Genomic DNA, 54,306 nt, shown 5'->3' with positions numbered 1-54,306 from the left:
CGACCGCATTTTTCGGTTTTATCCTCGGGCGTCCCCGACTTTGGGCATGGGTCTGGGACAGGTATGGAGGCAAACGCATGATCCACAAGAATTGGGCTGAACTCATCAAGCCGACGCAGCTTGAAATCAAGCCCGGCAACGACCCGCTGCGTCAGGCGACGATCGTCGCCGAACCGCTCGAGCGTGGCTTTGGCCTGACGCTCGGCAACGCGCTGCGCCGCGTACTGCTCTCGTCGCTTCAGGGCGCCGCGATCACCAGCGTCCAGATCGACAACGTGCTGCACGAGTTCTCGTCGGTCGCGGGCGTTCGTGAAGACGTGACCGATATCGTCCTGAACCTCAAGGGCGTTGCTCTGCGTATGGACGTTGAAGGTCCGAAGCGCCTCTCGATCTCGGCCAAGGGCCCGGGCGTCGTGACCGCTGGCGACATTACCGAGACCGCGGGCATCGAGGTCCTGAACAAGGATCACGTGATCTGCCACCTCGACGATGGCGCCGACCTGTTCATGGAATTGACCGTGAACACCGGCAAGGGCTACGTCGCCGCCGACAAGAACCGTCCCGAGGATGCGCCCATCGGCCTGATCCCCGTCGACGCGATCTATTCGCCGGTCAAGAAAGTCGCCTACGAAGTGCAGCCGACCCGTGAAGGTCAGGTTCTGGACTATGACAAGCTGACCATGAAGGTCGAGACCGACGGTTCGCTGTCGGCCGAGGACGCGGTGGCCTTCGCCGCCCGCATCCTGCAGGACCAGCTTTCGATCTTCGTCAACTTCGAAGAGCCGGAATCGGCTGGCAAGCAGGACCAGGACGACGGTCTCGAGTTCAACCCGCTTCTGCTGAAGAAAGTGGACGAGCTGGAACTGTCCGTGCGTTCGGCGAACTGCCTGAAGAACGACAACATCGTCTATATCGGCGACCTGATCCAGAAAACCGAAGCCGAGATGCTCCGCACCCCGAACTTCGGCCGCAAGTCGCTGAACGAGATCAAGGAAGTGCTCTCGGGCATGGGTCTGCATCTCGGGATGGAAGTCGAAGATTGGCCGCCGGAGAACATCGAAGATCTGGCCAAGCGTTTCGAAGACCAGTTCTGATTGACGAATTGAGGGGCGTTGGCTAAACGCCCCTCCAATGCCCGGACTGCCGGGGACTATCTGGGTCACAAGACCCCAAGGTGAGTCGGTGACACGCATCGCCGGCCTGACAAAGCAAAACGCAAGATTGGAGAATGACAATGCGTCACGCACGTGGCTACCGCCGCCTCAACCGTACCCATGAGCACCGCAAGGCGCTCTTCGCCAACATGGCTGGCTCGCTGATCGAGCACGAGCAGATCAAGACGACCCTGCCGAAGGCGAAAGAACTGCGCCCGGTCATCGAGAAGCTGGTCACGCTCGCCAAGCGCGGCGATCTGCACGCTCGCCGTCAGGCGGCCTCGCAGCTCAAGCAGGACCAGTATGTCGCGAAGCTGTTCGACATCCTCGGCCCGCGCTACAAGGAGCGTCAGGGCGGCTACGTTCGCATTTTGAAAGCCGGTTTCCGTTACGGCGACATGGCGCCGATGGCGATCATCGAATTCGTCGACCGCGATCTGGACGCCAAAGGTGCTGCAGATAAAGCACGCGTCGAAGCCGAAGAGGCTGCAGAGGATTGATCCTCGCAGATGATTTCCCTTCGAAATCAACGAGTACTGGGAAATCCCGCCTTTTAGGCGGGATTTTCTTATTTCCGCCTGCATTTTCACGCAATTCTCGCGCAAAAGGTTATTGCGCAGGTGTGAAGCTTTCGCGAGTGTAAACGCGAGGGCGAGTGGGGACGTAAAGCCACTGTCGGAGCGAACTCCGCAGGGCGCGAACACTTTTAAGTTGACCGGGTTAATTCCAAACTGTCTAAAAAGATATGTCGATACAGAGCAGAATCGATTTGAAACTCCGTGACTTGGATCGTTTAGCTCCAGGTGGTTATTTTGTTGGACTGCATATTCGTTTTACGGCGCCGCTGATGACGTTCCAGACTTACGACAAGGCTTGGCTCGATCATTACACCGCAAACGGCTATGTGCTCCGCGACCCAATGACTGCTTGGGGGTTTAGCGAGACCGGCGCAATCCGGTGGAGCGACCCGCGGCTACCCGATCCTTTCCGTCTCTTCGATGAGGCCAAGAAATACGGTCTTATCTACGGGGCGACAGTCTCATGCGGCCCGATCCGGTCCCGTACTATCGCAAGCATGGCGCGCGATGATCGGGAATTCGACCTTACCGAGATCGAGACCTTCGAGCTTATCGTGCGTGAAATGCACGATATGACTCAACCGCCTGAGGAACTCACGCGAGCTCAGATCGAAGCCCTGCGCTGTGTTGCTGGGGGTGACCGACACGCGGCGGCGGCCGCGAAACTTGGAATTTCGGAAAGCGCGCTCAAGGCGCGGCTGAATTCTGCGCGCGCAAGACTGATGGCTCGGACGACCGCCGAAGCTATTCAGCGCGCAAAGGATTTCCGCCTGTTATAGTGTTGTTGACCCTCCGCACGGCTGTACTGTGTTAAACCTGCAGGAGGAAGACATGCAGACCACTACGCTTTCGTTCACCAATTTCCATAATCATGGTGAGCTATTCGCAAACATGCTGCGCGCACGTCGCGAGCTCTTCATCGTCCAGAACAAATGGGACCTCCCTGAAGCGATGGGCATGGAATATGATCAGTATGACACCCCGGCGAGCCGCTGGGTGGTGGTCCATGACGAACTGGGCAAGGTGCTGGCAGGCAACCGTCTCACGCCCACGACGGCAACCTGCGGGATCTACAGCTACATGATCCGCGATGCGCAGCGTGGGCTACTCGCGACGATCCCGTCAGATCTTCTCTATGACGAAGCTCCGGTCAGCGAGACCGTGTGGGAAAGCTCGCGTCTCTTCGTGTCGCATGACGTTCCGATGGCGCTGCGCCGCAAGGTCCATGCGCGTCTCGTGCAGGAAATCGGCAATTCCGCCCGGCAACTCGGCGCAAGCTCCGCCCTTACTCTTCTGAACGCGAATTGGCCGCGTTGGGCGGGTCGGGTTGGAGTGGACATGACGGCGATGGGGCCGGTCATGGAGATCGACGGGATCAAGAACCAGGTCGTGTCGATGGACTTTTCCCAGAACCTTCATTGAAAGCGTGGGGGAGATCAGAGCTCCCGTGCGACCCCACACGCACGGGGGCTTTTCGTGAGCCGAGCTAATCACTAGGTTCACGCCATCATGGCCGACCTATTCGACACGCCCCCCGATCCCTCCGCGCCTGCGCCCGAAGCGCCGCGCCCGCTCGCCGATCGCATCCGCCCCAAAACGCTGGGTGAAGTGATCGGTCAGGAGCAGGTGCTTGGCCCCGATGGGCCGCTGGGTGCGATGCTGACCGCGGGCTCGCTTGGCTCGCTGATCCTTTGGGGGCCGCCCGGCGTCGGCAAAACGACCATCGCGCGACTGCTGGCCGATGCCTCCGACCGCGCCTTCGTACAGATTTCCGCAATCTTCACCGGCGTGCCGGAACTGCGCAAAGTCTTCGAAGCTGCCAAGCTTCGGCGCGGGCAGGGCAGGGGCACGCTCCTCTTCGTCGACGAGATTCACCGTTTCAACAAGGCGCAGCAGGACAGCTTCCTGCCGCATATGGAAGACGGCACGATCATGCTGGTGGGGGCCACCACCGAGAATCCGAGCTTCGAGCTGAACGCCGCTGTGCTGAGCCGGGCGCAGGTCATGGTACTCGAGCGGCTCGACCTCGCCGACCTGGAACGCCTCGCGCAGCGCGCCGAGAAGGCGCTCGGCCGTCCCCTGCCGCTGACCGGCAAGGCGCGCGAGGCGCTGCTGGAGATGGCCGATGGCGACGGGCGCGCGCTTCTGAACCTGGTCGAGCAGGTCGCGGCATGGAAAGTGACCGGCAATCTCGACACGGACGCGCTCTCGACCCGACTGATGCGCCGCGCGGCGAAATACGACAAATCGGGCGACGAGCATTACAACCTGATCTCGGCGCTCCATAAATCTGTGCGCGGATCGGACCCGGATGCCGCGCTCTATTGGTTCGCGCGGATGCTGGAGGGCGGCGAGGATCCGCGCTACCTCGCGCGGCGCTTCGTGCGCATGGCGGTGGAGGATATCGGGCTCGCCGATCCGCAGGCCCAGACGCATGCGCTGCACGCGTGGGAAATCTACGAGCGCATCGGCTCGCCCGAGGGGGAGCTGGCGCTGGCGCAGACGGTGATCTATCTCGCACTCGCGCCAAAATCCAACGCGGGCTACGTCGCCTACAAGGGGGCGCGGGCGCAGGCGCAGAAGACCGGCTCGGAGCCGCCGCCGAAGCATATTCTGAACGCCCCGACCAAGCTGATGTCGGAACAGGGCTACGGTGCGGGCTACGCCTATGACCACGACGCCGAGGACGGGTTCTCGGGGCAGAACTACTTCCCCGACACGATGAAGCGCTCGGTCCTATACCAGCCGGTCGAGCGTGGCTTCGAGCGCGAGTTGAAAAAGCGGGTCGACTGGTTTGCCAAGCTGCGCGAACAGCGCAAATCTTGACATTCAGGCCCGTGACCGCTCTTACGGCGCCAAAGGAGACAGCGATGCTTTCTACGATCTTGCAGGTCGCGCTTGGCGGCGCGATGGGCGCATCGGGGCGGTACCTCGTGGGCGTCGGGATGATGCGCAGCTTCGGCCCGCAGCCCTTCCCGCTGGGCGTGATCACGGTGAACATCCTCGGCTCGTTCCTGATGGGCGCGCTCGTGGTATTCCTTGGTGACAAGCAGCTGACTCATTGGAACGCCTTCCTCGCGACCGGCTTCCTCGGGGGCTTTACGACCTTCTCCTCCTTCTCGCTCGAAGCCTATCGCTTGATCGAGAAGGGCGACGTCACATTGGCAGTCAGCTATATCGGACTGTCGGTCGGCGCGGGGCTTCTAGGCCTCGTCGCGGGCATTCTACTTATGAGGGCCATGCTATGAGCGGCGTCCAGCATATCACCGTCACCGAGGAAGAGGGCGAACAGCGCCTCGACCGGTTCCTGAAAAAGCGGTTTCCGCATCTGTCCCAAGGCATGATCGAGAAGTTTTGCCGCAAGGGCGACCTGCGCGTGGACAAGGGCCGGGTAAAGGCCAATTCGCGCGTCGCGCCGGGGCAGGAAATCCGCGTGCCGCCGATCCCCGATTCCGCGCCCGCGCCGAAGACCGAGGGCATCTCGGAGGCGGATGCGAAATTCATCCAGAGCTGCGTGCTGTGGAAGGATGAACACATCATCGCGCTCAACAAACCGCCGGGGCTGCCCTCGCAGGGCGGCTCGGGGCAGGGCAACCGTCATGTCGACGGGCTGAGCGAGGCGCTGAAATTCGGCTACAAGGACAAGCCGAAGCTGGTGCATCGCTTGGACAAGGACACCTCCGGCGTTCTGCTGCTCGCGCGCACCGACCGCGTCGCGCGCCGCCTGTCAGAGGCGTTCCGCGGTAAGACCACCCGCAAGATCTATTGGGCGGCCGTCGCAGGCGCACCCGAACCGAAGACCGGAACGATCCGCTTCGGCCTCGTGAAGGCGCCGGGTCATGGCCGAGGTGGCGAGGGCGAGAAGATGATCTGCGTGCATCCCGCGAAGGTCGACAAGACCGAGGGCGCCAAGCGCGCGACTACCGATTATTTCACGCTGCACATCCTCGGGCAGCGGGTCAGCTGGGTCGCGCTGGTGCCGATCACCGGGCGCACCCACCAGCTGCGCGCACATATGGCCGAGATCGGCAACCCGATCATCGGTGACGGCAAATACGGCGGCTCGGGTCAGGAGAATCTCGGCGATGGCTGGGGCGCGCAGCTGGGAGGAGAAATCTCCCGCAAGCTGCATTTGCATGCGCGCCAGATCAGCTTCGATCATCCGATCAGCGGCAAGCGGATCACCCTGACCGCGCCGCTGCCCGAACATATGAAACGGACATGGGACCTGCTGGACTGGCACGAGAAAGACGTGCCCGCCGACCCGTTCGAGGATCTAGCATGAAACTTGCGATCTTCGACGTCGACGGCACGATCTCGGACAGCCAGAATCATATCACCCACGCGATGACGCTCGGGTTCGAGGCGGCAGGCCTTCCCGCGCCGGCCGCGTCCGAAGTGCTCCAGATCGTGGGCCTGTCGCTGCCGCTCGCGGTGGCACGGCTCGCGCCCGAGCACGATGCCGAGACGCAGGCGCGCATCGTCGAGGGCTACAAGCAAAGTTACATGACCACCCGCGCCGCCTCTCCCGCACCGCTCTATCCCGGGGCGGAGGCGCTCCTGCGCAAGCTCGCCGCGCGCGATGACATGCTGCTGGCGGTCGCCACCGGGAAATCCCGCCGCGGGTTGCGCGCGCTGATCGAGCATCACGGGCTGGAAGGGCTGTTCGTCAGCCTGCAGACGGCGGACGATCACCCCTCCAAGCCGCACCCGTCGATGATCGGCGCGGCGCTGAGCGAGACCGGCGTGGACGCACGCGACGCGGTGATGATCGGCGATACTAGCTTCGACATGGCGATGGGCCGCAGCGCGGGCGTCGCGACGATCGGCGTGCGCTGGGGCTACCACGCGCCGCACCTGCTCGAAGCTGCGGGCGCGCATTGGATGGTCGATGATTTCGACTCGCTGGAAACGACACTTCTGGACCTGTGGGAGATGAGCGCATGAGCGAATGGGCGGCGAAACGGTTCTGGAAAGAAACCACCGTCACCGAGCGTCCGGAAGGCTTCGGCGTGGCGCTTGACGGGCGTGCGGTGAAGACGCCGGCGAAAGCCGCGCTGACCGTGCCGACCCGTGCCTATGCCGAGGCGATCGCCGCCGAATGGGACGCGCAAGACGGCGCGATCCAGCCCCACAAGATGCCGGTCACCCGTTCGGCCAACGCCGCGATCGACAAGGTCGCGCGCCAGCATCCCGAGGTGGTCGCCCATGTCTGCGAATTCGGCGGCACCGATCTTCTGTGCTACCGCGCCGAGGCGCCGGCGGAGCTGGTCGATCTTCAGGCAGAGAAATGGGATCCGTTGTTGGAGTGGGCCGCGCAGACCTATGGCGCAGCGCTCAAGGTCACGACGGGTATCCTGCCGGTCGATCAGCCTGCGGACCATCTGGCACGGCTGGAAGCGGAAGTCGCAGCCCTCGATCCGTTCGCGCTCGCGGCGCTCCACGATCTCGTGGGCATCACCGGCTCGCTCGTTCTGGGGCTGGCGGTAGCCCGCGGTCGGCTCTCGGCGGAAGAGGCGTGGGCGCTCTCGCGGCTCGACGAGGATTGGCAGATCGCGCAATGGGGGGAGGACGAAGAGGCGGCCGAGATCGCCGCACACAAGCGCGAGGCGCTGTGTGACGCGGCTCGAATCTGGTCGCTCGCCGAAAGGTGACCGCCCGGGATTCTTACGCCGCTTACGGACCTGCCAAAAGCATCATCACTTGCCGATGATTTGCGCAGCTACCCTCACGAAATCCGGAAACTAGCCTTGACCTTCTTTGATCGGATGGACCAAACTTTCGTTACTCCGTGTCATGGGACACGATCGACCAGGTCCGTGAGGGACCAAGAACCGCTCTGTCAGAGCGGCGACAACAGGAAGAGGTAAAAATGAAGAAATCCGTCTTTTTCGGCGCGCTGACGGCTGCGACGCTGACTGCCGGTCTGGCTGGCGCGGCCACGCTCGATGACGTGAAATCGCGCGGAGAGCTGATCTGCGGCGTGAACACCGGTCTCGTCGGCTTCGCCGCGCCGGATGCCAACGGTAACTGGTCCGGCTTCGACGTCGCGGTCTGCCAGGCCGTCGCCGCCGCTGTGCTGGGCGACCCCTCGAAGGTTAAGTATGTTCCCACCTCGGGCCAGACGCGCTTCACCGCGCTCGGTTCGGGCGAAGTGGACCTGCTGGCACGTAACACCACCTGGACCTTCTCGCGCGACACCGACCTCAAGCTCCAGTTCACCGCGACCAACTACTACGACGGTCAGGGCTTCATGGTGCGCAAGGACTCGGGCGTGACCTCGGCCAAGGAACTCGACGGCGCGTCGATCTGTATCCAGACCGGCACCACGACCGAGCTGAACCTTGCCGACTACTTCAAGGCCAACAACATGTCCTATCAGCCGATCACGGTTGATTCGAATGCCGAAGGCGAACAACAGTTCCTCGCTGGCGCTTGTGACGCCTACACGACCGACGCGTCCGGCCTCGCTGCCACCCGCGCCGCTTTCGCGAACCCGTCGGATTACGTGATCCTGCCGGAAATCATCTCGAAAGAGCCGCTGGCTCCCGCCGTCCGTCAGGGCGACGATCAGTGGACCGACATCGTCCGCTGGACCGTCTTCGCGCTGATCGCGGCCGAAGAATACGGCGTGACCTCGGCCAATATCGACGAGCTGGCCAAGGGCACCGACAATCCGGAAGTCAACCGCCTGCTCGGCACCGAGGGTGACCTCGGCGCGATGATCGGCCTCGACAAGACCTGGGCCGTCAACGCCATCAAGGCCAACGGCAACTACGGCGAGATCTTCGCTGCGACCATCGGAGAGCAGACCCCGATCGGTCTGGCCCGTGGCCTGAACGCACAATGGACCCAGGGCGGTCTGATGTACGCTCCTCCTTTCCGCTAAGGAGGGCCCGGCAGGGGCGCGGTTCAATCCGCGCCCCTGATCCGTTTTCAAGAGACCGTGCGTAGGGGAGACATCCCCGCAAGGGCCCGTAAGAATGGCCTGACAAAAACAGCGACGCGGCAACAGGGGAAATAAGAATGACAAGCGCGCCCGACGCGCCGGAGCAGGGCTTCCGGCTCAGCCAGCTTATCTATGACACGCGTTATCGCTCCCTGACGATCCAGGTGGTCGTCTTCATCCTCGTGATGGGCGGCGCGGCATGGCTGGTGGACAATGTGATCCAGAACCTCAACGATCTCGGGAAGGATTTCAATTTCTCCTTCCTCGGGCAGAGGGCCGGTTACGATATCGGCAATGCCATCATCCCGTATAACAACGACATGAGCCACGGCCGCGCGCTGCTGGTCGGTCTGATCAACACGCTCTGGGTGTCCTTCCTAGGCTGCGTCGCGGCGACGATCATCGGGATCTTCGTGGGCGTGCTGCGCCTCTCGAAGAACTGGCTCGTGGCGCGGCTGATGACCGTCTATGTCGAAGTCTTCCGTAACATCCCGGTGTTGCTCTGGATCCTCGTGGCGATCGCGCTGCTGACCGATGTGGCCCCGTCGCCCAACGCCTACAAAGTGAACCAGCAGACCGGCGAGGCGCAGGCGTCGATGATCCTCGACTCCGTCGCCTTCACCAACCGCTATACCGCGATCCCCGCGGTGCATTTCGACCGCTCGCTTGGATCGCTCGACACGGCGCTCGCGCCGATCTCGCTCGACTTCCTCGCGCTCGTGATCGTGCTGATCGCCTCGATCTGGGTGAACAAGCGGCTTATGACCCATGCCGCCAAAGTACAGGAGGCGACCGGGAAGAGGCCGACCACGTGGTGGAAGAGCATCCTCATCATTCTCGGGCCGGTGCTGATCCTCGCAATCGCGCTCGGCATCAATCCCGAAGAGCCGCAGATCAAGGGCTTCAACTTTACCGGCGGCACGAACGTGTCGAACTCCTTCGTGGCGCTCTGGCTGGGCCTGTCGCTCTATACGGCGGCCTTCATCGCCGAGATCGTCCGCGCCGGTATTCTCGCCATCTCGAAAGGCCAGACCGAGGCCGCCTTTGCGCTGGGTCTGCGGGCCAATCGCACGATGAGCCTCGTGATCCTGCCGCAGGCGCTGCGGGTCATCATCCCGCCGCTGATCTCGCAATATCTGAACCTGACGAAGAACTCCTCGCTCGCGATCGCCGTGGGCTACCTGGAACTGCGCGGCACGTTGGGCGGCATCACCCTGAACCAGACCGGGCGCGAGCTCGAGGCGATCACGCTGATGATGCTGATCTACCTCGCGATCTCGCTGACGATCTCGGGCGTGATGAACGTCTACAACAATCGCGTGAAGCTGAAGGAGCGGTGAGATGAGCGATACCGAAGCCCATTCCGTAGCCTATGTCCGCGACTCGATGCTGCCGCAGCAACCGGCGCCCGCGGGGCAGTCCGGAGCGGTCCAATGGCTGCGCGAGAACCTGTTCTCGGGCTGGCTAAATACGCTGCTGACCCTTGTGGGCGTGGCGGTGATCTACACGCTGGTCATGCATTTCCTGCCGTGGTTCCTGCATGGCGTCTGGGACGCCAACTCGATCAAGGAGTGCCGCACGATCATCACCGACCGTTACGGCGAAGGCGCGACCGGCGCCTGCTGGGCGGTGATCCGCGAGCGGTGGCACCAGTTCATCTTCGGCTTCTACCCGCCGGAGCTCTACTGGCGTCCGATTCTCGCTTTCCTGCTGCTCTTCGTGGCGGTCGGCCCGCTTCTCTTCACCTGGGTGCCGCGTGCGCTGGTGTGGTTCACGCCGGTCTACCCGTTCCTCGCCGTATGGCTGCTCTGGGGCGGCACCGGCTGGGCCCCGGTCATGGTGTTCGCGGGTTTCTTGCTGGGCGGGGCGATCTTGATGCTGCTCGCATCGCGCATCGGCTCCATCGCGGCCTTCTCGGTCGGTGCTTTCGTGACGATCCTCTATTTCCTCTTCGTGGTTGGCCCGCTGATCGGCGGTCTGCAGGCGATCCTCCCCTGGGGGATCGAGCCGGTGGAATCCGCCAAGTTCGGGGGCTTCCTGCTGGCGATCACGCTGGGCGTAGGCGGCATCATGATGTCGCTGCCGCTGGGGATCATCCTTGCACTCGGGCGTCAGTCGGACATGCCGCTGGTCAAGGCCTTCTCGGTGATCTTCATCGAGTTCATCCGCGGCGTGCCGCTGATCACGCTGCTGTTCGTAGCCTCGCTGCTGCTGAACTACTTCCTGCCGCCGGGCACGAATTTCGACATCATCCTGCGGGTGATGATCCTCGTGACCTTCTTCGCCGCGGCCTATATCGCCGAGGTGATCCGCGGCGGTCTCGCGGCACTTCCGCGGGGCCAATACGAAGCGGCGGATGCGCTGGGGCTCGACTACTGGAAGGCGCAGCGGCTGATCATCCTGCCGCAGGCGCTGAAGATCTCGATCCCGGGCATCGTCTCGACCTTCATCGGCATGTTCAAGGATACGACGCTGGTCGTGTTCGTGGGTCTCTTCGACCCGCTCAAGGGCATCCCGGACTTCATCCGCGCCGACTTCAACTGGAAAGGCATCTACTGGGAGCCCTTCATCTTCGTCGGCGCCATCTTCTTTATCCTGAACTTCGCAATGTCGCGCTACTCGATGTCTCTCGAGCGTCGACTGCAGCGTGATAACCATTAATCGGGGACTAGACACAATGACCGAACCGCATTTCGAACGTCAGGTCGACCGCAGCCACATGCAGGTCTCCGACGAGGTTGCGATCCAGATCGAGAACATGAACAAGTGGTATGGCCAGTTTCACGTCCTGCGCGACATCGATCTGACCGTGCAGCGCGGCGAGCGCATCGTCATCGCCGGGCCCTCCGGCTCGGGGAAATCGACGCTGATCCGCTGCATCAACCGGCTCGAGGAGCACCAGCAGGGCAAGATCATCGTCGACGGAATCGAACTGACCAACGACCTGAAGAACATCGACAAGATCCGCCGGGAAGTCGGCATGGTGTTCCAGCACTTCAACCTGTTCCCGCATCTCACGATCCTCGAGAATCTGACGCTAGCCCCGATCTGGGTGCGCAAGACGCCCAAGAAGGAAGCCGAAGCGACGGCGATGCATTACCTCGAGAAGGTGAAAATCCCCGAACAGGCCGACAAGTATCCCGGCCAGCTCTCGGGCGGCCAGCAGCAGCGTGTGGCGATCGCGCGTTCGCTGTGCATGAAGCCGCGCATCATGCTCTTCGACGAACCGACCTCGGCACTCGATCCGGAGATGATCAAGGAAGTGCTCGATACGATGATCGAGCTGGCCGAAGAGGGGATGACCATGCTCTGCGTGACCCACGAGATGGGCTTCGCGCAGGCGGTGGCGAACCGGGTGATCTTCATGGCCGACGGTCAGATCGTCGAGCAGAACAACCCGCATGACTTCTTCAACAACCCGAAATCCGAGCGGACCCAGCAGTTCCTGAGCCAGATCCTCGGGCACTGAGCCAAGGCTGCGGGCAGAGGCTGGGGGTTTCATACCCCCAGACCCCCATGGGATATTTCCGCCAAGGCGAAGAATTAAAAAGGGGGCGGCGCGAATACTCGTGCCGCCCCTGTTCTATATTCGGGTCTGATTTAAAGCAGGTCGGAAACCGCTTCGCGCTCTTCTTCCAGTTCGCCGACGGTGCGCGCCATCATCTCTTTCTGGAAGTCGTTGAACTCGAGCCCTTCGACGCGCTCGTAATGGCCATCCTTGCAGATCACCGGCAGACCGACCATCAGCCCCTCGGGGATGCCGTAGAGGCCGGTCGACGGCACGGCCATCGACACCCATTTGCCATCGGTGCCGTGGATCCAGTCATGCATGTGATCGATCGCGGCATTCGCGGCGGAGGCGGCCGAGGAGGCGCCGCGCGCTTCAATGATCGCCGCGCCACGGGTGGCGACCTGCGGGATCAGCGTTTCGCGATACCAGGTCTCGTCGCCGATAATCTCGGAGAGCTTGCGGCCCTTCGCTTCGGCTTCGGTCCAATCGGCGAACATGGTGGGCGAGTGGTTGCCCCAGACCACGAAGCGCTCGATGTCGTCGACATGCAGATCGGCTTTCGACGCGAACTGGGTCAGCGCGCGGTTATGGTCGAGCCGGATCATCGCCGTGATGTTCTCGGTGGGGAAGTTCGGCGCGTTGGCCGCGAGGATCATCGCGTTGGTGTTGGCCGGATTGCCGACGACCACGCATTTCGCGTCGCGCTTGGCAGCCTTGTCGAGCGCTTCACCCTGCACGCGGAAGATCTCGGCATTGGCCGACAGCAGGTCGCGGCGCTCCATGCCTTTGGTGCGGGGGCGCGAGCCCACGAAGAACGCGGCATCGATATCGGTGAAGGCGGTCACCGGGTCATCGGTCACGACTGTCCCTGCGAGCAGCGGGAAAGCGCAGTCTTCCAGTTCCATCACGACGCCGCGCACCGCGTCGAGCGCCTGCGGCAGGTCGAGAAGCTGCAAGATCACCGGTTGATCGGGACCGTAGACATCCCCCTTGGCGATGCGAAACAGCAGCGCGTAGCAGATCTGACCGGCAGCCCCGGTGACGGCGATGCGTTTCGGCGTTTGAGCGGACATGGAAACCCTCCTGTGATGATTACGCCCGAGAGATAGGGCACCGGCGCGCGACTGGCCACAGAAAACCGTGTCCCGACGTCACGATCATGGGAGAGAAATGCCGCGATCAGCCGCGCCGGGTCGGCGTGAAGAAATCGAGCACCGATCCCTGTCCCGGCTGCACCTCGTCCCAGCTGTCGATCTGGAAATCGACGATCAGCGTGGCACAGGTGGGGAAGCGGCGGAAATCGGGGTCGTGCAGGGCGCGCGCGGGCAGGCGATGGGCGAATTCCGCGATGCCCGGGTTGTGGCCCAGCATCATCACCGTCGGCGCGGAGGCGGTGCGCAGGACCTGCAGCATCATTTCGGGGGCGGCGTGGTAGAGGTCTTCGACATAGCTCACCTGCGGCCGCGTCTCGATCACCGCGCGTTCGACCCGGTCCCACGTCTCGCGGGTGCGGGTGGCCGAGGAGCAGAGCACCTCTTCCGGCTCCAACCCGCGCGAGGCGAGGAAATCGCCGAGTTCCAGCGCGGCGGCTCGGCCACGCCCATTCAGCGGGCGGTCACGATCCTCCATCGCCGGGTCATCCCAGCTGGATTTCGCATGACGGGTCAGGATCAGGCGGCGATAGCCGAGCGGGGTCATGGGTGAAACTGCCTCATATGCCATGCGGATTGCTGGGGCAGCCTGCCATAGCTTTCACCTGCCGGGCAAGCGCGTCTTGCAAGGCAGCCGAGATCGCGACAGGTCGCACCCTCGGGGCGGTCGAGATGCGCGTGACAGCTTGCCGTGTCGTAACCGTCCGCCGTGAGCGCGTCGACCGGGCAGGCGGTGGCGCAGGGCGCGGGGCAACCGAGGCAGGGATTGGCTGCGGCTGCGGGCAGCGGAAGCAAGCCGGGCAGGGCCAGCGCGCCCCGTACCGAGGCCCAGAGGCCCATATGCATATGGCACATCAGGTGGACCGGCGAGGCGAAGCTCTGTCCGCTTTTCAAGGCCCAGCTTACGAAGGGCTGCCAGGGCGGACCGGTGAAGGGGAAAAGCGCGCGGGCTTCAAATTGCCGTGCGATGGCGCCGATCACCCGTGCCGACCAGCGATCCAGAGGATCGAGAACGTCCTCGGCGAATTCCGGCTGAGCGGTGACATGCGCCCAAAACCCCGGCTCGTCGGGGGAGATCAGCGCGATCGTCTCGCTGCCCTCATGCAGCAGCCCCGATACGAACAGCCGATGCGGGGCGAGCGCCTCCGCGAGCGGCGCGATCGCCGGAAAAGTCACCGGCGGCGTCTCACTCACCGCGCGGTTTTACCCGCGGCTCGGTCGAGCGGATCATCGAGCCCGCCCCATGTTCGGTGAACAGTTCCAGCAGGCAGGCATTGGCAACGCGCCCGTCGACGATGACAACCGCGCGCACGCCCTCTTCGACCGCTTTCAGCGCGGTCTCGACCTTAGGGATCATACCGCCCGCGATGGTGCCATCGGCGATCATCGCTGTGACGTCTTCCGGTGTCAGCTGCGTCACCACTTCGCCGGCCTTGTTCTTGACGCCCGCTACGTCGGTCAGCAGGAGCAGGCGATCGGCGCGAAGCGCGCCCGCGATGGCGCCAGCCGCAGTGTCGCCATTGACATTGAATGTCTCGTTATCGGCCATGCCGGTCGCGACCGGGGCGATCACCGGGATCATGCCCGCGTTGTAGAGGTCGCGGATCACCTGCACGTTCATCTCGACCGGACGACCGACGAAACCGAGTTCCGGGTCGTCCGCCTCGCAGACCATCAGGTCGTCGTCCTTGCCCGAGATACCGACCGCACGACCGCCCTGATCGTTGATCGCCTGCACGATGCGCTTGTTGACGAGGCCCGAGAGGATCATCTCGACCACCTCGACGGTCGCCTTGTCGGTGACGCGCTTGCCGCGGACCCACTGGCTCTCGATGCCGAGCTTGCCCAGCATCTCGTTGATCATCGGCCCGCCGCCATGCACCACGACCGGGAAGATACCGACCTGGCGCATCAGCACGATATCGCGGGCGAAATCGGCCATCGCCTCTTCGTCGCCCATCGCGTTTCCGCCGAATTTCACCACGACCACGGCGCCGGAATAGCGTTGCAGGTAGGGCAGGGCTTCGGAGAGGGTGCGGGCGGTGGCAATCCAGTCACGATCCATGGTCTGCTTTCTCATCTGGCTGGTCCTCGGGCAGGGTGATCTCATCTTGCTAGACCGTTCGCGCCGGGTTTGGAAGGGTGCAATCGGGGCCGTTGCGCTCGGACCAAAACCGACTAGGGTCGGGAACGCGCTGACGGGGAGTTCGAGTGATGGACGATCGCAAAGTAATGCTGCTGACAGGGGCGAGCCGCGGGATCGGCCACGCCACGGTGAAACGTTTCGCAGCCGAGGGGTGGCGCGTGATTACCTGTTCGCGCCAACCGTTTCCCGAGCAATGCCCGTGGGGCGGCGGCCGCGAAGACCACATTCAGGTCGATCTCTCGAAGCCCGACGAGGTGATCGACGCGATCGCAGATATTCGCAGCCGGATCGACGGGCGGCTGCATGCCTTGGTGAACAATGCCGGGATTTCGCCCAAAGGGCCCGAGGGCGAGCGGCTCAATACGCTCGACACCGATCTGCGTACCTGGGGGCAGGTGTTCCACGTCAATTTCTTCGCCTCCATCGTGCTTGCGCGCGGGTTGGTCGAGGAACTGTCGGCGGCGCAGGGGGCTGTGGTCAACGTGACCTCCATCGCCGGGCTGCGGGTGCATCCTTTCGCGGGGGCGGCCTATTCCACGTCGAAGGCGGCACTGAAGGCGCTGACGCGCGAAATGGCGCATGATTTCGGGCCGCTCGGCGTGCGCGTGAACGCGATCGCGCCGGGCGAGATCGAAACCTCGATCCTCAGCCCCGGCACCGAGAAGATCGTCGAGAGCCTGCCGTTGCGCAGGCTCGGCCAACCGTCGGAGGTGGCGGATGTGATCTGGTTCCTGTGCTCGGACGCGTCGAGCTACGTCACCGGCACCGAGATCGAGGTGAACGCGGGCCAGCACGTCTGAGGTGGCTCAGGTCTTCTTGCCGATCTTCGGCTCCGTGCCCATTGCAAGGCGTGCGATATTGGTGCGGTGGCGCCAGAAGATCAGCACCGACAGGCCCGCCGCCAGCATCATCAATTCGCGATAGCCGAGGAAATAGGCCAACGGTACCGTCGCCGCCGCCGAAACAAGTGCGGCGAGCGAAGAAATCCGCGTTACCACCGCGGTCACCAGCCAGACGGCGCATGTCGCGAGACCCACAGGCCAGGCCAGCGCGATCATCGTGCCGAGGAAGGTCGCGACCCCTTTGCCGCCCTGAAAGCGCAGCCAGACCGGGTAGATATGACCGATGAAGGCCGCAGCGCCCGCCACCTGTGCGGCGGTTTCTCCCAGCACATAGCGCGCGATGAGAACCGCGATCGCGCCTTTGCCGCTGTCGAGGAGCAGGGTCGCGAGCGCCGCGCTCTTGCTTCCGGTGCGCAGGACGTTCGTCGCGCCGATATTCCCGGAGCCGATCTTGCGCAGGTCGCCCAGTTTGAAAAGCTTGGTGATAACGAGCCCAAAGGGCACGGATCCGAGCAGGTAGCCCAGTGCAGCCACCAGCCCGAGCCATGCGGACCCGTTCTCAATTCCCGGCATGTGCCTGCCCTCGCCTCATTTATGAGTCGTTATTGTTGTTATAAACCTGCACCCCTGCGACGAATGTGGCAAGCGTTTTGCCTTCCATTCGAGCAGTATCGAAGGGGGTATTCTTCGATTTTGAGCGCAATTTAAACCTGTCGAGCACGAACGGCGCGTCCGGATCGAAGAGCACGAGGTCTGCCGGAGCTCCCTCGGAAAGCCGCCCCTGCGGCAATCCGAGCCGCTTCGCCGGGTTCAGCGACATCGCTCGGAACAGCTGCGGCAGGGTCAGCTGACCGGCATGATACAGGCGCATCGCAGCAGGCAGGATCGTCTCTAGCCCGACCGCGCCAGAGGCCGCTTCTTCGAAGGGCAGGCGCTTGGATTCCTCGTCGGCGGGCGTGTGGAGCGAGCAGATCACGTCGATCGTTCCGTCCGCCACCGCCTCGATCACCGCGAGCCGGTCTTCCTCGTCGCGCAGCGGCGGCGTCAGTTTGAAAAAGGTTCGGTAATCGCCCACGTCGAGCGCGTTCAGCGTCAGGTGGTGGATCGAGACCCCGGCGGTGACATCAAGCCCCGCCGCCTTCGCACGGCTCAGCGCGGGCAGGGCCTTCGCGGTGGTGATCTGGTCGGCGTGATAGGCGAGGCCCGTCATCTCCACCAGCGCAAGATCGCGGTCGAGCCCCATCCGCTCGGCCATCGGGGACACGCCGGGAAGACCGCGCAGTGAGGCGAATTTGCCCGAGGTGACGGCCGCTCCTTTCGACAGGACCGGTTCCTGCGGATGGCCGATCACCAGAGCGCCCAGATGGGCCGCATAGGTGAAGGCGCGTTGCAGCACCTTGGTCTGATCCGAGACGCGCGTAACATCGGTGAAAGCCACGGCGCCGGCATCTTTCAGAAAGCCGATCTCGGTCATTTCCTGCCCGTCGCGGCCCTTGGTCAGCGCCGCCATATGGAGGATACGCACCGGCGCATCCGCTGCACGGCGGGTGACGAATTCCAGCGTCTCGGGATTATCGATGGCGGGCTGCGTGTCGGGACGGGCGATGATGGTGGTCACGCCCCCGGCTGCGGCGGCCAGCGCCGCCGTGCGGAAGCTTTCCATGTGGCGCTCGCCCGGCTCACCGATCTTCACCCCCAGATCGACGATCCCCGGCGCGAGGCATTTGCCGCGGCAATCGATCACCTCGGCATCGGCGGGCGCGGACATGTCGCCGATCGCCGCGATCCGGTCGCCGTCGATCACCACGTTTCCGGTAGTTTCGGTCAGTGCCTCGGGGTCGATCAGGCGGGCGTTTTCGAGGAAAAGGGTCATGCTTCGTGCCTCACTTCGCCACCAGTTTGCGCGCGGCCCGCGCGCTCTCGATTTCGCGCACCACCGGGCCTGCATCGGCGAGGTGGCGGATCAGATGCTTGTCGCCGCTTTTCGTCACGACCTGCACGTCGCCCATCAGCGAGCGCACCGCGTCAATCTGCAGAAGCATCACCTGTTTGCCCTGTGGTCCGATCAGGCGGCGGTCGGTCAATTGCCAGCGCCGCGCGAAGGCCTCCGAGCGGAAATAGAGCCCGCGGGCAGCCATGCCGACCACGATGGCGAAGCTCGCGATCACCACCTGATCGGGTTTGCCGAGCCAGAACAGCACCGCCGAGACCAGCACCGCACCGATCACCGCCAGAACCGCATGGTCGGTCCAGTAGCGTTTCTTGTCCGCCGTGAAGACGGCCAGAACTTTCTCGCCCTCTTCCAGCGGCAATTCGCTTTCGGGGCCGGGGCGGTAGTTGAGAACCTCGTCGCGCTTGATCTCAGACATAGGTACCCTCCGTCAAAGCGCGCCCGCGCTCTGCCCGCAGGTTGCGCGCCAAGAGGTCCATCACCGCCATGCGCACCGCCACGCCCATCTCGACCTGTTCCTGAATGACCGAGCGGTTGATGTCGTCGGCGATGGTGCCGTCGATCTCCACGCCGCGGTTCATCGGGCCCGGATGCATGACGATCGCGTCTTCCTTGGCATAGGCGAGCTTCTCGGCATCCAGCCCGTAACGGTGGAAATATTCGCGCTCCGACGGGATGAAGCCGCCATCCATCCGCTCTTTCTGAAGCCGCAGCATCATCACCACATCGGCGTCGCGCAGGCCTTCGCGCATGTCGTGATAGACTTCGCAGCCGAATTCGCCCACGCCCGAGGGCATCAGCGTCGGCGGCGCCACGAGGCGTACGCGGTTCTCCATCTTGCCCAGCAGGATCAGGTTGGAGCGCGCCACCCGGCTATGAGCGACATCGCCGCAGATCGCGACCGTGAGGCGCTTGATCCGGCCCTTCTCGCGCCGGATCGTCAGCGCGTCGAGAAGCGCCTGCGTGGGGTGTTCATGCTTGCCGTCGCCCGCATTGATCACCGCGCATTCGACCTTCTGCGCCAACAGATCGACCGCGCCGGACGAGCCGTGCCGCACCACCAGCAGGTCGGGATGCATCGCGTTCAGCGTCAGTGCGGTGTCGATCAGGGTCTCGCCCTTCTTCACCGAAGAGGTCTGCATCGACATGTTCATCACGTCCGCTCCGAGCCGCTTGCCCGCAAGCTCGAAACTCGATTGGGTCCGCGTCGAATTCTCGAAGAACATGTTGATCGCGGTCATCCCGGCCAACGCGTCGGTCTTTTTCACCGTGCGACGGTTCAGATCCACATATTGTTCGGCGAGGTCGAGAACGGTGAGGATATCCTCGGGGCTCAGATGTTCGATCCCCAGCAGGTGCCTTGGGCGAAAAGCCATTGCGCGATGCTCCGGTTAGACTGCGACGCTTATGGCAAACGGGGGGGCGGGCGTCCAGCCGCTTTACCGTCGCAGCGCCCATGAGGTAGGGTCGCGCAATGGAGACTCAGCCGACCCCGGAAATCGACTATCACGCAGCTCTGGCCGCCCTCGAATGGCAGCTGGAAATGGGCGTCGACACCGTCATCGGTGACACGCCGGTCGACTGCTATGCGCTGCCCGATAAATCCGCGCAGGCCAAGGCGAAGGCGCCCGAGGCAGCGCCCGTGGCGGACCGGGATTTGCCGCCGGTGGCGCAGATGGCAAAGATCGAGGGCCCCGATCCGGTCGTGGTCGCGCGTGATGCAGCGGGCAAGGCCGAGACGCTCGAAGCTCTGCGGGCCGCAATCGACGCCTATGAGATGTGTGATCTGAAGCTCGGCGCGCGCAATACGGTCTTTGCCGATGGCAAGCCTGCCGCGCGGGTGATGATCATCGGCGAGGCGCCGGGGCGCGAAGAGGACCAGAAGGGCCTGCCCTTCGTAGGCCGCGCCGGTCAACTGCTCGACAAGATGTTCGGCGCGATCGGTCTCTCGCGGCAATCGCCCGATGCCGAGGCGGCGCTCTATATTACCAATGTCCTGCCTTGGCGTCCGCCGGGCAATCGCGACCCCGCGCCTGCCGAGATCGCGCAGATGCTGCCATTCCTCGCCCGCCATGTCGATCTGGCCGATCCTGACCTGATCGTTCTGATGGGCAATGCGTCCTGTGCGGCGGCGCTGGGCAAACGCGGCATTCTGCGGCTGCGGGGCACATGGGCCGAGGCCTTCGGGCGGCCTGCGCTGCCGATGACCCACCCGGCCTACCTGCTGCGCAATCCGGCGGCGAAGCGCGAGGCATGGGCGGATCTGCTGCAAATCCGCGCCCGTCTCGATCAGGTGTAAACCGCGCCAAACGGTCGCGCTTTCGTGAAAAAGTGACGGACGCGGCCCCGTGACGCGTAGAGATAACCATTCCCTGCACCTATTTCGGCAAGGTAACATGGAAATCGCGCGACCGTGGGCAATCGCGAGCGCCCGCACTACTGACGACTGATCGGAGATGCCATGCGCTTTCTCACCCGCTCCCTGATGGGGCTGTTTCTTTTGGCGCTGACCGTCGGCCTGCTGGCGATGGGCGGCTTCTCGATCTTTCAGGCGATGCAGTCCCGCAATGCCGAGAGCGGGCGTGCCCCTACCGCGCGCGAAAGGATTTTTGCTGCCAATGTGATCCCGGTCACCTTCAAGACGATGTCGCCCGTGCTGACCGCCTATGGCGAGGTGCGCTCGACCCGCGAGCTGGAACTGCGCGCCTCGGCGGCAGGCACGATCGTCGAGCTTGCCCCCGATTTCGAGGATGGTGCGGAGGTTGAGAAGGGCGAGCTTCTGGTCAAGCTGGACCCGGCGGAGGCGCAGGCGGCACGCGACAGCGCGGCTGCGACCGTGGCCGAGGCCGAAGCCGCGCTTGCGCAGGCCGAGCGCGCTTTGACCATCGCGAGGGACGACGTGACGGCGGCGCAGCGGCAAGCCGATCTGCGGCTCAAGGCGCTCGACCGGCAGCGCTCGCTCTCGGAGCGGGGCGTCGGCTCTGCTGCCAATCTGGAGACTTCGGAACTGGCGGCCTCGGCGGCCGATCAGGCGGTGCTGAACCGCCGCTCGGCATTGTCGACTGCGCAGGCGCAGCTTGATACCGCGCGCACCTCGCTGACCCGCGCCAAGATCGGCCTGACCGAAGCCGACCGGAAACTGACCGATACCGAGATTCGCGCCGAATTTTCCGGGCGACTGGCCGAGGTGAACGCGGTCGCTGGTGGGCTGGTGTCGAATAACGAGATGCTGGGCAAGCTGATCGACCCCAACGCGCTGGAAATCGCCTTCCGCGTCTCCACCGCGCAATTTGCGCGCCTGATCGACGCGCGGGGCGCGCTGCGCGATCTGCCCGTGGGGGTGGAGCTGGTCGCGGGCGAGGAGACGCTGACCGCCAAGGCAGAGCTTTCGCGCGTGTCGGCGGCGGTCGATGACGGGGTGACGGGGCGCCTGCTGTTCGCGCGTGTCACCGACGGTCTGGGCAATCTGCGTCCGGGCGATTTCGTGACCGTCCGGCTGGAGGAGCCCGCGCTCGAGAATGTCGCCGAGATTCCCGCCGCGGCGGTCGATGCGGATGGCACGGTTCTCGTGCTCGGCCCGGAAGACCGTCTGGAAACCGCCGATGTCACCGTGCTGCGCCGGCAGGGCGACGCCGTCATCATCCGCGCCGAATTCGCGCCCGGCACCGAGATCGTCGCCGAGCGCACGCCGCTTCTGGGCCGTGGAATCAAGCTGCGTCCGATGCGCCCCAGTCAGTCGCAGGCGGCCGCTGGACCGGAGACGATCAATCTCGATCCCGAGCGCCGCGCCAAGCTGGTCAGCTTCGTCGAAACCAACAAAGTTATGCCCGACACTGCCAAGCAGCGGTTCCTTGCCGAGCTGAAGCAGGACGAGGTGCCCGTCGCCACCGTCGAGAAGCTCGAATCCCGGATCGGAGGCTGAGATGCGCTCCGACCTCGATCCGCGCGAATTGCCGCCCGCCCGCGGGCTGATCGGCCTCTTCACCCGCCACGCGACGCTGGCGAATATCGTGCTGGTCGTGATGATCTGCGCGGGGCTCGTTGCCCTGCCGCGGATGCGCGCGCAGTTCTTCCCGGACTCGGTCGAGGAATCGATCACCGTCTCGGTGAAATGGGACGGCGCTGGCGCGGAGGAGGTCGACCGGGCCATCGTCCAGGTGCTGGAGCCGTCACTGATCTCGGTCGAGGGGGTGGAAGCCTCGGACAGCCGAGCCTCGGAAGGCTCGGCGCGGATCAGTCTCGATTTCGAACCCGGCTGGGACATGTCCCGCGCGGTGAACGATGTCGAGAACGCGTTGGCCTCGGCAGGCGATCTGCCCGAGGGGGCCGAAGATCCGGAAGTCGCACGCGGCGTCTGGCGCGAGACGGTGACCGACATGGTGATCACCGGACCGCTCTCCCCCGAGCAGTTGGGCCGGCTGGGCGACGAGGCGGTCGTGCGGCTCTACCAGCAAGGCGTCACGCGCACCTCGCTCGCCGGGATCGCCGCGCCCGAGACGGTGGTCGAAGTGCCGACCGTGTCGATGATGGCCCATGACGTGACGCTGACGCAGATCATCGATGTGATCTCCGCCGAGGCGAATACCGATCCGGCGGGCGAAGTGGCGGGCGGTGCCACGCGGGTACGCACGGGCGAAGAGCGCCGCTCCGCCCCCGAAATCGAGAACCTCGTGATCCGCACCGAACCGGACGGTTCGCAGCTGACCGTGGGCGACGTCGCAAATATCCGGGTCGAGGGCGGGGACCGCAATCAGGCCTATTTCGTCGGCGACAATCCGGCGGTGGTGATCAATGTCGCGCGCTCCGCGGCTGGCGATGCGATCGCGATCCAGCGCAAGGTCGAAGGCGTGATCGACCAGATGCAGCCGACGCTGCCGGCGGGCACCTCGATGGATCTGGTGCGCACGCGCTCCGACGCGATCACGCAGCGCCTCGATCTGCTGGTGGGCAACGGGGTACTGGGGCTGGGCCTCGTGCTGGTGCTGCTGTTTCTGTTCCTCAATGCGCGCACGGCCTTCTGGGTGGCGATGGGGATCCCGACTTCGATGGCTGCGGCTCTGGCGGTGATGTATTTCACCGGAATGACGCTGAACATGATCTCGATCTTTGCGCTCATCCTGACGCTGGGGATTGTCGTCGACGATGCGATCGTGGTGGGCGAGCATGCCGATTTCCGCGCCCGCCATCTGGGAGAGCATCCCACGCTCGCCGCCGAGAATGGCGCGCGGCGCATGGCCGCCCCGGTCTTCGCCTCGACCTTGACCACGGTGATCGCCTTCGCCGGGCTGACCGTGATCGGCGGGCGCATGGGTAATATGATCGTCGATATTCCCTACACGGTGATCGCGGTGCTTGCTGCCTCGTTGATCGAGTGCTTCGTGATCCTGCCCAACCATATGAGCCACGCGCTGCGGCATACGTCCGAGGGCAAGTGGTACGACTGGCCTTCGCGGCAGGCGAACCGAGGCCTCGACTGGTTCCGCCGCGTGGTGATGAAGCCGTTGACCCGCCTCATCGTCATCGGGCGCTACCCGGTGATCGCGGCGGCAATTGCGCTTCTGCTGTGGCAGGTCAGCTTCGTGATGTCGGGCAAGGTACAGTGGCGCTTCTTCAACCCGCCGGAACAATCGACGGTGAACGGCGCCTTCTCGATGGTCGAGGGCGCGACGCGGGCCGACACCGAAGAGATGATGCGCGCGATGCAGGCGACCGTCACCAAGGTCGCGAAGGAGTTCGAGGATGAGTACGGGGTGAACCCGGTCGAATACGCGCTGGGACAGATCGGTGGCGCGTCGGGGCGCGGGTTGGCCTCTGCCGATACCAAGGATGCCGATCTTCTCGGCTCGATCTCCATCGAGGTGATCGACCCCGATTACCGGCCCTATTCCAGCTTCGACTTCGTCTCGCGACTGCAGGCCGAAACGCCGCGCATGCCGCTGGTCGAGGAGATCAGCTTCCGCCGTTTCCGCTCCGGCGGGGCAGGGGACGGTATCGCGGTCCAGTTCTCGGGTAGCGAGACGCGCATCCTGAAGGAGGCCGCCGAAGACCTGAAGACGCAGCTTGCGCAATTCCCCGAAGTCTCGGCGGTGGAGGACAACCTCGCCTATGACAAGCAGGAGTTGATCCTTGATCTAACCCCGCAGGGCGAGGCGCTGGGCTTCGATATCGCGACGCTGAGCCGAGAATTGCGCGCGCGCCTGAACGGCACCGAGGCTGCGAGCTTCCCCGACGGGGTGCGCTCGGCCACGATCCGGGTGGAGCTTCCCGAGCAGGAACTAGCTGCGGATTTCATCGACCGGATGCAGTTGCGCGCACCGGGCGGCGAATGGGTGCCGCTGGCCGATATCGTCTCGGTGCGCAGCCAGACGGGCTTCTCGACGATCCGGCGCGAGGATGGCGTGCGGCAGGTCTCTGTCACCGGCGATGTCTCCGAGGACGACCCGGCGCGGGCCAACGAGATCATGGCGCGGATCAGCGACGACATCCTGCCCCGCATCGCCGAGGAGCGCGGCGTGGCCTATACGCTCACCGGGCAGGCCGAGCAGGAGCGCGACTTCCTGAGCGACGCCATGATGGGCCTGATCATGTGCCTGATCGGCATCTACATCGTGCTGGCGTGGATTTTCGCGAGCTGGACCCGGCCGATCGTGGTGATGTCGGTGATCCCCTTCGGCGCGGTCGGCGCGATCTGGGGCCACTACATCTGGAACCTGCCGATGTCGATGTTCGCCGTTGTAGGCGGAATCGGCATGGTGGGGATCATCATCAACGACGCGATCGTGTTGATCTCAACGGTGGACGAATATGCCGAACGACGCGGCATGGTGCCCGCGATCGTCGACGCGGTCTCGGATCGTCTGCGCCCGGTGCTGCTGACGACGCTGACGACGGTTCTGGGCCTCGCGCCGCTACTCTACGAACAGTCGAGTTCGGCGCTGTTCCTGAAATCCACTGTCATCACGTTGGTCTACGGTCTGGGCTTCGGGATGGTGATCGTGTTGCTGGTCGTGCCCGCGGTGCTGGCGGTGCAGCTCGATTTCGGGCGGCAGGTGCAGGCGGTGCGTCACGGCGTGCGGGTCCTGCGGCTGCGCGCTGTGCTCGCCGGGGTCGCCGCGCTGATGGCGTTGGGCTTCGCGCTCACGCTGGGCCGCGCGATGTGGGAGGGGGAGGCGCTGATGCCCGCCTTCGGAGGCTTCGCGCTGATCGCGGCGATGGTGGCGATGGGGGCGGGGCTGATCGCGCCGCGGCTTTTGCGCGGCCATATCCGCCACAGGCCGCCGCCCGAAGTCTGAGAAGCCCGACGCCTGAAGGGGTGATTACTCGGTGCAGCCCATGATCTCGACCGCGCCGCGATCGGAGAGCACGGTGATGCGTATATCGCTCGGATCGAGGTCGAAGGGCTTCGCGTCGGGCGGCACGAAGTCGGCGCTCGTCACGAGGGTGTCGCCCTCGCGGTGGCTGTCGGCCTCGGACACCCAGACCGGGCGCGAGGCCAGTTCCAGAAGGGTATTTTCCTTGCCGATAGCGGGCGGCAGGTCAATCCGCGCCGTGAGTCGCACCCCGTCCTTCTTCGGCTCCGTCTCGCAGCGCGTCGGCGGGTCGATCTGGCGTGGTTCGCGTGCAAGCGCCGCCTGAATCTTCGGATCGGTGGTGCCGTCGGCGGTGACCTCCGTTTCCAGCTGCAGGCTGACCGGCACGCAGATATTCTCGCAGATCCCGATCATCACATCGGCTTTCAACTGCACCGGCTTGTCCGGGTCTTTCGGCGTCACCGAGATCGGCAGCACGACGCCGTCGTGATAGCCGACGGTGCGCATCCCGGAGGACAGGAACACTTCCGGTGCGGGCCAGTGGACTACGGCGGAGGCGAGATTGCTCGACCCGGTGAACTGAATATGCGGCGGGATGCCTGCATCGCCCGGCGAGCGCCAATAGGTCTTCCAACCGGGAGCGAGCGCGATCTCCAGCGCCGCCATACGGGCGCCATTCGCGCCTTTTCCGCCTGCGCGCAGCTGCGCCTGTTCCAGCCCCGGGGGCGTCGGCAGTGCGGGCATTGATGCCTCCTGCGGCGCGACCTGCTCCTGCGCTGCGATCTGCGCAACAGCTTCCTGCGCCGCCACGCCAAGCGGGCAACAACCGAGCAGAATTCCCATCACTGGTAACAAACGTGTCATATCTTTTACCTAGTCGCTTCCCTGCACGTTCAGAAGTCACAAACGCGACAGAAGCGTGCAACATTTTGTCCAGGCGCGTCACAATACCAAACAATTCCTGCGTCCGGCTTGAATCGACGTCTTCCCCGCGCCACCTTGAATAGAGACGGGATGCATTTTGCGAAGGGGATCGAGATGGACCTGACAGGCAAGTTTCTGATCGCGATGCCCGGCATGGGCGATCCGCGATTCGAGCATTCGGTGATCGCCGTATGCGCCCATTCCGATGAGGGTGCGATGGGCTTGATCATCAACAAGCCCTTGCCTTCGCCGGCCTTCTCGGACCTTCTCGAAAGCCTCGATATCGACCGGCCCGGCGCGGATATCCGCCTCGATCAGCCGATCCTGTTCGGTGGCCCGGTCGAGACCGGGCGCGGCTTCGTGCTGCATTCGCCCGACTGGACGACCGGCGAGGGCCAGATGGAGGTCACCGATCGCCTGCGCATGACCGGCACGCGCGACATTCTCGAAGACATCGCGCGGGGGCGCGGCCCGAACCAGGCGCTGATGGCGCTGGGGTATGCGGGCTGGGGGCCGGGGCAGCTTGAAGAGGAAATCCTCGACAATGGCTGGCTCACCGCCGACAGCGATGCCGATCTCGCGCTCGATAGCGATCATGAGACGAAATGGGTGCGCGCGCTGGAAGGCATGGGGATTGACCCGAGGACGCTTTCGGCTGCAGCGGGGCATGCCTGAGGGCTGAACGGGGCTCCGCCCTCTCGGCGCGTCCGCGCCTCACCCCCGGGATATTTAAGCCAACACGAAGACGCAATCAGTCGCGCGGCGCCGCCGCGCGGCGCAGGCGGTCGTTGATCGCGCGACCGAGGCCGGTTTCCGGGACCGGGGCGAAGGCGAGTGTGGAAAGGCCGCGCGTCTTCGCCAGCGCATCGCCTTTGCGCAGCATAGCGAAAAGATTTGCGGCGGCTTCGGTCAGATCGCCTGAAGGCGACAGGTTCAGATCGGCGGTCTGGCAATCGCCGCCGAAGCCGATCCAGACCGCGTCGGGGCGCGGGGCGGTCACGTCCAGCAGCACGGCCGCGCCCGGCGCGTAATGCGATTTGAGCTGCCCCGGTGCATTTGGTTTGGATGCGTCACCGCCGGTGGGCAGTGGCTGGCCGATCAGTGCCTCGATCTCTTCCGCAGCGACCCCGCCGGGGCGCAGCAGCGCGGGCGGATCGAGCGCGAGAATGGTGGATTCCACCCCGACCACGCAGGGCCCGCCATCGATCACCGCCGCGATCTTGCCGTCCAGCCCGTCAATCACATGCTGCGCTGTGGTCGGGCTGATCTTGCCGGAGGGGTTCGCAGAGGGCGCGGCGAGCGGCCCGCCGAATTCCGTCAGCAGCGCGCGGGCGACCGGATGCGCGGGCAGGCGGATCGCGACCGTGTCATGCCCGGCGGTCACCAGATCGGAAAGCCCGGCATCGGGGCGCAGCGGCAGCACCAGCGTCAGCGGCCCCGGCCAGTAGCGCGCGGCGATCTCTCGAGCGGCGTCGGAGACCACGGCGATCTCTTCCGCCGCCTCGATCGAAGGCAGATGGACGATCAGCGGATTGAATTTCGGACGTCCCTTCGCCGCGAAGATGGCCGCCACCGCGCGGTTGTTGCGCGCATCGCCTGCAAGCCCGTAGACCGTCTCGGTCGGCATCGCGACCAGCTCGCCTGCGCGCAGCAGAGCGGCTGCCTGTACGTAGCCCTCGGCATCGGCGGAAAGGAGTTTCGTGTCTTGGCTCATGCAGTCGTGACGCAGCGTTGGAGTTGAAGGGGGCTGCCCTTGCGGTAGGGTGATGGCAACCCGACAGGACATAGACGCGCGCGCGGCAATTGCCAAGCTGCCCGGAGGAGACCCATGACTTACCGTTCCCCCGTCACCGACATTCGTTTCATCCTCGATCACGTCGTGCCGCTTGCGCCCGTCGCCGCCACCGAGATGTTCGCCGAGGCGACCCCTGATATGGTCGAGGCGATCCTCACCGAAGGCGGCAAACTATGCGACGAGGTGATCGCGCCGACCAATCGCGACGGCGACCTGACGCCCGCGAAACTGGAGAACGGCGTCGTGCGCTCGTCGCCCGGGTTCAAGGAGGCCTTCGCGGCGCTTGCAGAAGGCGGCTGGATTGGCATCGCGGCGACCCCGGAACATGGCGGGATGGGCCTGCCGCAGGCGCTCAACGTCGGCTTCAACGACATGCTGTCGGGCGCGAACCTCGCGCTGCAGCTCAGCCCGCTGCTGACACAGGGCCAGATCGAGGCGCTGGAGCATCACGCCTCCGACGAAATCAAGGCGCTGTATCTGCCCAAGCTGATCTCGGGCGAATGGTCGGGCACGATGAACCTGACCGAGCCGGGGGCCGGCTCCGACGTGGGGGCGCTCAAGACCAAGGCGGTGCCGAATGACGACGGCACCTATGCGATCTCGGGCCAGAAGATCTACATCACCTGGGGCGACAATGATTGCGTCGAGAATACCTGCCACCTCGTGCTGGCGCGCCTGCCCGATGCGGCGCCCGGCACGAAGGGCATCAGCCTGTTCATGGTGCCGAAGCTGATCCCGGATGCCGATGGCAAGCCGGGCGTGGCGAACTCGCTGAAAGTGGTTTCGCTGGAGCACAAGCTGGGTATCCATGGCTCGCCGACCTGCGTGATGAGCTACGAGGGCGCGACCGGCTGGCTCGTCGGCGAAGAGAACAAGGGCATGGCCGCGATGTTCACGATGATGAACAACGCGCGTCTGAACGTCGGCGCGCAGGGCATCGGCGTGGCCGAAGCGGCCTATCAGCAGGCGCTGGCCTATGCGAAGGACCGGGTGCAATTCGCGCCGATCGTGGAGCATGCCGATGTGCGCCGTATGCTCTCGGGTATGAAGGCAGAAATCTTCGCGGCGCGGTCGATCGCGCTGGCCTGTGCGGTGGCGATCGACATGGGGCGTGCGACCGGCGATGCGAACTGGCAGGCCCGCGCGGCGCTGCTGACGCCGATCGCGAAGGCCTATGGCACCGATATGGGCATCCGCGTTGCCTCGACCGGGATCCAGATCCATGGCGGCATGGGCTTCATCGAGGAGACGGGCGCTGCGCAATATCTGCGCGACGTGCGGATCACCACGATCTACGAAGGCACCAACGGCATTCAGGCGATGGACCTCGTGGGCCGCAAAATGATGGACGAGGGCAAGGCCGCCTTCCGTCTGCTGCAGGAGATCGAGGACGAGGCGCAGGGCGCACGTGGCGATTTCCCGGTGCTGGCCGAAGACGTCTGGCAGGCCGCCGAGGAATTGCGCGAGCACACGGAATGGATGGTGCGCCAAGGCATGCAGGATCGTTTCGCGGGTGCCGTGCCCTATCTCGACGCCTTCGCGCGGGTGCTGGGGGGCTATTACCACCTGCGCGCCGCCATGGCCGAGGGTCGCGATTCCGCGCGCGGGCATCTGGCCGCCGTCTATATCCGCCGCCTGATGCCGGCCTATGCGGCCTCGCTGGCCGAGGCGAAGGAGGGGGCCGAGGGGCTCTACGCGCTCAGCGTCGAAGATCTCGAGGCATGAGGGGCGAGGATACCCCCGCGTCGGCGAGCGGCATCCGCTATCCTTGGGCGGAGCCGCCAGATCCGGGCGGCGCGATCGAGGTCGCACCCGGCGTGATGTGGATCCGGCTGCCGCTGCCCATGGCGCTCGATCACGTCAATTGCTTTGCGTTGGACGAGGGCGATAGCTGGGCGCTGGTCGATCCGGGCATCGACACGCGCAAATGTCGCGCGGCGCTGCAGGCGGCGATGGACGGACCGCTGGGTGGCAAGCCGGTCACGAAGGTTCTGGTGACCCATTACCACCCCGATCATATCGGGCTGGCAGGCTGGCTGCAGGAGCAGGGCGCGGAGCTGATAACCACGCGGACTTCGTGGCTGTTTGCGCGGATGCTGCAACTCGATCCGCAGGATCGGCCCGTGGCCGAGACCCTGACCTATTACCGCCGCGCCGGGATGGACGCGGCGCTTCTGGACAAACGCGCCAATGAACGCCCCTTCAACTTCGCCGATTGCGTTCATGCGATGCCGCTCGGTTTCACCCGGATCGTGGAGGGCGACGAGATCACCCTCGGCGGGCGGCGTTGGTCGGTGAAGATGGGCGACGGTCACGCGCCCGAACACGCGACGCTCTGGAGTTTGGACGACGATCTAGTTCTGGGCGGCGATCAGCTCCTACCCTCGATCTCGGCCAATCTCGGTGTTTACGCGACCGAACCCGAGGCCGATCCGCTGGCGGACTGGCTTACCTCCTGCGCGCGGTTTGCCGAGATCGCGGAGGATCGCCATCTCGTGCTGCCCGGCCACAAGCTGCCTTTCACCGGGCTGCCGCTGCGGCTGCGTCAGATGATCGAGAACCACGAGGGCGCGCTGAAACGTCTGCGCAAGCATCTCGACACCCCGCGCACCGCTTGCGATTGCTTCCCGCCGCTGTTCAAGCGCCAGATCGACGAGAGTACCCACGGGCTCGCGATGGTCGAGGCGATGGCGCATCTCAACCATCTTTGGCACAAAGGGGAGGTGAGCCGCACCTTGCGAGAGGACGGCGCCTGGCTCTGGAGCCTGAAATGACCGAAATACGCACCACCGCCGAAGCCCATGAGGAAGCTGCCCTTCCGAATGCGAAGGTGGTGCATACCTCGGAGAACGCGCCGAAGACCGCGGAGGTCAAACCGCTTCCGCCGGAACTGGCCCGGGCGCGGCCCGAGGACAAGAGCCCGGCGCAATGGGCCTATGAGCGAGTGTTGCTCTATATCCAGAACTTCGAAGAGCAGCTGCAGGAAGACGAAGAAGTCGTGCTTGGCCTCACCGGCGGGGAGGCGGGCGTCCTGCAGATCGAGGGGATCGGTTTTTTCGATCCCGACATCCTCACTTTCTACGGCACCGACGAATACGGCGCGCGCACGCAGCTCATCCAGCACGTGAACCAGCTCAACGTGATGCTGATCGCGCAACCGAAACCCGCCGAGGACGAGGCGCCGCGGCGGATCGGCTTCCGGCTCGCCCGCGCGCTGGAGGAAGAAATTGCGCCGGAGACCAAGAACCCGCAAGACGAGACGTGACAGCCTGTCGCAGCTCGGCTAGTTTTCCCTCTGGGAGATCAGCGCAATAGGGAGAACGCGCAATGGCCGAGTACAAACCGGGCAACATGGACATTCGTGACCAAGAGAGAACATTCAACGGATTTGTTCGCTTCGTCACGGTTTCGGTGATTGTGATCATCTGTTTTCTGGTGTTTCTCGCATTGGTGAATGGCTGACGCGACCGGCGCAGCTGAGAGACACTCAGAACGGGAGATCAGGTAGATGATGCGCCTGCTTCTTGTCTGCCTGATGCTGCCGCTTTTCCTGGCCGGCTGCGGTGCAGACCACATTTACGCCTCGGATGCCGAGGTCGCCAAATATCGCTATGTTTCCGACGAGCCGCCTTCGGTCACGCTTTATACCGTGATCTCGACCAATACCGGGTCGGGCGGGCATTCGGCATTGCTGATCAACGGGCGCGAACGGATCATCTTCGATCCGGCGGGCACCTGGAACCATCCCTGGGCACCCGAGCGCAACGACGTGCATTTCGGCATCACCGAGAAGATGCGGAAATTCTACATCGACTATCATGCCCGCAAGAGCTGGTACGTGCGCGCGCAGAAAATGCCACTGACGATGGCGCAGGCCGATCAGTTGATGGCGCGGGTGGAGCGCAACGGCTCTGTCAACAAGATGATGTGTGCGGATTCGGTGTCGAGCGCGCTGCGCGATATGCCGTGGCTGCACGATCAGATTCCCTTCACCTTCTCTCCGCTGAAGCTGTCGCGGGCGTTCGGAGAACTGCCGGGCGTCACCGAGAAGGATCATTACGACGACGATCCCGATGACAATTCGGGCGTGTTGATGATCCAGCAGCAGCCCTACAATCACGGTGAAACCCAGTTCAACGAGTGAACGGGTTACACATCACCTCGCCTGCGTGACAATGCGCGGGCGAGCGCGGGGCCCGCGACCAGCACCAGCAGGAAACGGGCGATCTGCATCGCCATCACGAAGGGCACATCGACCTGCGTGCCCGCCGCGATGATCGCCACCGAATCCGCGCCGCCGGGGCTGGTGGCGAGATAGGCGGTCACCGGCTCGATCCCGGCGAAATAGACCAGCCCCATGGCAAAAGCGGCGCAGAGCGCGATCAGCGCGATGATCGAGCCGAGGATGCGCGGCAGAAGCCGTGCGGCATGGCCCAGCACGGCACGGGTAAAGCGCATTCCGATGCCCCAGCCGACGACCGCGTAGCTGATCGCGAGCACGGTCTGGGGCAGGGTGATCTCCAGCAGGCCCGTGGCGCTGGCGATCAAGCCGAAGGCCATCGGCAGCAGCAGCCCGCCGCCCGGAATGCGCAGCCGCACCCCCAGAAAGCCCGCCCCGATCCCGAGCGCAAGCGACTCCGCCGCGCCGAGGAAGTCGGTCGGACCCTCCTGAGCCATTGCCGTGCCAACCTCGCCGCCCTGTGCCACGCCGAAGAGCTGCACGACGGCGGTTGCGGCGATCGCGCAGCAGGCGACGCGGGTATATTGCATGACGGCGACAAGGCGCATATCGGCGCCGTAATCGTCCGACATCAGCGTCATCGCCGTCGCGGCACCGGGGGAGGAACCCCATATCGCCGTCGTGCCCGGTAACCCGCCCGCACGCGCCATCACCCAGCCGAGCGCGCTCGCCCCCAGCACGGTCGAGAGTGTCCCGGCAAGGAAGATAGGCCAGTCGCGGGCGATCTCGGGCAGGATCGAGGCGGGAAGCTTCGAGGCGATCATCACCCCCACGATACCTTGCGCGGCAACGAAGCCCAGAGGCGGCAAACGCACGGCCCCGCCGCTCGCGGCGAGCGTGATCGCGGCCGCCATCGGACCCAGCAGAAACGCCGCCGAGAGATGCGCAAGGCTCAGCGCGAAAGCCAAGACTGCGGAGCTCGCAAGCAGCACGGCCCAACGCAATGCTGCGGGCCAGCGGGCGGGGGAGTATCGGAAGGGAGGCAAAGAGCGCATAGGGGCTTTGAAGAAGAAAATCATCTGTTTCCCAGCAGATAGGGCTCGTAGCGTCAAGCGCATAGCGAAATTCGAAACTTCCGCTCGGGAACCCTGATTGCGATCGAGCGCGCCGTCGTTCACGTCAAGCGGAGAATTTTCCGCTTTCTGGTTTCATCGACGTGAATTGAATTGATCCCCGCGCAAAACCCGTCACTTTGGGGCCGGTCCCGCTTTTCACTGCGGGCAATGACATATGGGAGGATTACGATGTTCCAACACATCAAGCTCGGCGCGCTCGTCGCCGGGGCGATTGCTTTGAGCGCACCCGTGGCCAAGGCCGAAAGCTTCATCAACATCCTGACCGGGGGCACCTCGGGCGTTTATTATCCGCTCGGTGTGGCTCTGTCCGAAGTCTATGGCGAGAACATGAAGGACGTGCGCGTTCAGGTGCAATCGACCAAGGCGTCGGTCGAGAACCTGAACCTGCTGCAACAGGGCCGGGGGGAGCTGGCCTTCGCACTGGGCGACTCGGTAAAGGATGCGTGGGAAGGCAATGCGGATGCGGGCTTCAAGGCCAAGCTCGGCAAGCTGCGCGCGATCGCCGCGATCTACCCGAACTACATCCAGCTCGCCGCACTCAAGGATGCCGGCGCGACCACGATCACCGATCTCAAGGGCAAGAGCCTTTCGGTCGGTGCGGCGAAATCGGGCACCGAGCTGAATGCGCGCAAGATCTTCGACGCGGCGGGCATGAGCTATGACGATCTGGGCAAGGTCGAATACCTGCCGTTCTCGGAATCGGTCGAACTTATGAAGAACCGCCAGCTCGACGCGACTTTCCAGTCCTCGGGGCTGGGCAACGCGGCGCTGAAGGATCTGTCGACCACGCAGGACGTGACCTTCGTCGAGATCCCCGCCGACATCGCAGAAAAGCTCGGTGCGCCCTACAAGGCAGGCGTGATCCCGGCAGGTACCTATCCGGGGCAGGACGCGGATGTGCCGACGGTGGCGATCACCAACATCCTCGTCACCCGCGAAGGTGTTTCGGATGAAGAGGCCTACCAGATGACGAAGCAACTCTTCGAGCATCTCGACACGCTCAAGGCCGCGCATTCGGCCGCGAACGGCATCTCGCTCGAGGCGGCGGTGCAGGGTCTTCCGATCCCGCTGCATCCGGGTGCGGAGAAATACTACAAGGAGCAGGGCGTGCTGAAATAAGCCGCTAGAGCTCAGGTGAGGGGCGGCGCGCTTTTCGGGTCGCCCCTGATCGTTCGGGCCAATGCGCCCAAACCGGGGGAGGAGACAGGCATGGACAACAAAGAAGAAGCAGCGGTCGACGCGGCGGTGCACGATCCGCTGGCTGGCGGCTTTCCGCAATCGCGCGAGGGGCGGGCGCTGTTCTGGCTCGCGGTCGCTTTCTCTGTCTGGCAGATCGCCTTCGCCGCCCATGTCATCAACCCCTCGAGCCAGATTGCGCGGGCCGTCCATGTGGGCTTCCTGCTCGCGCTCGGCTTTCCGCTGCTTGCCATCGCCCGAGGCTTCGGTCCGGTCGGACGCTCCATCGCCTATATCCTGGCCGCAGCCGGAGTCGCTGTCGCCGCCTATCAATGGATCGAATACACGCCGCTTCTGCTGCGCGCGGGTGATCCGAACACGCTCGACCTCGTGGTCGGCTGCGTGCTTCTGATCACCGTCTTCGTCGCCGCCTGGATGCTGATGGGTCCGGCGCTGCCGATCATCGCGGGCACGTTCTTCCTCTATGCCATGTTCGGCCAACACCTGCCGTCACCGTTGAACCATCGCGGATACGCCTTCGAGCAGGTGATCGAACAGATGAGTTTCGGCACCGAAGGCATCTACGGCATCCCGACCTATGTGTCGGCAACTTATATCTTCCTGTTCATCCTCTTTGGCGCCTTCCTCGAGAAAGCCGGGATGATCAAGCTGTTCACCGATGTCTCGCTCGGTATGGTCGGGCACAGGATGGGCGGGGCCGCGAAGGTCTCCGTTCTGTCTTCGGGGCTGATGGGCACGATCTCGGGCTCGGGCGTCGCCAATGTCGTGACCACCGGGCAGTTCACGATCCCTCTGATGAAGAGCTTCGGCTACCGCTCCGCCTTCGCGGGCGGCGTCGAGGCCACGTCTTCGATGGGCGGGCAGATCATGCCGCCGGTGATGGGCGCTGTGGCCTTCATCATGGCAGAGACGCTGGGCGTCGATTACGTCGAGGTCGTCAAGGCCGCGCTGATCCCGGCGATCCTCTATTTCGCGGGGGCGTTCTGGATGGTCCATCTGGAGGCCGGAAAGCGCGATCTGCGGGGCCTTGCGAAATCCGAACTGCCGAGCCCGCGCAAGGCGCTGAAAGAGGGGTGGTATCTGCTGCTGCCTCTGGCCGTGCTCGTCTACCTTCTGTTCACCGGCTACACGCCGCTTTTCGCGGGTACCGTGGGCCTGTCGCTCACGGGCCTCCTGATTCTCGGCGGGTCGGTCGCGCTCGGCCTGCCCAATCAGGTGCTGCGTGTGATCTTCTGGGTCGTGCTGGCGCTGGTCGCGGCGGCTTTCTTCGAATTCGGCATCTGGGCGGTGCTGCTGGCCATCGCGGTGCTGATCGCGATCAACGTCTTCTCGAAGGGCGGGCGTGAAACCTTGGCGCTCTGTCGCGACAGCCTCGCTGATGGCGCGCGGACCGCGCTTCCCGTCGGCATTGCCTGCGCGCTCGTCGGCGTGATCATCGGCGTGATGACCCTGACGGGGGCCGCGACCACTTTCGGTCAGTTCATCGTCGGCGTCGGCAAATCGAGCCTGTTCCTGTCGCTGATCCTGACCATGATCACCTGCATCGTGCTGGGCATGGGGATTCCCACGATCCCGAATTACATCATCACCTCCTCGATCGCGGGCCCGGCGCTTCTGGACCTCGGCGTGCCGCTGATCGTCAGCCACATGTTCGTCTTCTATTTCGGAATCCTCGCGGACCTGACGCCCCCCGTGGCGCTCGCCTGTTTCGCGGCGGCCCCCATTGCGAAGGAGAGCGGCCTGAAGATCAGCTTCGAAGCGATCAAGGTCGCCGCCGCAGGTTTCGTCGTGCCCTTCATGGCGGTCTACACGCCCGCGCTGATGCTGCAGGATGGTGGGCCACTCGCCGCCGCGATCGGCTATTGGCCAGCGGTCGCCTACATCGTGATCAAGGCGCTGCTGGCGCTGTCGCTCTGGGGTGTTGCGGTGATCGGCTGGCTGGGCCGCCCGCTGGCGATCTGGGAGCGCGCGCTGGCTATGGTCGCGGGCTTCACCCTGATCGCGGCATTGCCGCTGACCGACGAGATCGGCTTCGCGCTCGTCGCCGCGTTCGGCGCGGCGCTCTGGCTGGGCCGCAAGCGGGCGATGGCATGAGCGCCTCATGCCTGATGGTCGGCGCCGCGATGGTGGCGCTGGCGAGCGATGGTCAGTTCTCGCTCCAATGGATGCATTCGGTCGAGCATGAGGGCTGGCGCGAACATTGGCAGGTGACCGACCATGACACGCTGCGCCTCGTCGGCGCGGCGGTGAAAGGCTCGGGTGCCGGGATGGAGCCCGGTCCGGGCGGTCATTTCGAGGATGGCTGGTGGGTCTGGACGACCGATGGTCCGGATGTGCCCACGCTGACCCTCGCGGCTTCCGGCGCCACGATCTCGGGCTGGACGCTCTGCTCGAAGAAATGCGAAACCATAGGTGCCGATCGCGAGGCCCCGATCCACATCGCCCCCTGCGACTGACCGGAGTTCCGAGTAGCGACTGGTCGGCCTCGACCGCGCCGTTTTTTTCGTGAGTTGTCGTGAATCGTATTGTGAACGGCGTCAGAAATCGGATACGAATGATTCATATATAGATGATTGTATTCATTCAGAGATTTCATGACCTATCCGTTTCAAAACGGCGCAGGGGTTAGCCAGTGCGCTGCGCTGGAGGCCGCCTGCGATATTTTTTCATCCGGGATAGTCGCCGGGCCGAATGCGCCGATGCAAACCTTCCTCAAACGAGACCTCGGCATCACCGCGCGCGAACCTCTGAGCCTGTCAATGGTCCCGGGCGGACGCCTCTTGCGCGCGCCGGTCCTCTCGGCCACCGCCCGTTGGGCGGCGCAAGCCACCGTGCTCCGGCCTCGCGTCAAGCGCCTGCCGAACCTGAGGCAAATAAATCTCCTCCCGCTCGCGCCCGGACGCGCACGCTGTATCCTTTTTCTGAATACGGAGGAGTTCGCAGCGGAAGAAAACATTCCGAATATCACCCGCCGCGAGCGTCAGATCCTTGTCCGCGCCGTGCGTGGCGAACGCCGGGAACAGGTGGCTTTCGCATTGGGCGTTTCGGTTTCGACGGTCGACATGCATCTCCGGAATCTGCGCGAGAAATTCGGCCTTCGTACGACCAATGCAGTTGTCGCGCGGGTGGTGGAACTGGGGCTTTGCGAAGAAGACGCCCTCAGAACTGGGTGACGAAATGTACGCCGCAATCGAGCGAAAGATAGCTGTAAAGCGACACGTTCGACCGGTTGCGCCGCGCGGTGCAGCTCAGTTGAGGTGTCGTGCCCATCACTTTGAAGCTTTCCAGCCCGACTGAGGCGGTGAGGGAAATGTCGCGATCCACGCGTGGCTTTCCGAACAACGGAAAGTCCCCGTCGAAGTCGCGCAGCCCGGCTGTCGCGGAGAGTTCCGCGCTAAGCGTTCTCGTGATGCGGCGGCTCGCTCCTACGGTGAGAGCTGCGCGGGTGTAGCTTTGATAATCGCTACGCAAATCTGCGCGCTCGAGCCGCAGTGCGAGCTCGAGGCTGGAGCGGCGTGAAATGGCTCTGTCGTAGCCAAGGCTGAGTGCGTAGCGTGGCCCGTTGAGATAGCGTTTTGCCTCGAAGCGGCTTTGCGTGACGGAGCCGATGACCGTGAGGTTGGCGTCATGTGCGAGCCGCCAATGGCGGTCGAGGTTGAGACTCGTATCGGTCGCATCGGATCGCGTTTGACCATGTGCAGCGGCATAGAAGCTGTGCCCAGCCTCGATTGTCGCGCCCCAAGGGGCTCCTGCGATGAGACGCTCGTAGCGCACCGAAAAGCTCGGTTTCACGAAGCGCAGTTCCTTGGGCGAGTACCAGTTTCCCGACACCGCGCCGCGCAGGCGCAACCGCCAATCGAGCGCAGGGTGGATGTAATAGTCGACGCTCGCGCTGGCGCCGAGCCCCAACCCCGACGTTTCCCGGCCGCCATCCGTGATCTGGAATCGCCCCGCTTTGGTTACGAAAACCTTCTGCGAGGAGACATGACCGAGATTGCTTGTCGGCAGAAGCGAGATCTGCCCCGAGATCCGCCAAGGGTGCGATTGATCGAGTTGTCGCAAGGCCGCGTTGAAAGCCATCTCGCGATCCGGCGCGCGATCCGCAACATATCGAAGTACCCGATCCGCGCGTTTCGGGGAGCCGATCTGGTCGAGGCTTTGCTCGAGCGCGATTTGCGCCGGCGAGTAGTGGGGCGCCTTCGCTGCGGTCGTCCCGAGAATGGTGATCGCGGTGAGCGTGTCGCCCTTGGCGCTGAGGCGCGCGCCGATCTGCGTCCAATCCGCGAGGCTGCGTTCTTGGGGTGCGGCGGAGAGAGGGGTGGCGCAAAGAAAAATGGCTGCTGAGAGCAGTCGGCGCGAGGCGGATAGCATCATGTAAAACCTATGGGTGTGCCGGGAGCGATGCTCCCGGCAACAATTTTTATTGTTCTACCGCCACATAGCCGCCGTTACTGACAGCAAGGCTCTCAGTTCCCGCAGAAACAGTGCCCGTCACCGAGCCGCTCGTCACCAAAGTTCCAGCATCGTCATAGACTTTGCCAGCGAGGTCGAGGTTCGTGTCCATATCGACGCCATCCTGAATCACGCCCTTCGCTGTCGCGCTGAGGCTCCCGTCATTCTGGAGCGTGCCGTCGACAGAAAGCGTGCCCGGGTTCTCGGTGCGGCGGTCCGAGGCGGAACCGTCAGCGGCTTGGTCGTAGAAGGCAAAGCTACCGGCATCGCCGGTCACCTTTTTGTTGTCGAAGTCGACATCCATCGACAACTTCCCTGCGACGATACGAGGCGTGCCTCCATCCCCTGGGAGTTCGAATTTCAAGGCACCATCCATGCGCGCAGTCCCCTGGGGGTCTTGTGCGACAGGAAGAGCGCCAGCCGACAGGGTGGAGATTGCGCCGAGCGCCGAGTTCACCGTCGCAACATCCATCGTTCCGGAGGTGGCAGTCTCGAAGGTCGAGCCTGTGGTGCTCCCGCCGCTCGACGACCCGCCGGACGTATCTCCGGGTACATTGTTAGTCGGCGTATCGGTGGAGAGGGATGTGTCGCTACCGCTACCCATGCAGCCTGCGAGTGCAAAACACACAGCGGTCGCGGCAATCGAAAATTTATAAGCCATTAATTCCCCTATTTTCCCAAAACGAGCCAGACCTTGGCTCGCACAGGTCAGGTGCAGGATTCTGGCGGATTTCGGCAATCTGAAGTAAACCACAGGTTGCGCCCGATCATGCCAAGGTTGCTTGAGCGGTCGAGTGTACGGCTCTCGCTCAAGCCTCTCTCGGTGGAAGGCGAGGTGTGGTTTCCGAGACACTCGCGGTAACGGTTCGTTAACCCTGCGGCTCGAACGGAAAGGCGTCGTTATCCCGGTAAAACCTGAGAAAATCCCGACAGATTAGGCGGGGCCTGAAATTTGGCCCGGCGAACAGCGCAACCGTGGCGTTTGCTCAGCGAAACGACGGTTTCGCAGTCGGGCGCAAAACCACAGGTAATGGAGAGATTTCGCACGCGGACGACTCCGCGGAGATCAAAGCCCGGAAAAGGCATCCGTGTGAATCCGCCTGCGACCGACGCCGCAATTTCGAAGTGTCTTTCGGAAGCCGGCGACCATCGCGCTCGCTCCGGACACGTAGACACGCCGTTCGTCCAGATCGGGAACGCATTCGCGTAGTTTCGTCTCGTCCATTCGGCCCTCGACCACCGTGCCGGGGAGGGTCGAGGCGTCGCCGGGGGCCCCGGAAACCGCGTAGACAACTTTCATTCCGAGTTCGCTTCGCGCGCGCGTCAGCAGCTCTCGATATGCGATCTCGTCAGCCGACCTGTTCGCGTAGACCAGCACGATATCGCGTTTCTCGCCGCGTTCGAGGAGATCGGCGATCATGCTCCGGAACGGGGTGATTCCGATCCCTCCCGCGATGAAGAGGAGCTTCTTCTCACGTTGTCGGGGCAGGACGAAGGTGCCGGCGATCTGGGAGCCATAGATCGGGTCGCCTTCCTGCATCTCCAGGAGCCCACGCTTGAACTCGCTGCCGTCGGGGGTGAACTTGACGCCGACCCGCACCGAAGTCGCCCCGGGGGCTGAAGCGATGGTGAAGGTTCTGCGATTGCCGCGCGTGTCGGATTTCGGCAGTCCCAGCGTCCAGTCGAGATACTGTCCCGCGCGGAATTTCAGGGCGCGGTCCGACTGAAAAACGAACTCGTAGCAGTTCGCTGCGATCTCCTCGACACCGATCAGCTTCATCTTGAAGCGTCCCTTCGGACTCGCGGCCCAGGCGTAGATATTGGCCACGAGGAAGGCCAATTCCGGAGAGAAATATAGCGTCCCGATATGGATGTTCGAGCAGGACAACACACCGACGATGGCCGCATAGACATGCCGTGACCAACGGCCATGGGCGGCTGTCAGGGGCTCGGTGAGCATCGCGAAGCCGGCGAAGAACAGCGGCGAGTAGAGGAGCGTTTGTTGCAGCGCCATGCCCATCATGCCCGGGGGCGTCGTCGCGATGACCGCCGCGAGGTTCGACAGGATGTAGACCGCGATCATGCCGAGACGCTCTATCTTGTAGCCGACGAGCAGCCCGCCGAGGATCACCAGAGGCAACAGTTGCGGCGTGCCGCCGACCCACCACAAGGCCGGGGTATTGAGCCCGATCCCCGCGACGACGGCACCGAGCGCCACCGGGTTGAAGATGTGTTTGTGCCCGATCGTCAGTATGAATTTCGAGGCGATGGCTGCGACCGACGCGAGCACGATCGCGGCGAGCGTCGTCGGGTCGGCAATATCCGCTGGCGGCATGATGAGCGCGAGGATCAGGGCCGTAATATGCACGGATTCCGAATTCGTCGGCAGCTTGAGCACAATGCTGAAAAGCCGGTTCGTGACCCATGCGCTCGCGACCGCAAGCGCGAGCGACAAAAGCAGACCGGCAGGGTCGAGGAATGTCGCTCCAGTCATCCCCGCGGCAAGTCCGCCGACGAACAGGAGCCCGAGATAATAGACCATCAACCGATACATGGTGACGCCATTCAACGCACGTCTGATCAGCCTCATCATGAGAAGACAAACTCCTTGAAACCGGTCGTTTGCACGGCCGTGCCATCGCGGTGGATCTGGTAGGCTTCGACGCCCTCGAGGTCTTCGATGTAGTAAATGCCCGCGTCACCCATCGCGAAGGCCGCCGTGGCATGCAGGTCCGCGACGAGGACGTCACTCCCGATTACGGTGATGCTGACGGGGCCTTCGATGCGGCGGGCGCGATCATGCGGGTCATAGATGTGATCGCCACGGATGTAGTTTCCCGAGGTCGCAACGCCTTGTCCTCTCGGCTTGACGGCTTTGACGATCTCCTGCGGCGCGAAAGGATTGCGGATACCGATCGACCATTCCTGTCGCGACGCATCGCGTCCGCCGACTTGTATATCGCCACCGGCGTCGATGCAGAAATCCGCGAACCCCTCTCGCTCGATCAATTGGGCCGCGCGGAGGATCGCCCATCCCTTCACGACACCCGAGGGATCAATCGTCCCGTCGTTGCGCCTTATGTCGAAATACCCGTCCGTGAACTCTCGCATGCGATGCGCGATTTCCAGCACGTCGCGCATTTGGGAACTGAGTGCGGACTCCCCGACCTCGCCCGCATTGAAGCGCGACACTTCGCTGTCCGGCCGGAACGGACTGAAGCGTATATCGACGTCGGTGAAGAAATCGAACACGCGCTCGTGAATGCCTGTGTGCCCTGAATTCGGGATGTCGAGCGTGATCGGCATTCCCATGATGAGCCGCGTCTCGACTGTCATGGCCGGGCTATTTCAGGGATTTCCGCAGCGCATCATGGACCGAGTTCAGAAAAGCCTGGCTCGTGAGCGTAGCGCCGGAGATGTAGGAGACGTTGGTATTCTGCGCCATGACGATCTCGCGTTCGAGCATCGGCAGGGCCTTGCTGTTGATGTATCGGCTGGTCCTGCGATCCGTCGGTGCCCTCAGGATGTCGATGGAGGAAATTTTACCGTTTTTCACATGGGCTTGGGCCTGCACATAGCCATAGTATTGACGGACGGGCGAACCAGTCCATGTGCCATCCTGATACTGCGCTCCGTCAGGCAGCGCCTGAGGCTGCGAGAAGCTCGAGAAAAAACCTGCCGATGCCGCGGTCGAACTTAGCAGCACCGCGAGAATACTGGCTGAAAGAGCATTTGGTAACTTCCAACGCGTCATTTTGAACCTCCTGACGTACCTTTCGTTTCCGGCCCGGTGAATTCGATCTGACGGTCGCTCAAGTGACCCGTGGCCTGTAGTAAAGATACGTCCTCGACCCCGATATTGAAGTCGCGCCCGTTCCCCTTTGCGTGAGGCGAACGTGCGTGAAAATGTGATGTGACATACCGACGGGCGCTGAGACGCGGCGCCTTCGATCAGGTGGCGGAAGACAAGAGGACCCTCTCGAAAACCCTCGCCCTAATGTGGGTCAGGATCTTGGTGCAGCGCTCGGAACGCTAACGGAATTCGATTTTCGAAGGGGAAGTGGTGCTGCTGGAGAGACTTGAACTCTCGACCTCTCCCTTACCAAGGGAGTGCTCTACCGCTGAGCTACAGCAGCGCCGGTTTCGGTCCGTCGCTTCGACCGTGGCGGGGATTTAGACGCAATCGCGCGGGGGTGCAAGGGCAAATCTTGCTCTCTCTCGACAGGATTTCGCAGGCGGGTTAAACGGGGCGCCATGACAGGCGGTAAGAAAGACGGATCGGGCACGTCCCGCGAGGCGGGGTTGAGCCGCGAAGAGCGTCGGGCGCAGGCGCTCCGGGCGAATCTGCAGCGTCGCAAGGCGCAGGCGCGCGCGCGCAAATCCGAATCCAAGCCGCCGAATAACAACGAATCCGAGGGCAGTTGAAATGGACAGCATCGTCGTACGCGGCAACGGGCCTCTTTCCGGCCAAATCCCGATCGCGGGGGCGAAGAACGCCTGTCTCGCGCTGATGCCGGCCACGCTTCTGAGCGATGAGCCGCTGACCCTGACCAATGCGCCGCGCCTGTCGGACATCCGCACGATGACCGAATTGCTGGCCTCTCTCGGCGCGGAAGTGACCGCGCTGCAGGAGGGAAAGGTGCTCGCAACCTCGTGCCATGGCGAGATCAACCCGGTCGCGGATTATGAAATCGTGCGCAAGATGCGCGCGTCGAATTTGGTGCTGGGGCCGCTGCTGGCACGTCTGGGCCATGCGGTCGTCTCGCTGCCCGGCGGTTGCGCGATTGGCGCGCGTCCGATGGATATCCATGTCGATGCGCTCGCGGCGCTCGGCGCGGAGATCGAGCTGAAGGACGGCTATCTGCATGCCGAAGCGAAGGGTGGACTGAAAGGCGCGACACATGAGATGCGCTTCGCCTCGGTCGGCGCCACCGAGAACTTCCTGATGGCGGCCTCGCTCGCCAAGGGCACATCGGTGCTGAAGAACGCCGCGCGCGAGCCGGAGATCGTCGATCTCGCGAAATGCCTGCGGGCAATGGGGGCGCAGATCGAGGGTGACGGTACCTCGGAGATCGTGATCGAGGGCGTGGATCGGCTGCACGGCGCCACGCACCCGGTGGTCGCCGACCGGATCGAACTGGGCACCTACATGCTCGCGCCCGCGATCTGCGGCGGCGAGGTGGAATGTCTGGGGGGGCGAATCGATCTGCTGGAGAGCTTCTGCGAGAAGCTCGATGCGGCGGGTATCTCGGTCGAGCAGACTCATGCCGGCCTCAAGGTCGCGCGCAAGAACGGCCGCATTCGTGCCGTCGACGTGACGACCGAGCCTTTCCCCGGCTTCCCGACGGATCTTCAGGCGCAGATGATGGCGCTTCTTTGCACCGCCGAGGGCACCAGCGTTCTGGAAGAGAAGATTTTCGAGAATCGCTTCATGCACGCGCCCGAGCTTATGCGGATGGGCGCGAATATAGAGGTCCATGGCGGCCATGCGACGGTCCATGGCGTCGACAAGCTCAAGGGCGCGCCGGTGATGGCAACCGATCTGCGGGCCTCCGTGTCGCTGATCCTCGCGGGGCTGGCCGCCGAGGGCGAGACCGTCGTCAGTCGTGTCTATCACCTCGATCGCGGCTATGAGCGCGTCGAGGAGAAGCTGGCGGGCGTCGGCGCCCATATCGAGCGCGTGAAAGCGAATTGATCGGCTGGCAATCCCCGCCATCTCCCCCATATCGAATGCAGAGGTGACCCAATGACCCGTGACGCGAAATTCGAAGAGGGTGGCGAAGGCGCGATCGCGCTGCGCGCCGAGACCAAGGACGACCTGCCCGTGATTGCGGCGCTGGTGCAGGACGCCGTGCTGCCGATCACCGAGATCGCGTGGGAGGCGAAATCCCGTCGTCTCGCGCTGCTGATCAATCGCTTCCGCTGGGAAGACAAGGCGCAGGCCGAGGCCGAGAAGCGGCCCTACGAGCGCGTGCGCTCTCTGCTGGTGATCTCGGACGTCACCCATGTCGCGAGCATGGGCATCGATCGGTCGGATCGCGACGTGGTGCTCTCGATCCTCGACGTCACCTTCGAGGAGGCGGAAGACGGGGCGGGGCGTGTGACCCTGACGCTGGCGGGCGATGGTGCGCTGGCGGCGGATGTCGAATGTCTCGATGTCGATCTGCGCGACGTGGAGCGGCCTTATCGCGCACCCTCCGGCAAGGTGCCGCATCATCCCGAGTGAGCCGAGTTTTGCCGCCGGGGTTGCCTCCGGCGGAGATATTTTCGCCAAGTCGAATTGGAATTGCCTTTGCGGGCAGCGTCGTGCTTGCGGGGCAGGGCGGGAGTCTCTAATCCGAAAAGCGGAAAAGGAGACTGTCGATGCCGCATTTTCTGGACACGCGCGAAGTTGGGTTTGAAGCCCGGTTTGTCGAACTTCTGGGGATGAAGCGCGAGGACAGTCCCGATGTGGATGCTGTCGTGGCCGAGATCATCGCAGATATCCGCAAGCGGGGCGATGCGGCGCTGATCGAGCTGACCGCGAAATTCGACCGGCTGGAGCTGGCGCCCGAGACGCTGGCTTTCTCTCCCGACGAAATCGAGGCCGAGGTCGCGAAAGTGCCTGCCGAGGAGCGCGCGGCGCTGGAACTGGCGGCCGAGCGCATCCGCGCCTATCACGAGCGTCAGATGCCGCATGACGCGCGCTGGATCGATGCGAGCGGGGCGGAGCTTGGCTGGCGCTGGGGACCGGTTTCGGCGGCGGGGCTCTATGTACCCGGCGGATTGGCGAGCTATCCCTCTTCGGTGCTGATGAACGCAATCCCGGCGAAGGTCGCGGGCGTAGAGCGGCTTGTGGTCGCCTGCCCGACGCCGGGCGGGGCGGTGAACCCGTTGGTGCTGCTGGCGGCGCAACTCGCGGGAGTCGATACGGTTTACCGGATGGGCGGCGCGCAGGCGATTGCAGCGCTGGCCTACGGGACCGAGACGGTCACGGCGGTCGACAAGATCACCGGGCCGGGCAACGCTTTCGTCGCGGCGGCAAAGCGCCGCGTGTTCGGGCGCGTGGGCATCGACATGATCGCGGGGCCGTCCGAAATCCTCGTGATCGCGGACGGCACGGGCGATCCGGACTGGATCGCGCTCGACCTGATGAGCCAGGCCGAGCATGACGAGAGCGCGCAGGCGATCCTGATCACCACCGACGAGGCCTTCGGCAAGGCGGTTGTGGCGGCGGTCGAAAAACGGCTCGAGACGCTGGAGCGCCGCGCCATCGCGGGCGCCAGCTGGCGCGATTTCGGGGCGGTGATCGTCGCGCGGGATCTGATGGAGGCAGCCGAGCTGTCGAACCGGGTAGCCCCCGAGCATCTGGAACTTTGCGTCGCCGATCCCGATTGGCTGGCGGAAGCGATCACACACGCGGGTGCCATTTTCCTTGGTGCCTACACGCCCGAAGCGATCGGCGACTATATTGGCGGGCCGAACCACGTTCTGCCCACGGCGCGCTCGGCGCGGTTTTCCTCAGGCCTCTCGGTGATGGATTTCATCAAGCGCACGACCATGGCGAAGATGACGCCCGGCGCGCTGAAGGCGATCGGCCCTTCGGCGGAGATTCTGGCGAAATCGGAAAGCCTCGAGGCGCATGGGCTGTCGGTGCGTGCGCGGCTCGATGCGCTCAATGACGAAGAGGAGGGGTGATGGCCCGGATTTCGCATATCCAGCTGGACACGAGCGGCCTTCCCGCGCCCTCGCCCGAGATCGAGCAGGAGCGCAAGGTCGCGATCTACGACCTGCTCGAGGATAACAGCTTCGACATCCCGGGTCGTGACGGTCAACCCGCGCCGGAAGGGCCGTTCACGTTGACGCTGGCTGTGCGCGACCGGCGGCTGGTCTTCGACACCGAAACCGAGAGCGGCGCGAAAGTGGCAGAGTTCCATCTGTCCTTCGGCCCGTTCCGGCAGGCGGTGAAGGACTATTTCCAGATCTGCGAGAGCTATTTCGAGGCGGTCAAGAAACTGCCGCCCAGCCAGATCGAAGCGATCGACATGGCGCGGCGCGGCATACACAACGAAGGCGCGCGCATCCTGCAAGAACGCCTCGAAGGCAAGGCCGAGATCGACATCGACACGGCGCGGCGCCTCTTCACCCTCGTTGCCGTTCTCGCCCCGAGGTAATCGGAATGGGCGAGATCCCCAACTCCGTTCTTTTTGCGTGCGATCATAACTCCACGCGCTCCCCGATGGCCGAGGGGATGATGAAGAAATTCTACGGCACCGAATGTTACGTGCAGTCAGTGGGCGTGAAGGCCGATCTGGAGATCGACGGGTTCACCATCGCGGTGATGGCGGAGATCGGCGTCAATCTGGAGCGACACCGCGCGCGCTCTTTCACCGAGTTGCAGGAATGGGGTGACGATCTGTCGGCCTTCGATCTGGTGATCGCACTTTCGCCCGCCTCGCAGCGTCAGGCGTTGGAACTGACGCGGTTTTTCCATCTCGACGTGGAATATTGGCCGATTCTCGACCCGACCGGGATTGGCGAGACGCGCGAGGCCAAACTCGCTGCCTATCGCGACACCCGCGACCAGATCCGTCGTCATCTCATCGACCGTTTCGGCCCCCCTCAGGAGTAAGACCATGCCTCGCGCCCGCGCTCTCGACACGATCACGCGTTACTACGATGCCTTCAACGAAGGCGATACAAAGGCGATGGAGCGGCTGCTGGGCGAGCCCTTTGCGCATCATGTGAACGAGGGGAAAATCCGCCACGGGATCGAGGCGTTCCGCGAATTCAACGCGCATATGAGCCGCTGCTATCGCGAGCAACTGACCGACATGGTGATCATGGCGAACGATGCCGGCACCCGCGGTGCGGCAGAGTTCATCGTGAACGGCGTCTATCTGGAGACCGATGACGGGCTGCCCGAGGCGCATGGGCAAAGCTATGTCCTGCCGGCGGGGGCGTTCTTCACGCTCGACGAGGGCAAGATCACGCGCGTGGTCACCTATTACAACCTCGCCGACTGGATCGCGCAGGTCTCGTGATGGAGGTGCGGCGGCTGACCGGAGAGGCGCTGGATGCGGCGCTCGAAGACGTCGCGCGACTGCGTATCGCTGTCTTCCGGGACTGGCCCTACATCTATGACGGCTCGCTGGAGTATGAGCGGCGTTATATCCAGAGCTACCGCGAGAGCGATGCGGCGGTGGTCGTCGGCGCGTTCGACGGGACGACATTGGTTGGAGCGGCCACGGGCACGCCGCTGGAAGATCACGCCGGTGATTTCGCGGCGCCTTTCGCGGGCACCGGGTTGAAGCTGGAAGACGTGTTCTACTGCGCTGAATCCGTGTTGCTGCCGGAATATCGCGGTCAGGGGCTGGGGCACGCCTTCTTCGATCACCGCGAGGCCCATGCGCGCGAGCTGGGGCGCGGTCATTCGGTCTTCTGTTCGGTGATCCGGCCCGACGATCATCCCTTGAAGCCCGCCGATTACCGCCCGCTCGACGGGTTTTGGCGCAAGCGGGGCTATGCGCCGATGGCCGGCGTAATCGCGCGGTTCAAATGGACCGATCTAGGTGAGGATCAGCAGACCGAGAAGGCACTGCAATTCTGGGGACGCCCGCTGTGAGCCGCGATGTGACGATAGCCGCGGCGGCCTATCCGCTCGACTGGTTCGACGATTGGGCGGGCTACGCGGCGAAGGTTACGACTTGGGTGACCGAGGCCGCGGGGCAGGGCGCGCAGCTTATGGTCTTTCCCGAATACGCCGCGATGGAGTTGGCGAGCCTCGGCGGCGCCGAGGTCGCGGGCGATCTGGAAGCCGCGCTGTCGCATGTCGCCGGATTACGCGCGGATATGGAGACGCTGTTCGCAAATCTCGCGGTAAAACACGGCGCGCATATCCTCGCCCCCTCCGGCACCGTCATCGAAGGGCCTAAGCGCGTGAACCGGGCGAGCCTGTTCGGTCCCGGCGGGCTGATCGGGCATCAGGATAAGGCGATCATGACGCGGTTCGAGCGCGAGATCTGGCATGTCGATGCGGGCGAGGGGCTGGTGCTTTTCGACACCGCGCTCGGCAAGATCGGGGTCACCATCTGCTACGACAGCGAATTCCCCCTGCTGGCGCGCGCTCTGGCCGAGGCGGGGGCAGAGATCATCCTCGTGCCCTCCTGCACCGACACGCTCGCGGGCTACAACCGGGTGCGGATAGGTGCGATGGCGCGGGCGCTGGAAAACCAATGCGTGACCGTTCAGGCGCCGACCGTGGGCGATGCGCTTTGGTGCCCGGCGGTGGACGAGAACCGGGGCACGGCTGCGATCTTCGCACCGCCCGATGGGCTTTGGCCCGAAAGCGGGATTGTGGCCGAAGGGGCCCCCGACTCACCCGGATGGACCTTCGCGACGGTGGACTTGGATCGCGTCGCGCAAAGCCGGACTGCAGGAGCTGTTTTGCCCTACAAACATTGGTCCGAGCAGTCTGATGCGGCCCAAATAATCCGGATCGCCTCGGAAAACCCCGCCCAGCCTTGACATTCCCCTTGAATTTCGCGGCTTACGGGCGCATTTAAACGCTCGCCCGCAGATGGCGCGGGTAACCATTTACGGAGTGACCATGGCCAAGGAAGAAATGCTCGAATTTCCCGGTGTCGTGAAGGAACTCCTGCCTAACGCGACGTTTCGGGTCGAGCTGGAAAACGGCCATGAGATCATCGCGCATATGGCAGGCAAGATGCGTAAGAACCGCATCCGCGTTCTGGCAGGCGACAAGGTTCAGGTGGAAATGAACACCTACGACCTCACGAAGGGTCGTATCAACTACCGCTTCAAGTGAAGCTGATCCTCGGCTCGGCGAGCCCGCGGCGGCGAGAGCTTCTGGCCCAGCTCGGGCTGGAGCCTTTTGACGTGCGCCCCGCCGATATCGACGAAACGCCGTTCAAAGGCGAGGCCGCGCGCGACTATGTCGCTCGCATGGCCCGCGAGAAAGCGATGGCGCTTGATGTGGCCGACGACGAGGTGCTGTTGAGCGCCGATACAACGGTGACCTGCGGGCGCCGCATCTTGGGCAAACCCGAAGACGAGAAGGAGGCGGCGGAGTTCCTCTGGCTGCTCTCCGGGCGTCGGCACCATGTGTTTACCGCCGTGGCGATCCGCACGGCGCAGGGCCTGCGCGAGCGGCTCGTCGATACGGTGGTGAAGTTCAAACCGCTTAGCGACGAGGACGTGAACGGCTATCTCGCCTCGGGCGAATGGCACGGCAAGGCGGGTGGCTACGCCATCCAGGGGCGCGGCGGCGCTTTCGTCCCGTGGATTCAAGGGTCCTTCACCGCAGTCGTGGGGCTGCCGCTCGCAGAAACCGCAAACCTGCTCGCAAGCGCGGGCATTCGAGGGGACGTATAATGCAGGGGCGCGTGGTTCTGCTGGACGAGATTGCCGGTCGCGAAGCGGCGGCGCTGATGGTCGATGGGCAAATTGAAGACCTGCTTATCGACACCTCCGACGAGATCAGCTTCGCCCCCGGCGCGATCCTGCGCGGCACGATCGGTCGCCAGATGAAAGGGCAGGGCGGCGTCTTCGTCGATCTACCCGAAGGCGCGCGCGGCTTCCTGAAAGAGGTGAAGGGGCTCGCCCCGGGCCAGACCGTGATCTGCATGGTCTCCGGCGGGACCGAGCCCGGCAAGGCGCTGCCTGTGACGCTGCGGGTGCTGTTCAAGTCGCGCTACGGCATCGTCACCCCCGGCGCGCCCGGAATCAACGTCTCCCGGCGGATCCATGAAGAGAATCTGCGCGCCGACCTGCAGGCAGCAGCCGAGGCGGTGATGGAAGGCTCGGATATGGGCGTGATCCTGCGTTCTGCCGCGGCCCATGTGTCGCTCGAAGAGGTGGCCGAGGATGTCGCCGCGATGCGCGAGCTGGCCGAGGCCGTGACTAACGATACTGAAGGCGGGCCGGAGTTGCTCGTCGACGCGCCCGATCCGCATGAAGAAGCCTGGCGCGACTGGGCCGAACCGGTGCCGGACGAGGTGATCGAAGGCGGGTTCGACGATCACGGCGTCACCGACGCGATCGAAGCGCTTCTGCACCCGCGTGTCGATCTGCCAGGCGGCGCTCATCTGATGATCGAGCCGACCCGTGCCCTGATCGCGGTCGACGTCAATACCGGCAACGACACGACGCCCGCCGCGGCGCTGAAGGCGAATATCGCCGCGGCCCGAGAGTTGCCGCGTCAGCTGCGCCTGCGTGGCCTTGGGGGGCAGGTCGTGATCGACTTTGCCCCGATGCCCAAGCGCGACCGTCAGGCGCTGGAGCAGCAGCTGCGCCGCGCCGTAAAAGGCGAGCCAGAGACCTCGCTCGCAGGCTGGACGCCGCTGGGCAATTTCGAGATGCAACGCAAGCGCGACCGCGTGCCGCTCGCACGTCTCTTGCGGGGCCAGACGACGGAGGCGATATGAGCTGCCCAATCTGCGGCAAGGAGGCCGACCCGAAATACCGCCCCTTCTGTTCAAAGCGCTGTGCCGACGTCGATCTGGCGCGCTGGCTGAACGGCTCCTACGTCATTCCCGGCGATATCGCCGAGGAAGAAGAGCGCGCGCCGACCGGCCTCGCGGGCGATGATTTGCCCCCCGGCAAGCCGCACTGAAAACCTTTCGCAAGATCGCGGAAATTTCTGCGAAATCCCTCTGGACACCCCCCGCGCCCTCGTCTAGTAACCGCTCCACCAAGACCGAAAGGTCGAAGTGCCCGGATAGCTCAGTTGGTAGAGCAGCGGATTGAAAATCCGCGTGTCGGTGGTTCGAATCCGCCTCCGGGCACCACTTCCCATAGCCAACCCATTGATAACCCTCAGTTTAACTCAGGAACTGTGAGGGTTGTAGGACATGGCGTATGACATTTTGGTCCCGTTTTCGTTCAAAAAGAACGGCATCTACTACTTCGAGCGACGGGTCCCGAAGTGCCTTCGAAAGCATTACTCGACCGCCAAGATTTCATATTCGCTGCGAACGCGTTCATCGACCGTAGCAGCGTCGAGGGCGACGAAGGCAGCACAGCAACTCGACGACTACTGGTATCATCTTCGGATACGCGAAGTTGATCTTCCTGGTAAGCATCTGCTTCGGTTGTCTCACTCTGCTAACACCGCGTCTGGTGGAGGAGCCTCGGCTGTACCGGCGGCCCCCTGCGTGACACTTTCGGAGGCTGTGCAGGTCTATCTAAGCCTCAAGGGTCGCGGGCGTCCTCAGACCTTTCAGCGAGCAGCGGAGCGCTCATGCGGCTACGTAATTGATGTCTGTGGCGATAAGGCTCTCACAGCTTATACAAAAGCAGACGCGAATGCCTTTCGTGATGACCTTATTCAGCGTGGTCTCACGGGCAGCAGTATTACCCGGGTCTTTGGAACAGTTCGAGCCGTGGTCAACTTCGCGGCTAGTGAGGCTGGTATAGATTTCTCCAACCCATTCGGGAGAGTGTATTATGACCGTACTGCCGGTGTCGAAGGTCGCACTTCGCTGCCTCTTGATGCGGTCAGATGTATTCAGAAGCAATGCCGCGACGCAGACGATGATCTGCGCTGGTTGGTCGCCTTAGTGTCCGATACCGGAATGCGCCTCGCTGAGGCTGCCGGAGTGCTTAAGGAGGACATTCGGCTCGATGATCCGGTCCCCCATGTAGTCATTCGAGAGCATCCCTGGAGACGGCTCAAGACGGCCAGCAGTACACGTAAGGTGCCTTTGGTCGGCGAGGCTCTGTGGGCTGCTCGCAGGGTTCATGAGTGCGTCAGGGAGAGTGAGTTTGCTTTCCCTAGGTACAACAAGGGTGGGCAGACTAACGCGAACTCAGCAAGCGCATCTCTTAACAAGTGGCTAAAGGCATGTGTTCAGTCGAAAGGCACGATGCATAGCTTTCGCCACTCCCTGCGGGACCGTCTACGCGCGGTAGAGTGTCCTGCCGACATTGTTGATCAGATCGGTGGTTGGCAGACTGATGGCGTCGGGCACGCCTATGGTGATGGGTATCCCCTTGATGTCCTCAACCGTTGGCTCAGAGCAGTTGCGGATCATCAATCGAAACTTTAGGAAAAACCGTCTGAAATCTTAGGGGGAGCTTGGGGTGGCCATGAGCAGCGAGGTCAAATGTCATAAGTGCGGAGCGTTGTACGAAAGGAAAGAGATCAAGCTTCCTGCTCGGGATAAAGATAGCTTCGAGTGCGACCAGTGCGGGGAGACTATTGAACATTGGAATGGCTCGCGCATTCCTTCCTTTCGGCTCAAAAACGCGGATCGAGATTAATTATTGGGCCTGGATGGGCCGGAATTTGGCGAGCGCAATACTGGCGTCTAGCGTTGTCTTTTTGACGTCCTGGTCCTGCAATGGATGGAGGGTTCGGACGCCTGTCGAGGGGTAGAGATGTTCAATGAAATCCGCGGCATTTGTCGCCACTGTTCTTCTGAAGTCAGTGTTCTAGTGAATGGTGGCGAAGTCTTAGATGTCTGCGCCGGATGTGGCGAAAAGCCATTTGAGATCATCCCGTATGCCGGTCTGGTGTACGTTGTGAATAATCCACACCAGAGCGGTGTCAAAATCGGGATGACAACAAAAAGCATCTACGAGCGGCTGAAAGGTTTGAACGCGACAGGAGTGCCGGGCGCGTTCGAAGTGGTAGCGCTATTTCCGTCCGCGAAGCCAAAGCATGAAGAGAAGAAGATTCACCAAAAGCTCAAGCGATGGCACCTTGCGAAAGAACATTTCGAACTTGAGCCTGTCGAAGCGGCGCTTAAGTGCTTCCGCGAACTCAATCGGCGGAAGCCAGTATTCTTCAGTGATGCCTATAGAACTGAGTTTGAACTGAAGCTGGAAATAGCAAAGAAGACTATGCAGCTTCGCCTGAATGGCAAGAGCAGCTAGGTCAAGTCGCCATGTCCTACAACCCTCACAGTTCCTGAGTTAAACTGAGGGTTATCAATGGGTTGGCTATGGGAAGTGGTGCCCGGAGGCTCCGTCTGTATTGGGTTGTGTTCCCGTTACAGGCATCTTTGCCGCTGATAATCTCAGTAAAGC

At 63.6% G+C, this 54,306-nt stretch carries 58 protein-coding genes and 2 tRNA genes; 43 read left to right on the top strand and 17 right to left on the bottom strand.

The window, feature by feature from the left end:
- Positions 1-77: 77 nt before the first annotated feature.
- From B6V75_RS15990 to B6V75_RS15930, 13 genes are all read left to right on the top strand, one after another.
- Positions 78-1,094 (top strand): DNA-directed RNA polymerase subunit alpha, encoded by a 1,017-nt coding sequence (locus tag B6V75_RS15990; RefSeq protein ID WP_075775948.1) that lies wholly within the window; start codon positions 78-80, stop codon positions 1,092-1,094.
- Positions 1,095-1,234: 140 nt separating this feature from the next.
- Complete coding sequence (gene rplQ / locus B6V75_RS15985; protein ID WP_075776021.1) at positions 1,235-1,654, top strand: 50S ribosomal protein L17; 420 nt, start codon at positions 1,235-1,237, stop codon at positions 1,652-1,654.
- Positions 1,655-1,899: 245 nt separating this feature from the next.
- Positions 1,900-2,511 (top strand): autoinducer binding domain-containing protein, encoded by a 612-nt coding sequence (locus B6V75_RS15980; protein WP_075775949.1) that lies wholly within the window; start codon positions 1,900-1,902, stop codon positions 2,509-2,511.
- 52 nt (positions 2,512-2,563) lie between these two features.
- Positions 2,564-3,154 carry an acyl-homoserine-lactone synthase gene (locus tag B6V75_RS15975; protein ID WP_075775950.1) on the top strand — a complete coding sequence of 197 codons (591 nt, stop codon included), beginning with the start codon at positions 2,564-2,566 and terminating at the stop codon, positions 3,152-3,154.
- Positions 3,155-3,241: 87 nt separating this feature from the next.
- On the top strand, positions 3,242-4,558 hold the full coding sequence (locus tag B6V75_RS15970) for a replication-associated recombination protein A (protein WP_088720340.1): 1,317 nt from the start codon (positions 3,242-3,244) through the stop codon (positions 4,556-4,558).
- 44 nt (positions 4,559-4,602) lie between these two features.
- Positions 4,603-4,980: a fluoride efflux transporter CrcB gene (gene crcB / locus B6V75_RS15965; RefSeq protein ID WP_075775952.1), complete on the top strand. Its 378-nt coding sequence runs from the start codon at positions 4,603-4,605 to the stop codon at positions 4,978-4,980.
- Positions 4,977-6,017, top strand: coding sequence for an RluA family pseudouridine synthase (locus tag B6V75_RS15960; RefSeq protein WP_088720339.1), 1,041 nt, complete (start codon positions 4,977-4,979; stop codon positions 6,015-6,017). Before crcB ends, B6V75_RS15960 begins: the two co-directional genes overlap by 4 nt.
- Positions 6,014-6,679, top strand: a complete 666-nt coding sequence (locus B6V75_RS15955; RefSeq protein WP_088720338.1) for an HAD-IA family hydrolase — start codon at positions 6,014-6,016, stop codon at positions 6,677-6,679. Before B6V75_RS15960 ends, B6V75_RS15955 begins: the two co-directional genes overlap by 4 nt.
- Positions 6,676-7,386: an ATP12 family protein gene (locus B6V75_RS15950; RefSeq protein WP_088720337.1), complete on the top strand. Its 711-nt coding sequence runs from the start codon at positions 6,676-6,678 to the stop codon at positions 7,384-7,386. Before B6V75_RS15955 ends, B6V75_RS15950 begins: the two co-directional genes overlap by 4 nt.
- A 218-nt stretch (positions 7,387-7,604) precedes the next feature.
- The gene (locus B6V75_RS15945; RefSeq protein WP_075775956.1) at positions 7,605-8,621 is read left to right on the top strand and encodes an amino acid ABC transporter substrate-binding protein; all 1,017 of its coding nucleotides are present in this window, start codon (positions 7,605-7,607) and stop codon (positions 8,619-8,621) included.
- A 137-nt stretch (positions 8,622-8,758) separates the two neighbouring features.
- On the top strand, positions 8,759-10,021 hold the full coding sequence (locus B6V75_RS15940) for an ABC transporter permease subunit (RefSeq protein WP_075775957.1): 1,263 nt from the start codon (positions 8,759-8,761) through the stop codon (positions 10,019-10,021).
- A gap of 1 nt (position 10,022) precedes the next feature.
- A complete protein-coding gene (locus B6V75_RS15935; protein WP_088720336.1) occupies positions 10,023-11,342 on the top strand; it encodes an amino acid ABC transporter permease in 1,320 nt (439 codons plus the stop codon).
- Between the two features lie 16 nt (positions 11,343-11,358).
- On the top strand, positions 11,359-12,150 hold the full coding sequence (locus B6V75_RS15930) for an amino acid ABC transporter ATP-binding protein (protein WP_075775959.1): 792 nt from the start codon (positions 11,359-11,361) through the stop codon (positions 12,148-12,150).
- A 131-nt stretch (positions 12,151-12,281) separates the two neighbouring features.
- Here the strand turns inward: B6V75_RS15930 and B6V75_RS15925 are convergent, their stop codons facing one another.
- The 4 genes from B6V75_RS15925 to argB form a co-directional block, all read right to left on the bottom strand.
- Positions 12,282-13,265, bottom strand: a complete 984-nt coding sequence (locus B6V75_RS15925) for a malate dehydrogenase (RefSeq protein WP_075775960.1) — start codon at positions 13,263-13,265, stop codon at positions 12,282-12,284.
- A gap of 106 nt (positions 13,266-13,371) precedes the next feature.
- Complete coding sequence (locus B6V75_RS15920; protein ID WP_075775961.1) at positions 13,372-13,890, bottom strand: histidine phosphatase family protein; 519 nt, start codon at positions 13,888-13,890, stop codon at positions 13,372-13,374.
- On the bottom strand, positions 13,887-14,537 hold the full coding sequence (locus B6V75_RS15915) for a ferredoxin (protein WP_240496984.1): 651 nt from the start codon (positions 14,535-14,537) through the stop codon (positions 13,887-13,889). Before B6V75_RS15915 ends, B6V75_RS15920 begins: the two co-directional genes overlap by 4 nt.
- Positions 14,530-15,408, bottom strand: coding sequence for an acetylglutamate kinase (argB, locus tag B6V75_RS15910; protein ID WP_075775963.1), 879 nt, complete (start codon positions 15,406-15,408; stop codon positions 14,530-14,532). Before argB ends, B6V75_RS15915 begins: the two co-directional genes overlap by 8 nt.
- A 149-nt stretch (positions 15,409-15,557) precedes the next feature.
- Here argB and B6V75_RS15905 point away from each other — a divergent pair, with 149 nt between their 5' ends.
- Positions 15,558-16,289 carry an SDR family oxidoreductase gene (locus tag B6V75_RS15905; RefSeq protein WP_088720335.1) on the top strand — a complete coding sequence of 244 codons (732 nt, stop codon included), beginning with the start codon at positions 15,558-15,560 and terminating at the stop codon, positions 16,287-16,289.
- A 6-nt stretch (positions 16,290-16,295) separates the two neighbouring features.
- On the opposite strand, the gene plsY is transcribed toward B6V75_RS15905, so the two are convergent.
- Genes plsY through B6V75_RS15885 form a run of 4 tightly spaced genes read right to left on the bottom strand, consistent with a single transcriptional unit; the run spans position 16,296 to position 19,658 of the window.
- Positions 16,296-16,904 carry a glycerol-3-phosphate 1-O-acyltransferase PlsY gene (gene plsY, locus B6V75_RS15900; RefSeq protein ID WP_075775965.1) on the bottom strand — a complete coding sequence of 203 codons (609 nt, stop codon included), beginning with the start codon at positions 16,902-16,904 and terminating at the stop codon, positions 16,296-16,298.
- Positions 16,905-16,923: 19 nt separating this feature from the next.
- Entirely contained in the window at positions 16,924-18,204 is a 1,281-nt protein-coding gene (gene pyrC / locus B6V75_RS15895; RefSeq protein WP_075775966.1) for a dihydroorotase, read from the bottom strand.
- Positions 18,205-18,214: 10 nt separating this feature from the next.
- A complete protein-coding gene (locus B6V75_RS15890; RefSeq protein WP_077701094.1) occupies positions 18,215-18,700 on the bottom strand; it encodes a hypothetical protein in 486 nt (161 codons plus the stop codon).
- Positions 18,693-19,658, bottom strand: coding sequence for an aspartate carbamoyltransferase catalytic subunit (locus B6V75_RS15885; protein ID WP_075775967.1), 966 nt, complete (start codon positions 19,656-19,658; stop codon positions 18,693-18,695). The genes B6V75_RS15890 and B6V75_RS15885 overlap by 8 nt, the downstream gene beginning before the upstream one ends.
- 98 nt (positions 19,659-19,756) lie before the next feature.
- Here B6V75_RS15885 and B6V75_RS15880 point away from each other — a divergent pair, with 98 nt between their 5' ends.
- The 3 genes from B6V75_RS15880 to B6V75_RS15870 all read left to right on the top strand — a co-directional run bounded on the left by B6V75_RS15880 (position 19,757) and on the right by B6V75_RS15870 (position 25,574).
- Positions 19,757-20,581 carry a uracil-DNA glycosylase gene (locus tag B6V75_RS15880; RefSeq protein ID WP_088720334.1) on the top strand — a complete coding sequence of 275 codons (825 nt, stop codon included), beginning with the start codon at positions 19,757-19,759 and terminating at the stop codon, positions 20,579-20,581.
- 162 nt (positions 20,582-20,743) lie between these two features.
- The gene (locus B6V75_RS15875; protein ID WP_088720333.1) at positions 20,744-22,204 is read left to right on the top strand and encodes an efflux RND transporter periplasmic adaptor subunit; all 1,461 of its coding nucleotides are present in this window, start codon (positions 20,744-20,746) and stop codon (positions 22,202-22,204) included.
- A gap of 1 nt (position 22,205) precedes the next feature.
- Positions 22,206-25,574, top strand: a complete 3,369-nt coding sequence (locus B6V75_RS15870) for an efflux RND transporter permease subunit (RefSeq protein ID WP_088720332.1) — start codon at positions 22,206-22,208, stop codon at positions 25,572-25,574.
- Between the two features lie 24 nt (positions 25,575-25,598).
- Here the strand turns inward: B6V75_RS15870 and B6V75_RS15865 are convergent, their stop codons facing one another.
- Positions 25,599-26,456, bottom strand: a complete 858-nt coding sequence (locus tag B6V75_RS15865; RefSeq protein ID WP_088720331.1) for a protein-disulfide reductase DsbD domain-containing protein — start codon at positions 26,454-26,456, stop codon at positions 25,599-25,601.
- Positions 26,457-26,630: 174 nt separating this feature from the next.
- Between B6V75_RS15865 and B6V75_RS15860 the strand changes: the two genes are divergently transcribed.
- Complete coding sequence (locus B6V75_RS15860) at positions 26,631-27,191, top strand: YqgE/AlgH family protein (protein ID WP_075776024.1); 561 nt, start codon at positions 26,631-26,633, stop codon at positions 27,189-27,191.
- A gap of 76 nt (positions 27,192-27,267) precedes the next feature.
- Here B6V75_RS15860 and B6V75_RS15855 read toward each other — a convergent pair whose 3' ends face one another.
- Positions 27,268-28,230, bottom strand: a complete 963-nt coding sequence (locus B6V75_RS15855; protein WP_088720330.1) for an L-threonylcarbamoyladenylate synthase — start codon at positions 28,228-28,230, stop codon at positions 27,268-27,270.
- A gap of 114 nt (positions 28,231-28,344) precedes the next feature.
- On the opposite strand from B6V75_RS15855, the gene B6V75_RS15850 reads away from it, so the two are divergent.
- The 5 genes from B6V75_RS15850 to B6V75_RS15830 all read left to right on the top strand — a co-directional run bounded on the left by B6V75_RS15850 (position 28,345) and on the right by B6V75_RS15830 (position 32,455).
- Positions 28,345-30,036: an acyl-CoA dehydrogenase gene (locus B6V75_RS15850; protein WP_088720329.1), complete on the top strand. Its 1,692-nt coding sequence runs from the start codon at positions 28,345-28,347 to the stop codon at positions 30,034-30,036.
- Positions 30,033-31,085, top strand: a complete 1,053-nt coding sequence (locus B6V75_RS15845; protein WP_088720328.1) for an MBL fold metallo-hydrolase — start codon at positions 30,033-30,035, stop codon at positions 31,083-31,085. The genes B6V75_RS15850 and B6V75_RS15845 overlap by 4 nt, the downstream gene beginning before the upstream one ends.
- Positions 31,082-31,576, top strand: a complete 495-nt coding sequence (locus B6V75_RS15840; RefSeq protein ID WP_075775974.1) for a DUF6173 family protein — start codon at positions 31,082-31,084, stop codon at positions 31,574-31,576. The genes B6V75_RS15845 and B6V75_RS15840 overlap by 4 nt, the downstream gene beginning before the upstream one ends.
- A 62-nt stretch (positions 31,577-31,638) precedes the next feature.
- Entirely contained in the window at positions 31,639-31,773 is a 135-nt protein-coding gene (locus tag B6V75_RS15835; RefSeq protein WP_075775975.1) for an aa3-type cytochrome c oxidase subunit IV, read from the top strand.
- Between the two features lie 46 nt (positions 31,774-31,819).
- Positions 31,820-32,455 (top strand): hypothetical protein, encoded by a 636-nt coding sequence (locus B6V75_RS15830; RefSeq protein ID WP_233243098.1) that lies wholly within the window; start codon positions 31,820-31,822, stop codon positions 32,453-32,455.
- A gap of 5 nt (positions 32,456-32,460) precedes the next feature.
- Here the strand turns inward: B6V75_RS15830 and B6V75_RS15825 are convergent, their stop codons facing one another.
- The gene (locus B6V75_RS15825; protein WP_088720474.1) at positions 32,461-33,546 is read right to left on the bottom strand and encodes an AbrB family transcriptional regulator; all 1,086 of its coding nucleotides are present in this window, start codon (positions 33,544-33,546) and stop codon (positions 32,461-32,463) included.
- A gap of 249 nt (positions 33,547-33,795) precedes the next feature.
- On the opposite strand from B6V75_RS15825, the gene B6V75_RS15820 reads away from it, so the two are divergent.
- The 4 genes from B6V75_RS15820 to B6V75_RS15805 all read left to right on the top strand — a co-directional run bounded on the left by B6V75_RS15820 (position 33,796) and on the right by B6V75_RS15805 (position 37,997).
- On the top strand, positions 33,796-34,746 hold the full coding sequence (locus tag B6V75_RS15820) for a TAXI family TRAP transporter solute-binding subunit (RefSeq protein ID WP_075775976.1): 951 nt from the start codon (positions 33,796-33,798) through the stop codon (positions 34,744-34,746).
- 90 nt (positions 34,747-34,836) lie between these two features.
- The gene (locus B6V75_RS15815; RefSeq protein ID WP_088720327.1) at positions 34,837-36,918 is read left to right on the top strand and encodes a TRAP transporter permease; all 2,082 of its coding nucleotides are present in this window, start codon (positions 34,837-34,839) and stop codon (positions 36,916-36,918) included.
- Positions 36,915-37,280, top strand: coding sequence for a DUF1850 domain-containing protein (locus B6V75_RS15810; protein WP_075775978.1), 366 nt, complete (start codon positions 36,915-36,917; stop codon positions 37,278-37,280). The genes B6V75_RS15815 and B6V75_RS15810 overlap by 4 nt, the downstream gene beginning before the upstream one ends.
- Positions 37,281-37,418: 138 nt before the next feature.
- Positions 37,419-37,997 carry a LuxR C-terminal-related transcriptional regulator gene (locus B6V75_RS15805; protein ID WP_088720326.1) on the top strand — a complete coding sequence of 193 codons (579 nt, stop codon included), beginning with the start codon at positions 37,419-37,421 and terminating at the stop codon, positions 37,995-37,997.
- On the opposite strand, the gene B6V75_RS15800 is transcribed toward B6V75_RS15805, so the two are convergent.
- The 6 genes from B6V75_RS15800 to B6V75_RS15775 all read right to left on the bottom strand — a co-directional run bounded on the left by B6V75_RS15800 (position 37,984) and on the right by B6V75_RS15775 (position 43,412).
- Positions 37,984-39,198 carry a surface lipoprotein assembly modifier gene (locus B6V75_RS15800; protein WP_088720325.1) on the bottom strand — a complete coding sequence of 405 codons (1,215 nt, stop codon included), beginning with the start codon at positions 39,196-39,198 and terminating at the stop codon, positions 37,984-37,986. The two genes, B6V75_RS15805 and B6V75_RS15800, sit on opposite strands and share 14 nt — an antisense overlap.
- A 46-nt stretch (positions 39,199-39,244) precedes the next feature.
- The gene (locus B6V75_RS18505; RefSeq protein WP_146735145.1) at positions 39,245-39,937 is read right to left on the bottom strand and encodes a hypothetical protein; all 693 of its coding nucleotides are present in this window, start codon (positions 39,935-39,937) and stop codon (positions 39,245-39,247) included.
- A 405-nt stretch (positions 39,938-40,342) separates the two neighbouring features.
- Positions 40,343-41,869, bottom strand: coding sequence for a hypothetical protein (locus tag B6V75_RS15790; protein WP_088720323.1), 1,527 nt, complete (start codon positions 41,867-41,869; stop codon positions 40,343-40,345).
- Positions 41,866-42,612 carry an FAD:protein FMN transferase gene (locus B6V75_RS15785; RefSeq protein WP_088720322.1) on the bottom strand — a complete coding sequence of 249 codons (747 nt, stop codon included), beginning with the start codon at positions 42,610-42,612 and terminating at the stop codon, positions 41,866-41,868. Before B6V75_RS15785 ends, B6V75_RS15790 begins: the two co-directional genes overlap by 4 nt.
- Positions 42,613-42,619: 7 nt before the next feature.
- A complete protein-coding gene (locus B6V75_RS15780) occupies positions 42,620-43,030 on the bottom strand; it encodes an FMN-binding protein (protein ID WP_075775981.1) in 411 nt (136 codons plus the stop codon).
- A gap of 307 nt (positions 43,031-43,337) precedes the next feature.
- Positions 43,338-43,412 (bottom strand) — tRNA-Thr (locus B6V75_RS15775).
- 118 nt (positions 43,413-43,530) lie between these two features.
- Between B6V75_RS15775 and B6V75_RS18745 the strand changes: the two genes are divergently transcribed.
- The 16 genes from B6V75_RS18745 to B6V75_RS15700 all read left to right on the top strand — a co-directional run bounded on the left by B6V75_RS18745 (position 43,531) and on the right by B6V75_RS15700 (position 54,153).
- Positions 43,531-43,701: a hypothetical protein gene (locus tag B6V75_RS18745; RefSeq protein ID WP_167733383.1), complete on the top strand. Its 171-nt coding sequence runs from the start codon at positions 43,531-43,533 to the stop codon at positions 43,699-43,701.
- Between the two features lies 1 nt (position 43,702).
- Entirely contained in the window at positions 43,703-44,971 is a 1,269-nt protein-coding gene (gene murA, locus B6V75_RS15770) for a UDP-N-acetylglucosamine 1-carboxyvinyltransferase (RefSeq protein WP_088720321.1), read from the top strand.
- Between the two features lie 51 nt (positions 44,972-45,022).
- Positions 45,023-45,502, top strand: coding sequence for a DUF2948 family protein (locus B6V75_RS15765; protein ID WP_088720320.1), 480 nt, complete (start codon positions 45,023-45,025; stop codon positions 45,500-45,502).
- 137 nt (positions 45,503-45,639) lie between these two features.
- Complete coding sequence (gene hisD, locus B6V75_RS15760; protein WP_088720319.1) at positions 45,640-46,953, top strand: histidinol dehydrogenase; 1,314 nt, start codon at positions 45,640-45,642, stop codon at positions 46,951-46,953.
- Positions 46,953-47,429, top strand: a complete 477-nt coding sequence (locus tag B6V75_RS15755; protein WP_075775990.1) for a UPF0262 family protein — start codon at positions 46,953-46,955, stop codon at positions 47,427-47,429. The genes hisD and B6V75_RS15755 overlap by 1 nt, the downstream gene beginning before the upstream one ends.
- 5 nt (positions 47,430-47,434) lie before the next feature.
- On the top strand, positions 47,435-47,887 hold the full coding sequence (locus B6V75_RS15750; protein ID WP_075775991.1) for a low molecular weight phosphatase family protein: 453 nt from the start codon (positions 47,435-47,437) through the stop codon (positions 47,885-47,887).
- Between the two features lie 4 nt (positions 47,888-47,891).
- Complete coding sequence (locus B6V75_RS15745) at positions 47,892-48,299, top strand: ketosteroid isomerase-related protein (RefSeq protein WP_075775992.1); 408 nt, start codon at positions 47,892-47,894, stop codon at positions 48,297-48,299.
- Complete coding sequence (locus tag B6V75_RS15740) at positions 48,299-48,880, top strand: GNAT family N-acetyltransferase (RefSeq protein WP_088720318.1); 582 nt, start codon at positions 48,299-48,301, stop codon at positions 48,878-48,880. Before B6V75_RS15745 ends, B6V75_RS15740 begins: the two co-directional genes overlap by 1 nt.
- Positions 48,881-48,888: 8 nt before the next feature.
- On the top strand, positions 48,889-49,782 hold the full coding sequence (locus B6V75_RS15735; RefSeq protein ID WP_088720473.1) for a carbon-nitrogen hydrolase family protein: 894 nt from the start codon (positions 48,889-48,891) through the stop codon (positions 49,780-49,782).
- An 82-nt stretch (positions 49,783-49,864) separates the two neighbouring features.
- Positions 49,865-50,083, top strand: coding sequence for a translation initiation factor IF-1 (gene infA, locus B6V75_RS15730; RefSeq protein ID WP_010397442.1), 219 nt, complete (start codon positions 49,865-49,867; stop codon positions 50,081-50,083).
- Positions 50,080-50,649 carry a Maf family protein gene (locus B6V75_RS15725; protein WP_088720317.1) on the top strand — a complete coding sequence of 190 codons (570 nt, stop codon included), beginning with the start codon at positions 50,080-50,082 and terminating at the stop codon, positions 50,647-50,649. The genes infA and B6V75_RS15725 overlap by 4 nt, the downstream gene beginning before the upstream one ends.
- A complete protein-coding gene (locus B6V75_RS15720; RefSeq protein WP_088720316.1) occupies positions 50,649-51,701 on the top strand; it encodes a ribonuclease E/G in 1,053 nt (350 codons plus the stop codon). The genes B6V75_RS15725 and B6V75_RS15720 overlap by 1 nt, the downstream gene beginning before the upstream one ends.
- Positions 51,698-51,889 (top strand): DNA gyrase inhibitor YacG, encoded by a 192-nt coding sequence (gene yacG, locus B6V75_RS15715; RefSeq protein ID WP_088720315.1) that lies wholly within the window; start codon positions 51,698-51,700, stop codon positions 51,887-51,889. Before B6V75_RS15720 ends, yacG begins: the two co-directional genes overlap by 4 nt.
- 99 nt (positions 51,890-51,988) lie before the next feature.
- A tRNA-Phe gene (locus tag B6V75_RS15710) sits at positions 51,989-52,064 on the top strand.
- Positions 52,065-52,127: 63 nt separating this feature from the next.
- Positions 52,128-53,324, top strand: coding sequence for a DUF6538 domain-containing protein (locus B6V75_RS15705; protein ID WP_088720314.1), 1,197 nt, complete (start codon positions 52,128-52,130; stop codon positions 53,322-53,324).
- A gap of 331 nt (positions 53,325-53,655) precedes the next feature.
- Complete coding sequence (locus tag B6V75_RS15700; protein ID WP_168174495.1) at positions 53,656-54,153, top strand: GIY-YIG nuclease family protein; 498 nt, start codon at positions 53,656-53,658, stop codon at positions 54,151-54,153.
- Positions 54,154-54,306 lie beyond the last annotated feature (153 nt).

Source organism: Thioclava sp. F1Mire-8 (assembly GCF_002213165.1).
Lineage (GTDB): Bacteria > Pseudomonadota > Alphaproteobacteria > Rhodobacterales > Rhodobacteraceae > Thioclava > Thioclava nitratireducens.
The sequence above is the reverse complement of the archived record's forward strand: the minus strand, read 5'-3'. Positions and strand labels throughout refer to the sequence as shown.

Excerpts from the sequence above, each read along its gene's own strand:
- B6V75_RS15705 (WP_088720314.1), top strand. The coding sequence starts at position 52,128 with ATGGCGTATGACATTTTGGTCCCGTTTTCGTTCAAAAAGAACGGCATC.
- B6V75_RS15750 (WP_075775991.1), top strand. The coding sequence starts at position 47,435 with ATGGGCGAGATCCCCAACTCCGTTCTTTTTGCGTGCGATCATAACTCC.
- B6V75_RS15785 (WP_088720322.1), bottom strand. The coding sequence starts at position 42,612 with ATGACAGTCGAGACGCGGCTCATCATGGGAATGCCGATCACGCTCGAC.
- B6V75_RS15855 (WP_088720330.1), bottom strand. The coding sequence starts at position 28,230 with ATGAGCCAAGACACGAAACTCCTTTCCGCCGATGCCGAGGGCTACGTA.
- B6V75_RS15940 (WP_075775957.1), top strand. The coding sequence starts at position 8,759 with ATGACAAGCGCGCCCGACGCGCCGGAGCAGGGCTTCCGGCTCAGCCAG.
- B6V75_RS15955 (WP_088720338.1), top strand. The coding sequence starts at position 6,014 with ATGAAACTTGCGATCTTCGACGTCGACGGCACGATCTCGGACAGCCAG.
- B6V75_RS15935 (WP_088720336.1), top strand. The coding sequence starts at position 10,023 with ATGAGCGATACCGAAGCCCATTCCGTAGCCTATGTCCGCGACTCGATG.
- B6V75_RS15850 (WP_088720329.1), top strand. The coding sequence starts at position 28,345 with ATGACTTACCGTTCCCCCGTCACCGACATTCGTTTCATCCTCGATCAC.
- B6V75_RS15790 (WP_088720323.1), bottom strand. The coding sequence starts at position 41,869 with ATGATGAGGCTGATCAGACGTGCGTTGAATGGCGTCACCATGTATCGG.
- B6V75_RS15925 (WP_075775960.1), bottom strand. The coding sequence starts at position 13,265 with ATGTCCGCTCAAACGCCGAAACGCATCGCCGTCACCGGGGCTGCCGGT.
- B6V75_RS15875 (WP_088720333.1), top strand. The coding sequence starts at position 20,744 with ATGCGCTTTCTCACCCGCTCCCTGATGGGGCTGTTTCTTTTGGCGCTG.
- B6V75_RS15990 (WP_075775948.1), top strand. The coding sequence starts at position 78 with ATGATCCACAAGAATTGGGCTGAACTCATCAAGCCGACGCAGCTTGAA.
- crcB (WP_075775952.1), top strand. The coding sequence starts at position 4,603 with ATGCTTTCTACGATCTTGCAGGTCGCGCTTGGCGGCGCGATGGGCGCA.
- B6V75_RS15890 (WP_077701094.1), bottom strand. The coding sequence starts at position 18,700 with ATGTCTGAGATCAAGCGCGACGAGGTTCTCAACTACCGCCCCGGCCCC.
- B6V75_RS15780 (WP_075775981.1), bottom strand. The coding sequence starts at position 43,030 with ATGACGCGTTGGAAGTTACCAAATGCTCTTTCAGCCAGTATTCTCGCG.
- yacG (WP_088720315.1), top strand. The coding sequence starts at position 51,698 with ATGAGCTGCCCAATCTGCGGCAAGGAGGCCGACCCGAAATACCGCCCC.
- B6V75_RS18505 (WP_146735145.1), bottom strand. The coding sequence starts at position 39,937 with ATGGCTTATAAATTTTCGATTGCCGCGACCGCTGTGTGTTTTGCACTC.
- B6V75_RS15945 (WP_075775956.1), top strand. The coding sequence starts at position 7,605 with ATGAAGAAATCCGTCTTTTTCGGCGCGCTGACGGCTGCGACGCTGACT.
- B6V75_RS15860 (WP_075776024.1), top strand. The coding sequence starts at position 26,631 with ATGGACCTGACAGGCAAGTTTCTGATCGCGATGCCCGGCATGGGCGAT.
- B6V75_RS15825 (WP_088720474.1), bottom strand. The coding sequence starts at position 33,546 with ATGCGCTCTTTGCCTCCCTTCCGATACTCCCCCGCCCGCTGGCCCGCA.
- B6V75_RS15830 (WP_233243098.1), top strand. The coding sequence starts at position 31,820 with ATGATGCGCCTGCTTCTTGTCTGCCTGATGCTGCCGCTTTTCCTGGCC.
- B6V75_RS15835 (WP_075775975.1), top strand. The coding sequence starts at position 31,639 with ATGGCCGAGTACAAACCGGGCAACATGGACATTCGTGACCAAGAGAGA.
- B6V75_RS15960 (WP_088720339.1), top strand. The coding sequence starts at position 4,977 with ATGAGCGGCGTCCAGCATATCACCGTCACCGAGGAAGAGGGCGAACAG.
- B6V75_RS15885 (WP_075775967.1), bottom strand. The coding sequence starts at position 19,658 with ATGGCTTTTCGCCCAAGGCACCTGCTGGGGATCGAACATCTGAGCCCC.
- argB (WP_075775963.1), bottom strand. The coding sequence starts at position 15,408 with ATGGATCGTGACTGGATTGCCACCGCCCGCACCCTCTCCGAAGCCCTG.
- B6V75_RS15800 (WP_088720325.1), bottom strand. The coding sequence starts at position 39,198 with ATGATGCTATCCGCCTCGCGCCGACTGCTCTCAGCAGCCATTTTTCTT.
- B6V75_RS15745 (WP_075775992.1), top strand. The coding sequence starts at position 47,892 with ATGCCTCGCGCCCGCGCTCTCGACACGATCACGCGTTACTACGATGCC.
- B6V75_RS15930 (WP_075775959.1), top strand. The coding sequence starts at position 11,359 with ATGACCGAACCGCATTTCGAACGTCAGGTCGACCGCAGCCACATGCAG.
- B6V75_RS15905 (WP_088720335.1), top strand. The coding sequence starts at position 15,558 with ATGGACGATCGCAAAGTAATGCTGCTGACAGGGGCGAGCCGCGGGATC.
- hisD (WP_088720319.1), top strand. The coding sequence starts at position 45,640 with ATGCCGCATTTTCTGGACACGCGCGAAGTTGGGTTTGAAGCCCGGTTT.
- plsY (WP_075775965.1), bottom strand. The coding sequence starts at position 16,904 with ATGCCGGGAATTGAGAACGGGTCCGCATGGCTCGGGCTGGTGGCTGCA.
- B6V75_RS15880 (WP_088720334.1), top strand. The coding sequence starts at position 19,757 with ATGGAGACTCAGCCGACCCCGGAAATCGACTATCACGCAGCTCTGGCC.
- B6V75_RS15870 (WP_088720332.1), top strand. The coding sequence starts at position 22,206 with ATGCGCTCCGACCTCGATCCGCGCGAATTGCCGCCCGCCCGCGGGCTG.
- B6V75_RS15975 (WP_075775950.1), top strand. The coding sequence starts at position 2,564 with ATGCAGACCACTACGCTTTCGTTCACCAATTTCCATAATCATGGTGAG.
- murA (WP_088720321.1), top strand. The coding sequence starts at position 43,703 with ATGGACAGCATCGTCGTACGCGGCAACGGGCCTCTTTCCGGCCAAATC.
- B6V75_RS15970 (WP_088720340.1), top strand. The coding sequence starts at position 3,242 with ATGGCCGACCTATTCGACACGCCCCCCGATCCCTCCGCGCCTGCGCCC.
- B6V75_RS18745 (WP_167733383.1), top strand. The coding sequence starts at position 43,531 with ATGACAGGCGGTAAGAAAGACGGATCGGGCACGTCCCGCGAGGCGGGG.
- B6V75_RS15720 (WP_088720316.1), top strand. The coding sequence starts at position 50,649 with ATGCAGGGGCGCGTGGTTCTGCTGGACGAGATTGCCGGTCGCGAAGCG.
- B6V75_RS15980 (WP_075775949.1), top strand. The coding sequence starts at position 1,900 with ATGTCGATACAGAGCAGAATCGATTTGAAACTCCGTGACTTGGATCGT.
- pyrC (WP_075775966.1), bottom strand. The coding sequence starts at position 18,204 with ATGACCCTTTTCCTCGAAAACGCCCGCCTGATCGACCCCGAGGCACTG.
- B6V75_RS15920 (WP_075775961.1), bottom strand. The coding sequence starts at position 13,890 with ATGACCCCGCTCGGCTATCGCCGCCTGATCCTGACCCGTCATGCGAAA.
- B6V75_RS15700 (WP_168174495.1), top strand. The coding sequence starts at position 53,656 with ATGTTCAATGAAATCCGCGGCATTTGTCGCCACTGTTCTTCTGAAGTC.
- B6V75_RS15815 (WP_088720327.1), top strand. The coding sequence starts at position 34,837 with ATGGACAACAAAGAAGAAGCAGCGGTCGACGCGGCGGTGCACGATCCG.
- B6V75_RS15740 (WP_088720318.1), top strand. The coding sequence starts at position 48,299 with ATGGAGGTGCGGCGGCTGACCGGAGAGGCGCTGGATGCGGCGCTCGAA.
- B6V75_RS15840 (WP_075775974.1), top strand. The coding sequence starts at position 31,082 with ATGACCGAAATACGCACCACCGCCGAAGCCCATGAGGAAGCTGCCCTT.
- rplQ (WP_075776021.1), top strand. The coding sequence starts at position 1,235 with ATGCGTCACGCACGTGGCTACCGCCGCCTCAACCGTACCCATGAGCAC.
- B6V75_RS15845 (WP_088720328.1), top strand. The coding sequence starts at position 30,033 with ATGAGGGGCGAGGATACCCCCGCGTCGGCGAGCGGCATCCGCTATCCT.
- B6V75_RS15865 (WP_088720331.1), bottom strand. The coding sequence starts at position 26,456 with ATGACACGTTTGTTACCAGTGATGGGAATTCTGCTCGGTTGTTGCCCG.
- B6V75_RS15765 (WP_088720320.1), top strand. The coding sequence starts at position 45,023 with ATGACCCGTGACGCGAAATTCGAAGAGGGTGGCGAAGGCGCGATCGCG.
- B6V75_RS15950 (WP_088720337.1), top strand. The coding sequence starts at position 6,676 with ATGAGCGAATGGGCGGCGAAACGGTTCTGGAAAGAAACCACCGTCACC.
- infA (WP_010397442.1), top strand. The coding sequence starts at position 49,865 with ATGGCCAAGGAAGAAATGCTCGAATTTCCCGGTGTCGTGAAGGAACTC.
- B6V75_RS15820 (WP_075775976.1), top strand. The coding sequence starts at position 33,796 with ATGTTCCAACACATCAAGCTCGGCGCGCTCGTCGCCGGGGCGATTGCT.
- B6V75_RS15810 (WP_075775978.1), top strand. The coding sequence starts at position 36,915 with ATGAGCGCCTCATGCCTGATGGTCGGCGCCGCGATGGTGGCGCTGGCG.
- B6V75_RS15755 (WP_075775990.1), top strand. The coding sequence starts at position 46,953 with ATGGCCCGGATTTCGCATATCCAGCTGGACACGAGCGGCCTTCCCGCG.
- B6V75_RS15805 (WP_088720326.1), top strand. The coding sequence starts at position 37,419 with ATGACCTATCCGTTTCAAAACGGCGCAGGGGTTAGCCAGTGCGCTGCG.